Annotated in this window: 85 protein-coding genes and 1 tRNA gene (2 of these 86 only partly in view); 58 read left to right on the top strand and 28 right to left on the bottom strand. The window is 49.2% G+C overall.

Annotated features, from left to right (window positions below):
• Nucleotides 1-784, top strand: the 3' portion of a protein-coding gene (locus tag HB664_RS19205; RefSeq protein WP_219940041.1) for a VasL domain-containing protein. The gene continues 548 nt to the left of window position 1, outside the view; only the last 784 of its 1332 coding nucleotides appear in the window; the start codon falls outside the window, past its left edge; its stop codon occupies nucleotides 782-784.
• Between the two features lie 151 nt (nucleotides 785-935).
• Here the strand turns inward: HB664_RS19205 and HB664_RS19200 are convergent, their stop codons facing one another.
• The 23 genes from HB664_RS19200 to HB664_RS19095 form a co-directional block, all read right to left on the bottom strand.
• Nucleotides 936-1223 carry a helix-turn-helix transcriptional regulator gene (locus tag HB664_RS19200; protein ID WP_375156348.1) on the bottom strand — a complete coding sequence of 96 codons (288 nt, stop codon included), beginning with the start codon at nucleotides 1221-1223 and terminating at the stop codon, nucleotides 936-938.
• Nucleotides 1224-1225: 2 nt separating this feature from the next.
• On the bottom strand, nucleotides 1226-1435 hold the full coding sequence (locus HB664_RS19195; protein ID WP_039266249.1) for a hypothetical protein: 210 nt from the start codon (nucleotides 1433-1435) through the stop codon (nucleotides 1226-1228).
• A gap of 36 nt (nucleotides 1436-1471) precedes the next feature.
• A complete protein-coding gene (locus tag HB664_RS19190; protein WP_219940040.1) occupies nucleotides 1472-1741 on the bottom strand; it encodes a hypothetical protein in 270 nt (89 codons plus the stop codon).
• A gap of 10 nt (nucleotides 1742-1751) precedes the next feature.
• Nucleotides 1752-1952 carry a hypothetical protein gene (locus HB664_RS19185; protein ID WP_219940039.1) on the bottom strand — a complete coding sequence of 67 codons (201 nt, stop codon included), beginning with the start codon at nucleotides 1950-1952 and terminating at the stop codon, nucleotides 1752-1754.
• A gap of 146 nt (nucleotides 1953-2098) precedes the next feature.
• On the bottom strand, nucleotides 2099-2293 hold the full coding sequence (locus tag HB664_RS19180; RefSeq protein ID WP_219940038.1) for a hypothetical protein: 195 nt from the start codon (nucleotides 2291-2293) through the stop codon (nucleotides 2099-2101).
• Complete coding sequence (locus tag HB664_RS19175) at nucleotides 2293-2637, bottom strand: DUF551 domain-containing protein (RefSeq protein ID WP_219940037.1); 345 nt, start codon at nucleotides 2635-2637, stop codon at nucleotides 2293-2295. The genes HB664_RS19180 and HB664_RS19175 overlap by 1 nt, the downstream gene beginning before the upstream one ends.
• A 28-nt stretch (nucleotides 2638-2665) precedes the next feature.
• On the bottom strand, nucleotides 2666-3112 hold the full coding sequence (locus HB664_RS19170; RefSeq protein ID WP_219940036.1) for a hypothetical protein: 447 nt from the start codon (nucleotides 3110-3112) through the stop codon (nucleotides 2666-2668).
• The gene (locus HB664_RS19165) at nucleotides 3109-3606 is read right to left on the bottom strand and encodes an ead/Ea22-like family protein (RefSeq protein WP_219940035.1); all 498 of its coding nucleotides are present in this window, start codon (nucleotides 3604-3606) and stop codon (nucleotides 3109-3111) included. The genes HB664_RS19170 and HB664_RS19165 overlap by 4 nt, the downstream gene beginning before the upstream one ends.
• Nucleotides 3603-3833: a hypothetical protein gene (locus HB664_RS19160; protein ID WP_258235836.1), complete on the bottom strand. Its 231-nt coding sequence runs from the start codon at nucleotides 3831-3833 to the stop codon at nucleotides 3603-3605. Before HB664_RS19160 ends, HB664_RS19165 begins: the two co-directional genes overlap by 4 nt.
• Nucleotides 3830-4336 carry an HNH endonuclease gene (locus HB664_RS19155; protein WP_219940034.1) on the bottom strand — a complete coding sequence of 169 codons (507 nt, stop codon included), beginning with the start codon at nucleotides 4334-4336 and terminating at the stop codon, nucleotides 3830-3832. The genes HB664_RS19160 and HB664_RS19155 overlap by 4 nt, the downstream gene beginning before the upstream one ends.
• On the bottom strand, nucleotides 4333-4515 hold the full coding sequence (locus HB664_RS19150) for a DUF2737 family protein (RefSeq protein ID WP_219940033.1): 183 nt from the start codon (nucleotides 4513-4515) through the stop codon (nucleotides 4333-4335). The genes HB664_RS19155 and HB664_RS19150 overlap by 4 nt, the downstream gene beginning before the upstream one ends.
• Entirely contained in the window at nucleotides 4512-4799 is a 288-nt protein-coding gene (locus HB664_RS19145) for a hypothetical protein (protein ID WP_219940032.1), read from the bottom strand. Before HB664_RS19145 ends, HB664_RS19150 begins: the two co-directional genes overlap by 4 nt.
• Nucleotides 4800-5073: 274 nt before the next feature.
• A complete protein-coding gene (locus HB664_RS19140; RefSeq protein WP_219940031.1) occupies nucleotides 5074-5643 on the bottom strand; it encodes a hypothetical protein in 570 nt (189 codons plus the stop codon).
• Complete coding sequence (locus HB664_RS19135; protein WP_219940030.1) at nucleotides 5643-6464, bottom strand: PD-(D/E)XK nuclease-like domain-containing protein; 822 nt, start codon at nucleotides 6462-6464, stop codon at nucleotides 5643-5645. The genes HB664_RS19140 and HB664_RS19135 overlap by 1 nt, the downstream gene beginning before the upstream one ends.
• A complete protein-coding gene (locus HB664_RS19130) occupies nucleotides 6461-6769 on the bottom strand; it encodes a hypothetical protein (protein WP_219940029.1) in 309 nt (102 codons plus the stop codon). Before HB664_RS19130 ends, HB664_RS19135 begins: the two co-directional genes overlap by 4 nt.
• Before the next feature lie 81 nt (nucleotides 6770-6850).
• Nucleotides 6851-6997, bottom strand: coding sequence for a host cell division inhibitory peptide Kil (locus tag HB664_RS19125; RefSeq protein WP_013098077.1), 147 nt, complete (start codon nucleotides 6995-6997; stop codon nucleotides 6851-6853).
• A complete protein-coding gene (locus tag HB664_RS23020; protein ID WP_062676590.1) occupies nucleotides 6982-7113 on the bottom strand; it encodes a hypothetical protein in 132 nt (43 codons plus the stop codon). Before HB664_RS23020 ends, HB664_RS19125 begins: the two co-directional genes overlap by 16 nt.
• A gap of 85 nt (nucleotides 7114-7198) precedes the next feature.
• Nucleotides 7199-7453 carry a hypothetical protein gene (locus HB664_RS19120; RefSeq protein WP_193970225.1) on the bottom strand — a complete coding sequence of 85 codons (255 nt, stop codon included), beginning with the start codon at nucleotides 7451-7453 and terminating at the stop codon, nucleotides 7199-7201.
• Between the two features lie 151 nt (nucleotides 7454-7604).
• Complete coding sequence (locus HB664_RS19115; RefSeq protein ID WP_219940028.1) at nucleotides 7605-7781, bottom strand: hypothetical protein; 177 nt, start codon at nucleotides 7779-7781, stop codon at nucleotides 7605-7607.
• The gene (locus HB664_RS19110) at nucleotides 7781-8038 is read right to left on the bottom strand and encodes a hypothetical protein (protein ID WP_219940027.1); all 258 of its coding nucleotides are present in this window, start codon (nucleotides 8036-8038) and stop codon (nucleotides 7781-7783) included. The genes HB664_RS19115 and HB664_RS19110 overlap by 1 nt, the downstream gene beginning before the upstream one ends.
• Before the next feature lie 2 nt (nucleotides 8039-8040).
• On the bottom strand, nucleotides 8041-8322 hold the full coding sequence (locus HB664_RS19105; RefSeq protein ID WP_219940026.1) for a hypothetical protein: 282 nt from the start codon (nucleotides 8320-8322) through the stop codon (nucleotides 8041-8043).
• 8 nt (nucleotides 8323-8330) lie between these two features.
• The gene (locus HB664_RS19100; protein WP_219940025.1) at nucleotides 8331-8621 is read right to left on the bottom strand and encodes a hypothetical protein; all 291 of its coding nucleotides are present in this window, start codon (nucleotides 8619-8621) and stop codon (nucleotides 8331-8333) included.
• Between the two features lie 627 nt (nucleotides 8622-9248).
• Nucleotides 9249-9962, bottom strand: a complete 714-nt coding sequence (locus HB664_RS19095; protein ID WP_050860489.1) for a helix-turn-helix transcriptional regulator — start codon at nucleotides 9960-9962, stop codon at nucleotides 9249-9251.
• A gap of 111 nt (nucleotides 9963-10073) precedes the next feature.
• On the opposite strand from HB664_RS19095, the gene HB664_RS19090 reads away from it, so the two are divergent.
• The 55 genes from HB664_RS19090 to HB664_RS18830 all read left to right on the top strand — a co-directional run bounded on the left by HB664_RS19090 (nucleotide 10074) and on the right by HB664_RS18830 (nucleotide 45199).
• Nucleotides 10074-10298 carry a helix-turn-helix domain-containing protein gene (locus HB664_RS19090; protein ID WP_219940024.1) on the top strand — a complete coding sequence of 75 codons (225 nt, stop codon included), beginning with the start codon at nucleotides 10074-10076 and terminating at the stop codon, nucleotides 10296-10298.
• Nucleotides 10299-10411: 113 nt separating this feature from the next.
• The gene (locus tag HB664_RS19085) at nucleotides 10412-10693 is read left to right on the top strand and encodes a CII family transcriptional regulator (RefSeq protein ID WP_219940023.1); all 282 of its coding nucleotides are present in this window, start codon (nucleotides 10412-10414) and stop codon (nucleotides 10691-10693) included.
• A gap of 42 nt (nucleotides 10694-10735) precedes the next feature.
• Nucleotides 10736-10894: a hypothetical protein gene (locus tag HB664_RS19080; RefSeq protein WP_219940022.1), complete on the top strand. Its 159-nt coding sequence runs from the start codon at nucleotides 10736-10738 to the stop codon at nucleotides 10892-10894.
• A 40-nt stretch (nucleotides 10895-10934) separates the two neighbouring features.
• Nucleotides 10935-12047 (top strand): replication protein, encoded by a 1113-nt coding sequence (locus tag HB664_RS22885; RefSeq protein WP_258235835.1) that lies wholly within the window; start codon nucleotides 10935-10937, stop codon nucleotides 12045-12047.
• On the top strand, nucleotides 12044-13411 hold the full coding sequence (locus HB664_RS19070; protein ID WP_219940021.1) for a replicative DNA helicase: 1368 nt from the start codon (nucleotides 12044-12046) through the stop codon (nucleotides 13409-13411). Before HB664_RS22885 ends, HB664_RS19070 begins: the two co-directional genes overlap by 4 nt.
• Nucleotides 13412-13421: 10 nt before the next feature.
• A complete protein-coding gene (locus HB664_RS19065; RefSeq protein WP_219940020.1) occupies nucleotides 13422-13871 on the top strand; it encodes a transcriptional regulator in 450 nt (149 codons plus the stop codon).
• A gap of 222 nt (nucleotides 13872-14093) precedes the next feature.
• Nucleotides 14094-14291 (top strand): hypothetical protein, encoded by a 198-nt coding sequence (locus HB664_RS19060; RefSeq protein WP_258235834.1) that lies wholly within the window; start codon nucleotides 14094-14096, stop codon nucleotides 14289-14291.
• A gap of 9 nt (nucleotides 14292-14300) precedes the next feature.
• Nucleotides 14301-14480: a hypothetical protein gene (locus HB664_RS19055; RefSeq protein WP_219940019.1), complete on the top strand. Its 180-nt coding sequence runs from the start codon at nucleotides 14301-14303 to the stop codon at nucleotides 14478-14480.
• A 1-nt stretch (nucleotide 14481) separates the two neighbouring features.
• Nucleotides 14482-14700, top strand: a complete 219-nt coding sequence (locus HB664_RS19050; protein ID WP_219940018.1) for a hypothetical protein — start codon at nucleotides 14482-14484, stop codon at nucleotides 14698-14700.
• Nucleotides 14701-14715: 15 nt separating this feature from the next.
• On the top strand, nucleotides 14716-14988 hold the full coding sequence (locus tag HB664_RS19045; RefSeq protein ID WP_219940017.1) for a hypothetical protein: 273 nt from the start codon (nucleotides 14716-14718) through the stop codon (nucleotides 14986-14988).
• 2 nt (nucleotides 14989-14990) lie between these two features.
• A complete protein-coding gene (locus HB664_RS19040; RefSeq protein ID WP_219940016.1) occupies nucleotides 14991-15143 on the top strand; it encodes a hypothetical protein in 153 nt (50 codons plus the stop codon).
• Nucleotides 15144-15145: 2 nt separating this feature from the next.
• Complete coding sequence (locus tag HB664_RS19035) at nucleotides 15146-15403, top strand: DUF3850 domain-containing protein (protein WP_219940015.1); 258 nt, start codon at nucleotides 15146-15148, stop codon at nucleotides 15401-15403.
• Entirely contained in the window at nucleotides 15375-15785 is a 411-nt protein-coding gene (locus HB664_RS19030) for a recombination protein NinB (RefSeq protein WP_219940014.1), read from the top strand. Before HB664_RS19035 ends, HB664_RS19030 begins: the two co-directional genes overlap by 29 nt.
• Before the next feature lie 199 nt (nucleotides 15786-15984).
• Nucleotides 15985-16203, top strand: coding sequence for a hypothetical protein (locus tag HB664_RS19025; protein WP_219940013.1), 219 nt, complete (start codon nucleotides 15985-15987; stop codon nucleotides 16201-16203).
• Entirely contained in the window at nucleotides 16203-16382 is a 180-nt protein-coding gene (locus HB664_RS22880) for a NinF family protein (protein ID WP_258235833.1), read from the top strand. The genes HB664_RS19025 and HB664_RS22880 overlap by 1 nt, the downstream gene beginning before the upstream one ends.
• On the top strand, nucleotides 16360-16641 hold the full coding sequence (locus HB664_RS22875; protein WP_070134188.1) for a hypothetical protein: 282 nt from the start codon (nucleotides 16360-16362) through the stop codon (nucleotides 16639-16641). The genes HB664_RS22880 and HB664_RS22875 overlap by 23 nt, the downstream gene beginning before the upstream one ends.
• Nucleotides 16638-17033 carry a crossover junction endodeoxyribonuclease RusA gene (gene rusA / locus HB664_RS19020; RefSeq protein WP_219940012.1) on the top strand — a complete coding sequence of 132 codons (396 nt, stop codon included), beginning with the start codon at nucleotides 16638-16640 and terminating at the stop codon, nucleotides 17031-17033. The genes HB664_RS22875 and rusA overlap by 4 nt, the downstream gene beginning before the upstream one ends.
• Nucleotides 17030-17686: an HNH endonuclease signature motif containing protein gene (locus tag HB664_RS19015; RefSeq protein WP_219940011.1), complete on the top strand. Its 657-nt coding sequence runs from the start codon at nucleotides 17030-17032 to the stop codon at nucleotides 17684-17686. Before rusA ends, HB664_RS19015 begins: the two co-directional genes overlap by 4 nt.
• Nucleotides 17683-17868: a hypothetical protein gene (locus HB664_RS19010; RefSeq protein WP_219940010.1), complete on the top strand. Its 186-nt coding sequence runs from the start codon at nucleotides 17683-17685 to the stop codon at nucleotides 17866-17868. The genes HB664_RS19015 and HB664_RS19010 overlap by 4 nt, the downstream gene beginning before the upstream one ends.
• Complete coding sequence (locus HB664_RS19005) at nucleotides 17869-18093, top strand: hypothetical protein (protein WP_219940009.1); 225 nt, start codon at nucleotides 17869-17871, stop codon at nucleotides 18091-18093.
• On the top strand, nucleotides 18090-18701 hold the full coding sequence (locus HB664_RS19000; RefSeq protein ID WP_219940008.1) for a hypothetical protein: 612 nt from the start codon (nucleotides 18090-18092) through the stop codon (nucleotides 18699-18701). The genes HB664_RS19005 and HB664_RS19000 overlap by 4 nt, the downstream gene beginning before the upstream one ends.
• A gap of 287 nt (nucleotides 18702-18988) precedes the next feature.
• On the top strand, nucleotides 18989-19228 hold the full coding sequence (locus HB664_RS18995; protein WP_164525734.1) for a HigA family addiction module antitoxin: 240 nt from the start codon (nucleotides 18989-18991) through the stop codon (nucleotides 19226-19228).
• Nucleotides 19229-19806: 578 nt separating this feature from the next.
• The gene (locus HB664_RS18990) at nucleotides 19807-20130 is read left to right on the top strand and encodes a phage holin, lambda family (protein ID WP_105583291.1); all 324 of its coding nucleotides are present in this window, start codon (nucleotides 19807-19809) and stop codon (nucleotides 20128-20130) included.
• Nucleotides 20114-20551 (top strand): lysozyme, encoded by a 438-nt coding sequence (locus HB664_RS18985; RefSeq protein WP_219940848.1) that lies wholly within the window; start codon nucleotides 20114-20116, stop codon nucleotides 20549-20551. Before HB664_RS18990 ends, HB664_RS18985 begins: the two co-directional genes overlap by 17 nt.
• Complete coding sequence (locus HB664_RS18980; RefSeq protein ID WP_219940007.1) at nucleotides 20548-21015, top strand: lysis protein; 468 nt, start codon at nucleotides 20548-20550, stop codon at nucleotides 21013-21015. The genes HB664_RS18985 and HB664_RS18980 overlap by 4 nt, the downstream gene beginning before the upstream one ends.
• Nucleotides 21016-21476: 461 nt before the next feature.
• Nucleotides 21477-21680, top strand: coding sequence for a hypothetical protein (locus HB664_RS18975; RefSeq protein ID WP_219940006.1), 204 nt, complete (start codon nucleotides 21477-21479; stop codon nucleotides 21678-21680).
• A gap of 186 nt (nucleotides 21681-21866) precedes the next feature.
• Nucleotides 21867-22367: a tail needle knob protein gene (locus HB664_RS18970; protein ID WP_219940005.1), complete on the top strand. Its 501-nt coding sequence runs from the start codon at nucleotides 21867-21869 to the stop codon at nucleotides 22365-22367.
• Nucleotides 22368-22634: 267 nt separating this feature from the next.
• On the top strand, nucleotides 22635-22838 hold the full coding sequence (locus tag HB664_RS18965; protein ID WP_219940004.1) for a hypothetical protein: 204 nt from the start codon (nucleotides 22635-22637) through the stop codon (nucleotides 22836-22838).
• 1 nt (nucleotide 22839) lies between these two features.
• Nucleotides 22840-23430 (top strand): terminase small subunit, encoded by a 591-nt coding sequence (locus HB664_RS18960; protein WP_219940003.1) that lies wholly within the window; start codon nucleotides 22840-22842, stop codon nucleotides 23428-23430.
• Nucleotides 23384-24910, top strand: a complete 1527-nt coding sequence (gene terL / locus HB664_RS18955) for a phage terminase large subunit (RefSeq protein WP_219940002.1) — start codon at nucleotides 23384-23386, stop codon at nucleotides 24908-24910. Before HB664_RS18960 ends, terL begins: the two co-directional genes overlap by 47 nt.
• On the top strand, nucleotides 24907-26382 hold the full coding sequence (locus HB664_RS18950) for a DUF1073 domain-containing protein (RefSeq protein ID WP_219940001.1): 1476 nt from the start codon (nucleotides 24907-24909) through the stop codon (nucleotides 26380-26382). The genes terL and HB664_RS18950 overlap by 4 nt, the downstream gene beginning before the upstream one ends.
• On the top strand, nucleotides 26288-27091 hold the full coding sequence (locus HB664_RS18945) for a phage minor head protein (protein ID WP_258235831.1): 804 nt from the start codon (nucleotides 26288-26290) through the stop codon (nucleotides 27089-27091). The genes HB664_RS18950 and HB664_RS18945 overlap by 95 nt, the downstream gene beginning before the upstream one ends.
• Nucleotides 27092-27358: 267 nt before the next feature.
• A complete protein-coding gene (locus tag HB664_RS18940; RefSeq protein ID WP_219939999.1) occupies nucleotides 27359-28579 on the top strand; it encodes a DUF2213 domain-containing protein in 1221 nt (406 codons plus the stop codon).
• Nucleotides 28579-29067, top strand: a complete 489-nt coding sequence (locus tag HB664_RS18935; RefSeq protein ID WP_219939998.1) for a hypothetical protein — start codon at nucleotides 28579-28581, stop codon at nucleotides 29065-29067. Before HB664_RS18940 ends, HB664_RS18935 begins: the two co-directional genes overlap by 1 nt.
• Nucleotides 29067-30092 carry a hypothetical protein gene (locus HB664_RS18930; RefSeq protein ID WP_219939997.1) on the top strand — a complete coding sequence of 342 codons (1026 nt, stop codon included), beginning with the start codon at nucleotides 29067-29069 and terminating at the stop codon, nucleotides 30090-30092. Before HB664_RS18935 ends, HB664_RS18930 begins: the two co-directional genes overlap by 1 nt.
• A 3-nt stretch (nucleotides 30093-30095) precedes the next feature.
• Complete coding sequence (locus HB664_RS22870) at nucleotides 30096-30422, top strand: hypothetical protein (protein ID WP_258235830.1); 327 nt, start codon at nucleotides 30096-30098, stop codon at nucleotides 30420-30422.
• Nucleotides 30423-30425: 3 nt separating this feature from the next.
• Complete coding sequence (locus tag HB664_RS18920; protein ID WP_219939996.1) at nucleotides 30426-30830, top strand: DUF4054 domain-containing protein; 405 nt, start codon at nucleotides 30426-30428, stop codon at nucleotides 30828-30830.
• A complete protein-coding gene (locus HB664_RS18915) occupies nucleotides 30823-31269 on the top strand; it encodes a hypothetical protein (protein WP_110820685.1) in 447 nt (148 codons plus the stop codon). Before HB664_RS18920 ends, HB664_RS18915 begins: the two co-directional genes overlap by 8 nt.
• Nucleotides 31269-31637 (top strand): hypothetical protein, encoded by a 369-nt coding sequence (locus tag HB664_RS18910; protein ID WP_007851372.1) that lies wholly within the window; start codon nucleotides 31269-31271, stop codon nucleotides 31635-31637. Before HB664_RS18915 ends, HB664_RS18910 begins: the two co-directional genes overlap by 1 nt.
• A complete protein-coding gene (locus tag HB664_RS18905; protein WP_219939995.1) occupies nucleotides 31634-32185 on the top strand; it encodes an LIC_12616 family protein in 552 nt (183 codons plus the stop codon). The genes HB664_RS18910 and HB664_RS18905 overlap by 4 nt, the downstream gene beginning before the upstream one ends.
• On the top strand, nucleotides 32186-33664 hold the full coding sequence (locus tag HB664_RS18900) for a DUF3383 domain-containing protein (RefSeq protein WP_219939994.1): 1479 nt from the start codon (nucleotides 32186-32188) through the stop codon (nucleotides 33662-33664).
• Nucleotides 33665-34105 (top strand): phage tail fiber protein, encoded by a 441-nt coding sequence (locus tag HB664_RS18895; RefSeq protein ID WP_226423515.1) that lies wholly within the window; start codon nucleotides 33665-33667, stop codon nucleotides 34103-34105. It begins immediately after the preceding gene.
• A gap of 8 nt (nucleotides 34106-34113) precedes the next feature.
• Nucleotides 34114-34518 carry a hypothetical protein gene (locus HB664_RS18890; RefSeq protein ID WP_219939993.1) on the top strand — a complete coding sequence of 135 codons (405 nt, stop codon included), beginning with the start codon at nucleotides 34114-34116 and terminating at the stop codon, nucleotides 34516-34518.
• A 211-nt stretch (nucleotides 34519-34729) separates the two neighbouring features.
• Entirely contained in the window at nucleotides 34730-36508 is a 1779-nt protein-coding gene (locus HB664_RS18885) for a hypothetical protein (protein WP_219939992.1), read from the top strand.
• Between the two features lies 1 nt (nucleotide 36509).
• Nucleotides 36510-37313 (top strand): hypothetical protein, encoded by an 804-nt coding sequence (locus HB664_RS18880; RefSeq protein WP_219939991.1) that lies wholly within the window; start codon nucleotides 36510-36512, stop codon nucleotides 37311-37313.
• A complete protein-coding gene (locus HB664_RS18875) occupies nucleotides 37313-37618 on the top strand; it encodes a phage baseplate plug protein (protein ID WP_047749422.1) in 306 nt (101 codons plus the stop codon). The genes HB664_RS18880 and HB664_RS18875 overlap by 1 nt, the downstream gene beginning before the upstream one ends.
• On the top strand, nucleotides 37615-38469 hold the full coding sequence (locus HB664_RS18870) for a hypothetical protein (protein ID WP_219939990.1): 855 nt from the start codon (nucleotides 37615-37617) through the stop codon (nucleotides 38467-38469). Before HB664_RS18875 ends, HB664_RS18870 begins: the two co-directional genes overlap by 4 nt.
• On the top strand, nucleotides 38469-39167 hold the full coding sequence (locus tag HB664_RS18865) for a Gp138 family membrane-puncturing spike protein (protein ID WP_219939989.1): 699 nt from the start codon (nucleotides 38469-38471) through the stop codon (nucleotides 39165-39167). Before HB664_RS18870 ends, HB664_RS18865 begins: the two co-directional genes overlap by 1 nt.
• Entirely contained in the window at nucleotides 39164-39532 is a 369-nt protein-coding gene (locus HB664_RS18860) for a hypothetical protein (RefSeq protein ID WP_219939988.1), read from the top strand. Before HB664_RS18865 ends, HB664_RS18860 begins: the two co-directional genes overlap by 4 nt.
• Nucleotides 39533-39580: 48 nt before the next feature.
• Nucleotides 39581-39937, top strand: a complete 357-nt coding sequence (locus tag HB664_RS18855; RefSeq protein ID WP_219939987.1) for a hypothetical protein — start codon at nucleotides 39581-39583, stop codon at nucleotides 39935-39937.
• Nucleotides 39938-39945: 8 nt separating this feature from the next.
• Nucleotides 39946-41178: a baseplate J/gp47 family protein gene (locus HB664_RS18850; protein WP_219939986.1), complete on the top strand. Its 1233-nt coding sequence runs from the start codon at nucleotides 39946-39948 to the stop codon at nucleotides 41176-41178.
• Nucleotides 41175-41762, top strand: a complete 588-nt coding sequence (locus HB664_RS18845; protein ID WP_219939985.1) for a DUF2612 domain-containing protein — start codon at nucleotides 41175-41177, stop codon at nucleotides 41760-41762. Before HB664_RS18850 ends, HB664_RS18845 begins: the two co-directional genes overlap by 4 nt.
• 1 nt (nucleotide 41763) lies before the next feature.
• Nucleotides 41764-42138, top strand: coding sequence for a hypothetical protein (locus HB664_RS18840; RefSeq protein ID WP_219939984.1), 375 nt, complete (start codon nucleotides 41764-41766; stop codon nucleotides 42136-42138).
• Between the two features lie 20 nt (nucleotides 42139-42158).
• The gene (locus HB664_RS18835; RefSeq protein ID WP_219939983.1) at nucleotides 42159-42935 is read left to right on the top strand and encodes a phage tail protein; all 777 of its coding nucleotides are present in this window, start codon (nucleotides 42159-42161) and stop codon (nucleotides 42933-42935) included.
• A gap of 8 nt (nucleotides 42936-42943) precedes the next feature.
• Nucleotides 42944-45199 (top strand): glycosyl hydrolase family 28-related protein, encoded by a 2256-nt coding sequence (locus HB664_RS18830; RefSeq protein WP_219939982.1) that lies wholly within the window; start codon nucleotides 42944-42946, stop codon nucleotides 45197-45199.
• 28 nt (nucleotides 45200-45227) lie between these two features.
• Here HB664_RS18830 and HB664_RS23015 read toward each other — a convergent pair whose 3' ends face one another.
• Both HB664_RS23015 and HB664_RS18820 read right to left on the bottom strand, forming a co-directional pair.
• On the bottom strand, nucleotides 45228-45518 hold the full coding sequence (locus HB664_RS23015) for a hypothetical protein (protein ID WP_375156347.1): 291 nt from the start codon (nucleotides 45516-45518) through the stop codon (nucleotides 45228-45230).
• A 2-nt stretch (nucleotides 45519-45520) separates the two neighbouring features.
• On the bottom strand, nucleotides 45521-46255 hold the full coding sequence (locus HB664_RS18820) for an acyltransferase (RefSeq protein ID WP_219939981.1): 735 nt from the start codon (nucleotides 46253-46255) through the stop codon (nucleotides 45521-45523).
• Between the two features lie 142 nt (nucleotides 46256-46397).
• Here HB664_RS18820 and HB664_RS18815 point away from each other — a divergent pair, with 142 nt between their 5' ends.
• Nucleotides 46398-46784 carry a S24 family peptidase gene (locus tag HB664_RS18815; protein WP_219939980.1) on the top strand — a complete coding sequence of 129 codons (387 nt, stop codon included), beginning with the start codon at nucleotides 46398-46400 and terminating at the stop codon, nucleotides 46782-46784.
• Nucleotides 46785-46790: 6 nt separating this feature from the next.
• On the opposite strand, the gene HB664_RS18810 is transcribed toward HB664_RS18815, so the two are convergent.
• The 3 genes from HB664_RS18810 to HB664_RS18800 form a co-directional block, all read right to left on the bottom strand.
• Entirely contained in the window at nucleotides 46791-47960 is a 1170-nt protein-coding gene (locus HB664_RS18810; protein ID WP_219939979.1) for a tyrosine-type recombinase/integrase, read from the bottom strand.
• Between the two features lie 163 nt (nucleotides 47961-48123).
• A tRNA-Arg gene (locus HB664_RS18805) sits at nucleotides 48124-48198 on the bottom strand.
• Between the two features lie 75 nt (nucleotides 48199-48273).
• The gene (locus HB664_RS18800) at nucleotides 48274-49203 is read right to left on the bottom strand and encodes a formate/nitrite transporter family protein (protein WP_219939978.1); all 930 of its coding nucleotides are present in this window, start codon (nucleotides 49201-49203) and stop codon (nucleotides 48274-48276) included.
• Between the two features lie 315 nt (nucleotides 49204-49518).
• On the opposite strand from HB664_RS18800, the gene mlaA reads away from it, so the two are divergent.
• Nucleotides 49519-50122, top strand: the 5' portion of a protein-coding gene (gene mlaA, locus HB664_RS18795) for a phospholipid-binding lipoprotein MlaA (protein WP_023312585.1). It continues 149 nt past the right edge of the window; the window shows 604 of its 753 coding nt (coding positions 1-604); its start codon is at nucleotides 49519-49521; its stop codon lies off the right edge, out of view.

The raw sequence follows: 50122 nt of genomic DNA, 5'->3' as shown, positions 1-50122 counted from the left end.
GCCCGATAGCGAATCGACTCTGGAGAAAGCCGAACCGATCGAAGAAGTGAAATGGGTATATGTTGTGCATCAGGAAAATCAGCCGAATGGGGAGGATCGTACGACAGCCCCCGTGCCTGTCAGACAGTGGAAGCCCTTTATTACCGGGATGTGTTCCACACTGGTGGTGTGCTTCGCTGTGGCGTGGGGATGGGCTTCTTTGTCCAGACCCGACCCCCTGGCGACTCAGGCTTTTGCCTCTCTGGCTCCGTTACCTGAAGTGCTCACGCCTGTGCAGCAAGACGCGTTAACACTGCGAGGTACTTTACCGTCCACGTTTATCACAGACACGCAGCAGCAGCTTGCCCGCCTGGATAAACTGCCTCCTGACTGGAATCTTTCCTACAGCCTTCAGCTGTTAAAGCAGCTCCAGACATTATGGCCGGAGGAGGCGAAACCGCTCACAATGCAGTGGCAGCAAAAATTTAACGCGGCAGCGTTACCTGTCGACGCAATGAACAGCTGGTATCAGGGAATGATGACGCTTCAGCAACTGAGTCATCGGCTGAGTAGTCTGGACGAGCAAAAAGGAAAATACATCACGGTAAGCGAGCTTAAATCGGTAGTTTTTTCGACTATACAGTCATTTAACCAGACGATACCGGCTGAAGAACAACTCAGGCGCCTGTCACAGCATCCAGCAGGAGATGCGCTTCCTGAAGCAGAAAAGACTCAACTGGAGTTGCGTCTTAAACAGCTGGCAACGCGTTACGCTCAAATAAAACAGGATTCTTCTGCTCAGTGAATTCTGGCGGTAGACAGACGAATGTGCTGGAAAAAGCGGGAGGGTAAAGTGTCCCCTGCAGACATCACATAAAGCGTCTAAGTGCAGAGGATTTAAGAGGAAATGCAGAGGTGGAAAATATTGTGCCCGCAATTATGCCCGCAAAGGATAATCATGAGGCTTTTTGAAGTGGTGAGAAGTAACTGTGTTTCCAGTTCTGATAATCGGCGTAAACCCATTTAGAGGCGCGGCCGAATTTGTGAGGTGATGGCAGGCGGCCATGTTTGATTTCTGAGTACAGGAACGTCTTACCCATACCAGAATCTTCCATCATGAACTTTAAGTCAACAAGTGAGTCGTCGCGAAGTTCGCGCATAGGTTTCATCTCCGGATTGGGAATCGAACAGGGAAGGGGGTTAAATACACAGGCCTCATCGAGTGTGAAGCTGTGTGATTCCATGGTTACTCCGATAGCTTGAATCGCTTCTGAAATTCCTTCCTTGTTGCACAATACTCTAGATAGCTTCCGTTGAATTTAATCATTGGGAAGTCAGCAAACAGAACGTGGTCAAGCCCAATAGCAGTAACGATGAACTTAGAATTGTCACCATCAATATTCTGTGACTCATAAACGTAGCCACCTTCAATTTTGATTTCTTCACTGACTGACATTATCTATCTCCAATAAAAAACCGCCATTGCGGCGGTCTAGTCGATGCGGATTCCTGATACTTCACCTTCCGCTATGGCTGACTCATACTGTGCTCGAGTGACAACGATATCGTCGCTCTCTTTCACAAATACATGTCCAGGCATGCGCCACTTCGTGCATATTATTTTGTCATTTGGATAGAAGTCATCCTCAGTGGTATTCGAGAATCGAATTTCTCCATCTTTGTCTTGCCACGCATATCCTTGTCTGGAAGGCCATCCGCCACGCTTAGGCAGCTCTTGAACTAACAGATTGATTAATTCCATATTCATCTCCTTACGCTAATTTCTTATACACGCGAGGCTCATCAACAGTAGCCGCGCGCAGTTCGTGTTCTGCGTGAGAACTGTAATCACCGGAATCCCACTCGATGCGATACCATGTTGGCCGGCTTTCCTGTTCCGTAACGCCATCAACCACTCCTTTGATATCGCCTGACTTGTGCTTCACGATTGCGCCCACAGCAAATTTAGCCATAACAAGCCCTCTGACATGTGAATGAGTGAAGAGATAGCGCTCAGAGCCATAATTCCGACTATGAGCCAGATAATTGGATTGGCGTGCATGGTGACTCCGGATAAAGAAAAACCCGCTGGGTGCGGGTTTGTTATGCGTAGAATGGGTTAGGCATTAATCACCTTCCCGCAGCGTTTGCAGTAGCAGCCGTGATAGGTTTGCTCCCTGTGCGCATCAACTACTTTTAATGTGAAATTTGCATCACCTTCAATATTGACTGGTCGCGTTGGAGCTGATTTGGTTATCACTGGGACAAAGGTATGTCCAAAGACAGCACCGAATAATCCATTGCACTTATCCATCAAGCCTCCTGCTGCGGTGCTGCTGGCAGTGGCATCCAGTGGGTGACATCTCCAGGTACAGAATAGTAATCGTGTTGTGTTTGCCAGGTGTCGCCATCCCACCAACCCTGGCCTACGTCATGACCATTTGAGATATGCACATCCGTCATTCCTTCCGGCATCTGCTCACTGCAAGCCACCCAACTACCTGGCAACTCATCACGATTTCTTACAGGTTCGGCACCCAGAAGCATGGCGGCGCGTCCTTGCCATCCTTCCCACATTGCCGCCATCATCATGAACCAGACGTTTCCACAGCCAGCTTTTTTGTTATCAAAGAACCAGTCAGCAAACTCTCGGCTCATTCCGTTTTGCTCTGCTATTTCGTAGCGATTATCTATTGTTCTTCTCCTGATTAAGCATGGCGGCGCGGCAGGCGTTCCAAGCTTCGAACTGACCATCAATCCCATCATCACAATAACCGTCAGTTGTCCGTAATGAATCCCAGCTATCGAGAGGAGAGCCATGCTCAGATTCCCACCATTTTTCAAACATAGAGCGGTCAGGCACAGATACCGGCGCTGGCGGGGCGGTATAGAGGACTCGAACTGGATTTCCATTTTCAACCTCGCCAGCAACATCATCCCCATCAACATCAAACCAGCCGCCGAATTCGTCGAAAACCTGATACACAGCCTTCGCTTCGAGCGATGCCAGCGCGATACGCAGAGCAGCCAGCGTGTTGCTGTCATCTTCGTCCAGGCCGAACGGGATTTCATTGCGCATGCTTTCGTGCTGTTTAATTGCTTTCTGCAGCCATTCTTTGGTAATAGTGCTCATGATGCCTCTCCTTTACCGGCTGCGCGGTCTAAGCGCTCAATTTCAGCCAGAATAAGTGCGCCAGCTTTCACAAGGTCACGACGCGGACCAGATTGCTTCCACCAGTCAGGAGCCCACGGCCAATGCGCCGGAGTTGAGAAGCCTTGATTGTGTGCGTTAATCGCATAGCAAGCTGCTGCATCTGCCAGCTCACTATTTTGATAGGCGTCGTCATGCTCAGAAGTCCATCCCTCGATGGCTCTTTGTCGTTGGCGCTCTGATATCACATCCAGAAGTGCAGGATTGAACGCTCGCACCTCCAGCTCAGCAATCCGCTTGTCTTTGGCTTCCAGCTCATCCAGCAGTGCCTCAACTACCCCCAAACCAAAGCTTCGCTGCGTCTCCTGAATTGCTCTAAGGCGCGCAAGGCTATGATCTGGGCTAACGCTAAAACTAGGCATTGATTTACGGATGGCGATATCGGAGCGTATTTGCTGTTTGTCGATGTTGCTCATTCCTCATCCTCCAGCTCAGATACGGCGTCCATTACATCTGAGCCGCGAATAGTTTCGAATGCCACGCAAGCCATTTCAAAGCACAGGCGCTCATGCGGGTGCGGAGACTGCCAGTACTTGAAGCCTGGGCGATGTGAATAGCCCTGCATCGCATAGAACTTTCCGGCCAGTTCAATGGCGGCATCCACCAGTTCACGGTTTGTCATTGGTTTGTCGATGTTGCTCATTGGGCGCTACCTCCGTCATTTGCAAACTCACCATGAATCTCTGCCCGGGCTTTTTTAATTGCCTCAGCAGCTTCCTGCTTGTCAGTAAAAGAGCCCACATTGATGTGCTTTCCTTCATGCGTAATTCCAGCTTTCCATTTCTTGGAATTGTTACACCATGAGACGCCTTTTATCCCTGAGGTGTTGGTGGACTGCATCTTCCTGTTAAGTGCGTTCTGGCTTAAGGTTACTATCCTGAGATTGGCGATTCTGTTGTCCTTCCTATCACCATTGATGTGATCCATTATCCCTTCTGGAAACTCCCCATATACGTAAAGCCATGCGAGCCTATGAGAAAGATAAACAACGCCGTCAACACAAAAACGCAAGTAGCCATGTGAGTTAGTCGTACCAGCTTTATCGCCTTTAATGGCTCTGCTGGATGTAGACTTTATTCTTGTGAAGACGCCTGTATAGCTGTTGTAGTGAAATAACTCCTTAAGCCGAGATTGAGTTAGCGTCATTTCTTCGCCCTCTGGTTTAACCACGCTGTCAGGTATCGATTGTTGTTGAGACGCTCTGCATTCCCGAATGAGTCACGCTTCAGCATTTCTTCGCGTGGGATATCGTTGATGGGTTTGAAGCGGTGGCCGGCGATGAGCTCATTGGGGGCGATGAATGGGTCGTAGTAATTTCCGATCATTTCGCACGCTCCAAAAAGTCGTTAACGCCTTCTGCCAGTTCGATAGACAGGTCATCGATATGAGTTTTCAGCTCAGCCAGTGATTGTGCTTCGGATTCCAAAATCTCTTTGTGGCAAAGCTCTTTAACCAGCTTGTCGAAGGTGCTGAAGTAGCCGAGGCGGGAGATGATTTCCTTGCCAAAGTTATTGCTCTTTTCGTCTGTTACTTTTTTCTTTTCGCTGAGAACAAGGTCAAACTTAGTGCCGGTGATTACGTATTTACCGACGACGATATTTAGTTTCATGATGGCAGCCTCGATAATTTTGCTCTGACTGAATAGATTGAACGGGAGGTGACTTCTGCGATTTCATTGGGAGAGTGCGATGAAAAGAGGGCGAGTTCCTTTTTGCTCCATGGCTTGTTGTCGCTTGAGATTAACTTGACACCTAATCTTCCAGCCTTGCTCCATATCGACATTTCGGATCGCTCAAGCTTTTCCGCTATTAGCTTTGGTTCCATGGTGGTAGCAACTTCGCGCAAGAAATCCTCCTCCCATGATTCCCACAGGAGGTAGGTCATTATTCTTTCTCCAAATCCGCCTTGCGTAGGTTGTGGATTTCATCGAGCTGAGCGAGAAGCTCATCGTTACTTCCGATAACTCCCTTCGTGCGTTTATATGCAACCTCAAGCTTTGCGGAATCCATGCTTAATGCGTTATCAGAGAACCACTTCAGAGCTGTTTCAGGTGTGGCCTGTGGCTTTACTTCAAGCTTACGTACTCGGTGCTCCTGGCGCTTGCCGCGAGAAACTGAAAGCATCATTGAGAAATCAGCCTCAACGTCGCTCATTGCATGAATCTTGATGCCGCCCACGGCTACTCCACCGAAGCGTACGGAGGCGTCACCAACGAGCGTAAGAGAGCGACCAACCCAAGAGTGACCATCTGCACCCCAGCCGCCGATTAAAACGCGACGCATTGATTTAGACGGCTTGTATGGGCGTCCATCGAAACCTTCTAGGTCGATAAATACTGGCTGCTCGGAATTACCAGCGCGGACAGCTTTAATGACTGCTGTGATGCTTTGTGTCTGAACATCTTCAAAGTTGAGCTGGTCTGACTTCGGAATGATTGTGCGTGAAAGGTCCATTAGAGAATTACCTCATCATCGTATTCGTTATCCAGCAAATATGCCGGAACGTTAATTTCGTTGGATGGAAGCACGAGTCCTTCGTACTTCAGTTCGTCGTTTTCTTTGCAGGCTACGAGCTTGTCCAGTGCTGAAAACATTTCCCGATAACCAAGCTCCAGCGATTCCTCACCTATGTAGTACATGCAGTTGCGATATGGTGGTGAGTTCTCGATAGCGAAGAAAGCGAACTGGTTGTATTCGATACCAGTGGCTAGCTTGAGAACGTAGAGATAGAAGGCAGCCTGAATGTGGTATTTGTACTGACCGAAAACATTGCTGAATCCGCGCTCAGAGGCGTCTCTGCAACTCTTAACGTCGAGAGGGTAGGCAAGCGTGTCAGAAAGTCTGTCGAAGCGGCATTTAAGCATCAGGCCTGTTTCTGGGCATTCAGCAAACATGGACACTTCAGAGTTACCTTTTGTGTTCATGTAGTCCATGAAGTCATCATTCAGCCGTGACGATTCATACATCCGCTGCACCGTATCTACCTCATTCCCTACTAGGATATACTCAGCCGGAAATTGCTTCGTGAGCTCCTTGTATTCTTTGCTGGCGCGAGATGTTATTTCTTCGCGCTTAGCATACCTGTACTGATACACATCAGGCTCAAGTAATGCTGCATGAATCGCACTTCCAATGTGCGCCGATTTACTGCCGGTGAATTTGTTGAAGAAGTGGTTAGCAGGACTGATGCTGATGGCTTTGACTGTCGTAGAACCTATTGCCTCATCAGCATGGTAGTCCCCGTTAGACATTCCATAATAGACGCCAGGTTTCATGCTGCTTCCCCGAATGTATGACGGCGAAGGAATATGCCGATCGCATACTCAACCTCTACGCGCGGTCTGAATATGTCCCACATAATCTCGCCAGCGAATTCCTGATAATTGCAGTCGTCTTCGCCAAGCCACTCAACAGCTGCTTTCGTGTGGTCGTCAGGCCTATGTGATTCCAGCATGTTGAGCACCGGCCGCATGTTCGCGCACAGCATCTCAACCTGCTTATCAATCGCTGCATTGTCATCGTCGTTAAAGCTCGCGATGATTTGCTTAATCTCTGTTTTGTCTGTCATCGTCAGGCGCATCTTCTGCATCCTCTTTCTGCTGTTTCAACATGTCCTGCATAAGGCGGACAAAGGCATCTTCTGACCAGGTATCTGCAATGCTCATGATTTGCGGTACCACGGATGATTGATTGCGGTCTTCATGGCTTCATGAGCCTCTTGCCACATGCGGCCATCTCCGAGATAGCGAGCAATAACCGCTTTGCTCTGCGCTGCTTTAAGCAGGCTGTGATTTATAACTGGTGACATAAACCCTCCAGGTGCTTACGGGCAGCACGAATAAGACGGCGAACACGTTTGGATAATTCGGATTCAGTTGGGTAATAGGCGGACACGACGGCACCGCCCGCGATAGCAAATGTCATCGTGGGATTCCTTATGTTGTGTGTGATTGCATAGCGATAGAGACTCGTGAATCTCTGTTGATATGCGGATATGAAAAAGCCGCACTCAGGCGGCTTCTGATTTCTCTTCTTCGTAACGCTCAATAATCTCGTCGCTGTAGCTGTTTTCCGTTAGATAGGCGATGATTTCATCCATTTCCATCTCAGCAAAAGCGGTATCTAAAAGGTGATGGCAAAATTCTTTAATCTCTGATTTAGTGCTTAAATCGAACTTAATGGTCGTGTTATCTTCTTTAACGGTTACTTCTCTCCATCCACCATTTGATGAATAAGTTGCAACTTTGCGAATATCGATTTCCATACTTTCCTCCAGGCAAAAAGAATGCCGCCCTGACTGCTGGCGGCAAAGACATAACGAGGGATTTCCATCTATCAGACACTATCGAATCGTCTCCGATAGTACGAGCGCGGATTGGCTCACAATGCGGAATAGGTTAATCCGCATTAGGTGCTCATACGCCTGAAACATAAGTAAGAAGCTGCTGGATCAGCCTTTCCGCACCGGCTTTATCAATCACGATGTGGTCATATTCTCCGGTACCATCATCTTTATCCTGCTTGATTCTTACCGTTCCGTATTTTTCGATATCAAACTCAATATCGTGATAGTTCTCTTGCTCTATTTTCATCACTCTTCCCCCAGAGCCTTGCTGATGGCTGCTGAATCCTCTGTGTACTTAATATTTAGTGACATGGTAGCTATACCAACCTGTTCTGCATTTCCAAAATCAACCATGCTTATTAATTCTCCTCGGCAAAATCCTGTATGCCCTGGCTCTCCGTTCTCTATAGCTACTGTCGGCAATTCGCTAAATCGGCTTGCAGGGTAGGCGTATTGCTTTCCGGTGTATTTGTTCCGAATTACTATCAATTTGTCAGTAACCATATTCACCTCTGTGTCTTGCTGCCAAAAGAAGGCCGACTATGCGGCTTATACATGTTGCACGTTTGAAGAAGATAATCCGTAGGAGCGCCATAAATGAGGAATTCATTATTTGTAGGGTCCATAGCCATCTCTTGTCCTATTGCCATTCTTGCGTCAGTTTCATCAGAGGCGAAGCATAAAACAGCCCATACCCCCATTGTTTTAAAAAGAACTGCAAGTGGCTGTGGTTTTACTGAGTTTGCGTTAGCGCGAAAATCACAAATCGCACCTTCATGAAATTCCATAATTAACCTCAAATAAGTGGCTTACTGCTCAGCTTCATGCGCTGAACAGCGTGGATTTTGTTACCGAGCGGGTTAGTGTCACGGTAGTAGGTGCGATTCTGCTTAACCGCTGTAAATTCAACTTCCTTCTGACGCGTTCCGGCAAGCGAAATGGCTTTGGTTACGCGTGTACTGCATGTGCTATTTGCTACCCGGCGTGCAAGAGAAGCGTCCTGCATTGCTTTTTCACGTTGAGCCTGTCTGCGTGCTCTGCGGCGATTTCTGGCGTTATCATCAGCCAGGTAAGTAACGATTATCATGTTGCCCTCCGATGATTGGCTTTGGTGGTGAGTTGCCGGCATTACGACTGCCACACGTGGGAGTATCCGGCCGCCTTCGCGTCATCCTAAAACTCACCCCAAAGCCAACTACTCTTTGACTCACACTCTCGCAGTGAGCGCGCCCATGCCCTTGAGTCTCTGTCGCCTATTCGCCGCTGATAACCGGTGCGCGTCTGGCATTCGCGCTGCTTTACCGGAGCTACTTTTAATATATTGACCCTAACCCGATGCTAAGCAGGCTCGCTAATGGCGACTCAGGGCAGCATCATTACTGCTGCATTGCCTTTCGGCTGCGGTCTAACCGCGTTAGTGCACCATTTCGGTACCTCCTGTTTGGTTAAACTCTGTTCCCGCATTTCGGCGGGAAAATCCCATCAATGTTAAAGAGCGATTCACCGTCCTGGTGAGTAGTGCTTCCTGCTGATGGAGTAAAGATAACTTAGGTTATGATGGTGTGCAATAACTTTATTTATAATTGGTGTTAAAAAGTTATAACTACGCGATAACTAAAGGAATTTAGTTTTGTAAATTTTATGCGGAAGGTTATTTTATGGTGGGTATTGATATATTGCGGACACTAAAAAGCCCGCTCATGGCGGGCTTTGATTAGAGTAAGACTGAGTACCAGAATACGCGGCCGATTATCTCTACGTCTGATTCATCGGCCTCCTCATCCTCTCGATTGAAACTCCGAATGGTGAGCTTTCCTCCAGGCTTTCGGTAAAGCTGTTTTATCCGCTTTAACCTCTCATCGCCTGCCCCTGGCTGCGATATTGCGTAAATCTTTCCGTCGATAATGCGTTTGTTGTTAGTGTCAATCGCAACGGTTGTCCCATCAGGTATGATTGGCTCCATGCTGTCGCCCGTTGCCGGGAAACACAATACTCCTGAACCATCGCTATTAGCCCCAACTTTTCTTAGAGTGGCCTTCGAGAAACGCAGCTTAAACCCATTGTGATCTTCTGCTGTGATTCTTCCATTGCCACAAGCGAACTCAATGTCTTTCAAGTAAGGGATCTCCACCTCATCCTTAGGTAACGGCGTCGAACTATCCCAGGCGTCAATGCTACCCCACGAGTTTTCAGGGGCAATGTTGGATTCATTGGAATCCGTGCGCATAGAGCCGATGCCAGAGCTTAACCACTCCGGTCTTACTTTAAGCGCGTGAGCAAGCTCCACCATCTTCCGCGTCCCGTTGGTTTTACCTGAGGACATCTTCTGAATGGCAGGCTGCGATATACCTACCATTTCGGCCAGCTGAGCTTGTGAAAGCCCCGCAGAACTCATGGCGGCATTTAGTCTTTCAGCGAATGTTTTCATGCCATCAAATCTATAACCACGGTTATGCAAAGTAAAATAACAATGGTTATGGACATGCTTGATAACTTAAGTTATGATTAATTATGTCCAATAACCACAAGAGGCAAACTCATGAATTTAGTAATTCAACGAGCCTTGCAGATTGTCGGTAGTCAAAAGCGACTTGCCGACGAATGTGGTGTAACGCAGCCAGCTGTACACAAATGGCTGAAAGGCGGTCTGGTATCACCAGAGAAAGTATCCGCCATCGTTAACGCCACCGGAGGGCAGATCAAGGCCTATGAGATTCGCCCTGATTTACCTCACCTGTTTCCTCGTCCGAATCAGGCAGCTTAAGCAGTAAGAAGTACCGCTCTTTAACATTGATGGGATTTTCCCGCCGAAATGCGGGGATAAACCAACGCATCAACCGATGCGTAAACACTTATTAACTAAAGGAAGTATTACAAATGGAACAAGCAAGTTACAGCAAGCCAACCCAGCGAGATATTGATCGCGCTGAGACAGATTTACTCATCAATCTCTCTACAGTCACTCAGCGTGGCTTAGCGAAGATGGTTGGATGTCATGAGTCGAAGATAAGCAGAACTGACTGGCGCTTTATAGCGTCGGTTCTGTGCGCTTTTGGGATGGATTCAGATATCAGTCCGATCAGTCGTGCATTCAGACATGCATTGGAAGGATTAACCAAAGAAAAGGCCCCGATGAGCGGTAACTCATTCGAGGCCTGAGAACACTGTGTTACGTCAACACTATTCACAGGAGATATTTTAATGCGAAAGCGTAAAAAGTACCAGGAAAAAGAAGAGATTCGACACCCTGAATCACCTGAAGGATTAGTGAATACAGCTGCCAATAACCGGGCGTTCGCAGAGCGTCTTATTGGCGTTTACAGACTAGCCAAAGCAGGAGTGAAGAATGGGCGTCGTTAAGTTAGTACGAACGGAAGAGATGTCTTCCAGGAGCTCTCACTTGGACAACAGAAAGCAAGGTCACTTTGCCATGTTCAGGAGCGCCCTCAATGCTCCATGGTCGAAAGATACGGCCAAGCTTGCATTGTGGGTCCGCCTGCTTGGTGACGCTCGTTACAAGCCTGGCGTTAACGAATTTGCAGGAAGGGAGTGGAAGCTGGAAGCCGGTCAACTGGTAACAACCACTACCGTTCTGTCAAGAAAACTTCGCGATCAGGATGGGAAGGAAAAGAGCCCGAAAGCGGTTGAGAGAATGCTCAATTTCTTCTGCAAGGAAAACATGATCACCAAGGAAGGAAACCCTTTTGGATTAGTAATTTCCATCACAAATTACTGTGAATATCAGGGTATTTCAGGCGTCGGGCCTTCCGTCGAGCCTTCCGTCGAACCTAAATCCAGCAATGGCGCGGCCTTGAAGCTGGTAGCCGTCGAGGGGTTCGTCGAACCATCCGTCGAACAGAACAAGAAGGTACTTAACAAGAATAATAAAACCCCCCTTAATCCCCCAGAGGGGGTGGAAGCTCTCGCTCTTGATTGTCTGGATTATTACAACGTTCTGGCAGGAGCTAAATGCTCATCGCCTGAAGCGTTTGTGAAAGTCCTTAGCACTGTGAAAGCCAAAGGGGTTTGTTACTCCGTTGATGAGCTTAAGCTGGTAATCAAATGGGCTATTACCTGTTGGGATGCGAGAAAGAACCCGCCTAAGCCTAACAGTCTCTGCCGCATGACTCGTTTCGATGGATACCTGTCAGACGCTCTGGTTTGGGCTGATGGGCAGGGAAGCAATCCTGCTGCCTGTCCTCATGCAGAAATAATCGCCCTGTGGAACGAGAAATTCCCAGCTAAGGCTGTATCACCTCACGAATGGAATCGCCGCCGTCCTGCGCATCGCGATCTGGAAGCGGTGTGGAACGGAAAAACGTCACAAGGTAACTGGCGCGAGCTTAAGCACATGGGAATGGCCTTCGACCTGATAGGCAAATCATCGCTGTTCACGACAAAAGGCGATCAGCCCTGGCTGACATTGGACTGGATACTTAACCCGAAGAATTGGGGCTCTGTGTACGAGCAGGCCATCAACGAGCATAAGCAGCGTAAAGGAGTCACTGCATGAGCAGGTTTGTAGATTCATACATCGAGCGCAACGTTCTGGGCTCAATCATGCTGGGAAGGGATGAATTCGCTGATGCAGCTCAGGATGCCATTGAGGGACTGAGCGAAAGCGATTTCACTGTGTATGCGCACAAGGTTGTTCTCAGCACGCTGAAGAAGCTTAACTCAATCGGATCTCCCGTTGACCTGCTGACTGTCACCTCTGACATTGAAGCACGCGGAGAGCTCGACAAGGTTGGAGGATTCGCATACCTGGCGGAAACAACGAAAGACATTCCATCGCTTCGTAACCTGCCTGCGTACGTTCAGAAGCTCAAAGAGTTCACATCAGGTCGCATGATGATTCAGATGCTGCAGGAAGGGATTCAGAAGCTTTCTGAGCCCACCACCGACAGCGTGCATGACATCATCGGCAATATCCAGACCAGAATCGGAGCGATTGAGGCATTCAGCGAGTCAGGAACTCGTCACATACTGGATGGAATTAAGATCGCAATTGACGAGGTTGAGTCAATCATGAACGGAGATATCTGGAAGCACAGGACAGAGCTTGGACTGACAGATATTGACAAGGCTTTTGGAGGATTCAACAACACAGATTTCATCGTTGTAGGCGGTCGCCCTGGCACTGGTAAGACAATGTTCAGCACCACTGTTACTGAGACGGTGGCGCTGAAAAGCAAGAAGCCGGTGATGTTTTTTAGCCTTGAAATGCCTATTGAGCAGATATCTCAGCGGATCGCTTTCCATCGAGCAGGCGTTAGCAAAGAAGGACTGCTTGGGAAAAATGGGAAAGACCAGGATGTCGAATGGGGGAAAGTTGGAGCTTGCCTTCAGGAGTTTGGCAAAGCACCAATCCACATCAACGACAAAACATCCCTGAGCATTCACCAGTTACGCGCTGAAGCTCGCAGGATGCACAAGAAGCTTGGTGGGCTCGGAGTTATCGTAGTCGATTACCTGCAGAAGATGAAGATGACCAATCCGGAAAACATGAACCAGTCAGTTGGTGAGATTGCTACCGGCCTGAAGAACCTTGCAAAGGAATTGCGCTGCCCGGTTATCGCATTGTCTCAGTTGAGCCGTAAGTGTGAAGAACGCGCCAACAAACGACCTCTTAATTCTGACTTGCGAGAGTCAGGTGTTATCGAGCAGGAGGCCGACGTAATTTTCATGGTCTACCGTGATGAGAAATACAACCCGCAAACAGAGTTTAAAGGCGTAACCGAAATCATCTGCACCAAATCACGACACGCCCCTGGCGCAGAGAAAACCTACTACTTCAGCAACAAACACTCTGGTCTTGACCCGTATGCATTCGTTAAAAACGAGCTGCACAGCTATCAGGACGAGTACGATTGTTAGGAGATAATCCATGAACACACGAGACAAAATACTCAACCACCTTGAAACAAACATTCCCACCTCAGCGGCACAATTCGCAAAACTCCTCGGATGCCAGAAATCACATATCAACCTGCTACTGCGTGACCTTATCGCAGACGGTCAGGTTGAGATTGAGCGCATCAGTAAGAGCGTGAAGTATTACCGGCTAGCTTCGCTTCACCATAAGCGAACAGAAGCTGTCATGCAATATCTGGATGAGCACGAAACCGGAATGGCAGTAGAGACATCCACCGCAACCGGAATCGACAAGCGACTCGTTACGAAGATGCTCAAGCACCTTCATGAAAACGGTGAGCTTCATCGTGACTGGTGCCACAAGAACGCATGGGTATACAGCAAGAAGCCGGTATTTAGCTTCGGTGCAGCTAACCCGCTGACTGCATTTATCAACCAGAGATTGAGGGAAGTAAGAGCATGAAAAAGAGACATGCAATAGCTAATTGGCGAATAAGCCTGAATGTAAGCTGCCCAAAATGTGGTCATTACTTTGACTTGACTGATGAGGCGGACTTTTGGGAATGCTCAGGCGTAAATCATGCAGGTCAAGAAAGTGAGGGTTACGAAACTGAATGCCCTGAATGCTCTCATGAATTCGAATGTGAATTCGTTTACTAACACCCCAGCACGCTGATGGAGAGGAATGATGAACAAGAAGAAAGCAGACAAGTTATTTCAGGAAGCAATGATGGCAGTGCACGAAGCAGGTGAAGACCGAGTTAACTATTGCCTCAGTTTTGTACGCGGCTATCTGGATAGCGTTGGCAAAACCGAGATGCTTCATGAGTGGGATGACGGAACCATGCGCGTGAAGATGACAATTGGCGAGCAGGTTCACTGAGGAGGATTTATGGCAAGCATAGTTCATGTAGTCAGTGTTAAGGGGCTAGAAGGTGACATGGAATCGGTGGCGGTATTTAGCTCATATTCAAAGGCAAGATTCTTCGTTCGAAAATACAAAATATCTACATGGGCAATAGAATGTCTTGAGGTTGATGTCGACCCAAATGATTCTGAAGATGGAGAATAATGTGGAGAAGATTGACAGTGACTTTATTGCCCCTCAGGAGCTTGCATACCGTATTGAGAAGGACCCAAACAACGCTGGTTGGTATATGCACAGGGCATATCTTCTTGGTCAGGGGTATTCAGTTGATGACGTATTTGAAATGCCACCAAGGGATTATTCAAAGCCATTCCTGTCAGTTATAGATGGCGGCAAGAGCGGCTTAACTACCACTGACATCTAATTGATGGAGAGGAATATGGACGAATCAAGAAAGGCTTTCGAGCAATGGTGCAAAACAGTAATGACCGACGACGCAGACTTCTGCATGGAATGGGGTGATTACTCAAACCTTAACGTAAGACTTAGGTGGGAGGCATGGCAGGCATCTCGCGCAGCTATCGAGATAAATCTTTCAGACATAGAGTTGGTTACTGACACGCTTACAGCGCCTGGCGATGGGTGGGAAGTTTACGATGCGCAGAAGACTGATAAGGCCATCCGCGAAGCTGGAATCAAAGTGAAGGAGTGAGTATGAGCGAGATGATAACTGGTTCGCTTGTTGGTGCCTGCTCCGGAGCAGCGGTAATCGCATTGATGTGGGATGAAGAGTGGACCCTGAAAAATATTATCAAATACATGGTGGCTTCAATAAGCATTGCATTTGCCATTTATGTCGCGAGGTGAGTATGAGGCATGAACTGAAAATTCTTCCTGAGCATTTCATTCCGGTGCTCGACGGCGTGAAGCTGGCAGAGCTTCGCAAGAACGATCGCAACTTTCAGGTCGGCGATATTCTGACGCTTTACGAATGGAATGGTGAATACACGGGCGACGCATGCGAGCGTGAAATTATTCATGTTGCTGATGTCGGTTCATATCTACCTGGCTATGTACTTCTGAGCATGAGAGACGCCAATGAAACAAACAATCTTCCTTCGGAGTAAGCAGCAACAGCAGTCAGCAATAAACGCCATTCTCGCATCACCTCTCGACAATGATCGGCCCATCACCATTCGAATCTCTGACTACAAACGGAACATTGACCAGAATGCGAAATTTCACGCGCTTTTGGGTGATATCTCACGTCAGGTCACTTGGTGCGGCAAGCAACTTAAGCCTGAGCAGTGGAAGGTATTACTTATTAGCGGTCACGCGGTCGCTACAAAGCATGAGGCTGAAGTCGTGCCCGGGTTAGAGGGTGAGTACGTCAATATCCGCGAGAGCAGCGCAGATATGAGCGTAGGGCGCATGTCGAGCCTCATAGAGTACACGGTTGCGTGGGCTATCGGACAAAACGTCAGGTTCACTGACAGGAGGTACGATTGAAGCGAACGTATTTCTACCACCCTCCAATGACCACCGACGAAGCCAACCAACTAATCACTCTCTACCACTCCCGAAACGTACAAACCACCAAGCACCTAAGTGCTGACCCACGCCTGTGGATAGTCAGAGCCCTGTTGCCAGAGTACGCCAGCGAGCCAAAGGGTAGGAGTCAATATCAACACAGAATGTGGAGTTAGCTATGAGCGCAGAAGAAGACTACATCGAACGTTTCTCTGACCTCATGGAAGATGCAGAAAGCGAAGGAGTCGATGGCATAAACATCATGATGAATTACCTGATGGCTTATGTGGAGGCAATGACAGAGGACGAAGAAGAGCAGGGAATTATCTGGCAGTTAGGCAACAAAGACCTGGTCATTTCCATTGAGCCGGCAGAACAAACAGCGAGGTTTCACTGATGCTTACTCCATGGACTCAAGAGTACGAGCAGCAGAGCATACGTCGAACGTTGTGCGCCGGCTGCAACAAAGACCTTACGCCAGAAGAAACCTATGCATGCTCTGAGTGCGTGGATGAATGGCTGATTTATCGAGATCCGAACGGAGATATCTCAGATGGCAATATACCGGAGCAGTAAATGGCTTCAGGCAGTCAGGGAGATAGATTGCTGCGTTCTGTGTGGTCGATATGGAGTTCAGGCGGCACATCGTAACGAAGGGAAGGGAATAGGACTTAAGGTCGATGACTGTTTAACGGCGGCGCTATGCGAACAATGCCATACGCGCATAGACAACGGAAAGGACATGACCCGGGAAGAACGTAGGGCTGAAATGGACAGAGCCATTGTCCTGACGCTTAAGCAACTGGCGAATGGAGGGAGGTTATCGGTAAGATGAATAAATATCTTTTGCAGCTACCATGGCCGCCATCCAATAACAGGTACTGGCGACACTCACGAGGCATCCACTACATCAGCGATTGGGGAAAGAGATACCGAAAAGAAGTAATCGAAATAATCCAGCAACAACAGCTAGACATCAAAATCACACCTCGCATCAGAATCACCATCCACGCAGCACCTCCCGATAACCGCAAACGAGATTTGGACAATCTGCCCAAAGCCGTTTTTGACGCACTAACCAGTGCGGGCTTCTGGCTGGATGACGGTCAGATAGACGATATGCGCATCAAGCGCTGTCAGGCGGTTAAAGGCGGAATGCTAGTGCTGGTAGTTACTGAGACGTGCGGGAGCTTGCCAATGATTACAGAACTACTGGAGGCCGCATGAAGTGCAAGATTGAAGGTTGCGATCGCGAATGTAGATACATGGAGCAGCAGGTATGCCAAAAGCATTATTTCAGGATGATGAGATATGGGACGTATGAGCTCACCAAGCATGGAAAAGGGAAGGGATTCTCTACTAACGCCAAGGGATACGTGATGATTAAAGAGCCACTTCATCCACTGGCAATGAAAAATGGATGTGTGTACGAACACAGAAAGGTTATGTATGAAAAGTACGGAGAGCAGTTACCACCATGCGAATTATGCGGAAAAACTGTTACCTGGGAGAATGCGCATATTGACCACAAGGATGATCGAGTCAATAACAACGAACCGGATAATCTCAGAGTTTTGTGCAATGCCTGCAATGTGATGCGATCACGTATTCACATCCCATCCCACACCAGAAAAAGAAGCCACGCCATCACGTTCAATGGGGAAACGAAAACCCCAGCAGAATGGTCGCGAGACCCAAGAGTAAGCATCGCCGGAAATACGATTCTGTTCAGGCTCAGGAAAGGTATGAGCGTAGAGCAGGCTCTATTCGGTGAAAAGCTCACACATCGAGGTAAGAAGGCAAATGGCTACCAGCCGAAATACGGTGAGTATCAGCAGAAGCTTAAAGACCTGCGTGACAGCAGAAGTGAGGCAGCATGAGTACCGTAACTAACATCCAGCAAGTCAAATGGCAGCGTCAGCGCGATATGCATACAGAGCAGGTGCTGATTGGCAAAGAGCAGGAGCTTGAGCGCAGCCTTGAGTATGTACGCGAGCAGTTGCGGGAAGTGCGTAACCGGCTTGGTACGAATAAGCCAGACCATGACCCGGAGGCGGCGTAGATGAATACTAAAATGCGAATCATCAAGGCGATTGGCCTAAGTAAATTCTCTCCGCGGTGGCTAAAGGTGCTGTGCCTACAGGCAACAATGAATGAAATCCAGGCTCATGTGACAAAAATATTTGATGGCGCCGACCTATCAAAGCTGACTCCTGAGCAAAGGATGTCTATTCAGGCGTGTGTAGACAAGATGAATGTTGCCAGAGGTAAGGGGATGCAGGCATGAAACACACTCCTATATTCAGCATGGTCAACTTCGTCGACGACGCTCATTTCCGCCGCGTATGGAAGCACCCAAAGAAAGCTATCAACTCACGTCAGAAAGCATGGGTTCACTACATGCTTCAGGTATGGGGCAAGGTTAACGCCGGTGATGATTCTCCTGGTGGTGCAATCAACGTTATCGGCCGCCTGATGATTCGTAGCCAGTGGAGTGATGACAAGGCCAAACAGATTGAGTCTGTCGTCATGCGACTGTACGAAGAAGATGGACTGCGTGGAGATGCGCTCTATAAGAAAGCTCGCGAACTGGTCATCCCTCAATCATCGTTCAGCAGCATCATCGCTCTCGCCAAAGAATCCGATGATGCTGCTTTTGTTGAACGTGTGATGGTCAAGACGTTTCACCGTGAAAGCCCCGTCCGCGATGTAGCTATTAAGCGATATTGCAATCGCAATTGCACGCAAGATATCGCCAGGCTGATGAATGCAGTCACCGGAATGGATATCCAGTCATGCAGGCGAAGGGTTGTCTGGTGCGAGAATGTGCTCGATTCTGAAATCTTTTATGCGATGAGGCGCGAAATTGAGAAGGAATTTCCACAGGCAGCATAATTTTTAGGTAAATTGTCCTAAATAACTTGCCACCGCGAAATGGAAGTAGTACATTTTGTGTATGCTCGGAGCAAAAGCGAACTGAGCAGCAGGTAAGACCGCAAAGCCTAAACACTTTTACCGGCACTGTATTAAAAATGCCCTGAGTTAATAGCTCGGGGCTTTTTGCGTTTTAAGCACGACCTTTCTGAAAGCGCATCCCACCAAATACCAGACAGACAATAGAGGAAGGCATGATAAATCTTTACGATCCTGTACACCCCGGTGAATTCATCAGGGAAATGTTCATGGAACCGTTCGAAATACCTGCCGCAGAGTTAGCTGATAAGCTTGAAGTATCACAATCTGCATTAAGTAGATTGCTCAATGGAAAAACTGATCTTAGTTATGAGATGGCTCTTCGACTATCTAAAGTTATAGGCCGCTCTGCAGAGTCGTGGGTTAATATGCAGGCTCAGTACAGCCTCTCGAAAAGTCGTAAAACTTTATCCGAGACGCTAGAACACCTTCATCCGATGTTTCCATAAATAGTTAGCGATGGCTAACTCAGGTCTGTGTAACCGCAATGCTGTAATTTCTTTATTAACCAATAGGAACTAACCATGTACGCATTAAAAACAATTAATGGGAATGTTGAGAGATCAGTTGTTCTCGGAGCTAGCTACTCTCTTCAGTTTGAGCCGCAGGATGGTCAGGTAAGAAGCAATAAGCTAGCGATAGTAACTGGAGATGATGAGTCTCACGGATATGAGATATCCCACGATACTGAGGCGTTTATCACCACTGTTGAAGGAAAGACTGTCAGGGTCGTAAATCGCACTACAAAGCTACCCCATGCTTTTGGGGCTTGATCATTACAAAGCGTCTATGCCTGGGCGCTTGATAATGACCAAAAGAAAACCCGCTCAATGGCGGGCTTCGTGAAAATGGGCGACCGTAAGTAGTTGGAGCTACCTGCGGCCATCTTGCTCATGATTGGACTCACGAACAAAGACCGAGGCCCATATCGTCTGATCAGACGCCATGACCATAGATCGGATTTGTTCAGCAGACAATTACCTAGATTCTTAATTTTGAACAAATCCTCACTACTGTGAGGTAAGACATGAAGATGCCAGAAAAACATGACCTGTTATCCGCTCTCATGGCGGTGAAGGAACAAGGCATCGGAGCCATCCTAGCGTTTGCAATGGCGTACCTTCGCGGAAGATATAATGGCGGTGCGTTTACTAAGACGGTAATCGACGCAACGATGTGCGCCATTATAGCCTGGTTCGTGAGAGACCTTCTCGACTTCGCCGGACTGAGTAGCAACCTTGCCTATATCGCAAGTGTGTTCATCGGTTACATCGGTACTGACTCGATCGGCGCGCTAATCAAACGCTTCGCTGCTAAAAAAGCCGGAGTCGATGATGCAAATCAGCAGTAACGGAATCACCAAACTTAAACGTGAAGAAGGCGAGAAGCTTAAGGCCTATCTCGACAGTCGCGGCATACCAACAATCGGTGTTGGTCATACCGGGAAGGTTGACGGCAAGCCAGTTGCCCTTGGCATGACCATCACAGCAGATAAATCATCTGAGCTTCTGAAAGGTGATCTGCAATGGGTGGAAGATGCAATCAGCAGCCTTGTGCGCGTTCCGCTTAATCAAAACCAGTACGATGCTTTGTGCAGCCTGATATTCAATATCGGCAAAACAGCATTTGCTGGCTCTACAGTGCTTCGTCAGCTCAACCTGAAGAATTACCAGGCTGCCGCTGATGCATTCCTGCTATGGAAGAAGGCCGGCAATGATCCCGATATCCTTCTCCCTCGGAGACAGCGAGAAAGAGCGCTGTTCTTATCATGAGCAGACTAACCGCAATCATCATTGCCGTAATCGCCTGCATCATCGTCTCGCTTGGCTGGGCTGTTAATCACTACCGTGACAACGCCATCACTTATAAAGACCAGCGCGATAAAGCTCAATCACTTGCAGAGCAGCGGCAGAACACCATTAACGACATGCAGGTGCGCCAGCGCGACGTTGCCGCCCTCGACGCCAAATACACACAGGAACTAGCAGATGCAAAAGCTCAAAATGATGCTCTGCAGCGCAAGCTTGATAATGGCGGCAGGATGCTCGTCAAAGGCCGCTGTCCAGTGCCAGCCTCAACCCAAACCACCGGCTCCTCCAGCCTGGGCAATGATGCCACCGTCGAACTCTCTGACGTTGCTGGACGAAACGTTCTCGGTATCCGCTCCGGAATCATCAGCGACCAAACATCCCTGAGAGCGCTGCAGGAATACATTAAAACCCAATGCCTGAAATAGCCGCATAAGGAATCCTCATGCTTAAGCCAAAAATCACTTTTGATTCCTACAGAAAAAGATGGAGATGCCAGACCATTGTTCAGTGGCCTGGGGAAAAGTGTTTTGTAACTGGCGTGGGAACGACGATTAAGGGTTCATATGCTCGATGGAAGGTTTTGCAAAGAATCTGCGACAGAAGAGGCCCAGAGTAACCCACCATAGCGCTACATCTTCGCTGCTTACCTGCATTAGCCTTGACTGCAGCTCCTCCTTTCTGCAAGAGCGTGCAGGTTATTCGAAAAAGATGATACCGCGTCACAGCATTGCGGGATGTCTGTGGCGTTCATAGCTGCCTTCTCAAGCAGTGGTAGAAGAATTGAGAGTGCAATACAGAGCATTCTTTCGAGAATGTTCAATATTGCAGCAAGTTTTATGTGTGCGCCTACGGGCGGGATATTCACTATTCAGCAGGAAATTCTAAAATGACCAAACGCGTCGTATCTCAAAATGGTTCAACAACCACCGTTGCAACATCATCTGACCTTCCTGTAGCCGCTACTGCAAGCACTGCTGGCGTGGTTAAGCAAATGACCTTCACAGCTCAGCTCACTGCCGCGCCAACACAAGCAGACTTCAACGCACTGCTGACTAAGCTGATCGCATCAGGCCAGATGGCATCCAGTTAAAGGGGTTGTTATGGCTACGGCAAGATTGCATTGCAAATTCTCAGTACGGTGGTGGGTAAAGCCATTGGTATATCTAGCCAAAGGTTTCTGCTTAATCACCAGGAAAGATGTTGATGAAAGCAAATTCTGTAGCTTCATCTGCAAACACGGCATTAAAAAGGAATTCACCACCGAGAGGTGCTAGGAATGTCTCTTTATCCATTTGGGCGTGCACCAGGTGAGAAAGGCGCACCGGGAACGCCATCAGTAAGGCAGAAATCAGAGTGCTACTTCTCAGGACTGAATCTGGTTATCCCGACAACGGCAACCAACCTGATTAACCTGATAAAATCTCTACCACACACTGGTAGCCTGTCGCCGTTCTTCAACACGACAACGAACAAGTTCAACGTGTTCAATCTCGATACGACTGTAACTTTCAAAGTGAACGTCATTGGCGCATGGAGTGGGTCATCCACAAACCGAAGCATGACCATCGACTTCCCACAGACGAACGGTAACACGCTGAGTAAAACGCGAGACGCACAGGTAACGGTTGATGCTCTGTCATTTCCGACATTTTTCAGCGTCGACAAAGACGGCAACCTGGCGACTAACGGTAGCGACATCACCATCGTATCGAACGGCGCAACGTTCACTGCAACAGCCATCTTGTTGGTGGCTGAACAGATGATCCCCTCCTCATAGGTGGCATATGACATTGACTAACGTCTCAGTAACCAAAGGTGGCTGGGTTCAGGTATACGCAGGAACAAACGCAGCTACCGTAGTGGTATCCGGATTCTCTGGTGAGATTTGCCAGTCAGCCGCTCAACCATCAAACACATTAATCGGGCTGCCATTCGATGACTCATCCCTGATTCGCTATATCTACAATTCCACTGCCGGTGATCCTGTATGGGTTAAACCATACGATGACGGCATTGTGATTGTTAACGCATAAAGAGAAATGAAATGGCAAACACTATGCATTATGAGCTTTTGGTATTAGCAAAGGGAAATGATGAATATGAGCTTGTTGGGTGCTTAAGGGACCCATCGCCTGAGATGGATGATAATTTCATCTATGCGTTTGCAGACACAAAATCCCCATCAATAAACGCTGTAAAAATCGATGCGATTAACGCATTTAAAGTTGTAGCAATTTACGAGAAATAACATGGCAAAGCTCACCGACAAACAAGAGCTGTTTGCCCGTGAGTTCATAGTTGACCTCAATGCCACTCAGGCAGCCATAAGGGCGGGCTACAGCGAGAAGTCATCCCGCAACCAGGGCGCGAGGATGATGGCAAATGATGACATTTTAGACCGCATTGCTGAGCTTAAGGCTGAGCGCAATGAGCAAGTAGGCGTAGACGCTGCTTACGTATTGCGGCGCCTAACTGAAATCGACCAGATGGACGTTATCGACATCTTGCTAGCCAATGGCGAACTCAAGCCGATTAAAGACTGGCCTAAGGTATGGCGAACAACACTATCAGGCATGGATGTTGTCGAGATGGCATCTGCTGACAGCGCTGCCCTACTGAAGAAAATCAAATGGCCTGACAAGGTGAAAAACCTTGAGTTACTCGGCAAGCACGTAACAGTGCAGGCATTCAAAGAGCAGGTATCTAGTGAGGTCACTGGTAAGAATGGCGGCCCTATTCAGTACGCCGACATTACCGAAGAAGAATTGGATGAACGCTTGAAGGAGCTTGGTCATGGCAGACACAGATCACAGCTCGCTGAGAAACAGGCAGACTCTTGAAGCATATAAGCGCCGGGCCATAAAAGAAGCTCGCGAAAGCCTGATGGGTTTCACGCTCTACACCAACCCTCAGTATGAAACAGGATGGTTTAACGAGTTACTTTCGGCCGAACTGGATAACTTCCTGGTAGAAGCTGAGCAAGGGCTAATGCCTCGCCTGATGATATTTGCTCCGCCGCGATCTGGTAAGAGCGAGAAAGCATCGCGCCGCTTCCCGGCTTATGTATTGGGTAAGCATCCAAACTGGAACGTCATAGCCTGCTCATACTCGTCTGACCTAGCAAACCGAATGTCGCGTGACACTCAGCGCATTATTGATTCCGATCGCTACAAAGAAGTCTTCCCTAACGTGCGACTAAACGGCTCCAACATCAGGACGGTAGCTGGCGGTGCAATTCGTACAGCTGAATTGTGGGAAACTTTATCCGCTGATGGTCGTCTTCACGGTGGCTCTTATCGAGCTGCAGGTGTTAATGGTGGCATCACCGGGCAGGGTATGAACATCGGAATCATTGATGACCCGGCAAAGGATTACAAGACGGCATCATCTCCAACCTACCAGGAAGCGGTGATTGACTGGTATGACACAACATTCTTCACACGTGCTGACCCGAAGATAAACGGCATCATCATCATTCTTACCCGCTGGCATCAGGATGACCTGGCAGGTCAACTCCTCAAGATGGCTGAGGCAGGCGGTGAGCAATGGCGCGTGGTTAGCTTCCCAATGGAGGCTGAGAAAGAAGAGATTCACGAGCTGAATGGCAAAACCTATCTCTTACGCAAGACTGGTGAAATCCTGTTTCCTGAGCGCATGCCGCAGGAGTTCGTCGACAAGGCCAAGCAGCGTGGCTCACTGGTATGGAATGCTCTGTATCAGCAGCGACCAACAGCGAAAGGCGGCGGACTCATCAAGTCAGAATGGTTCGGTGAATACCGCGAGCTCCCGGTGATGAAATTCAGGGCCGTGTATGGCGATACCGCGCAGAAGACCAAAGAGGCTAATGACTTCTCAGTGTTCGAGCACTGGGGGTTAGGCGTTGATGGTTACATGTACCTGATAGATATGATTCGCGGGAAGTGGGAAGCCGATGAGCTGAAGCGCCGCGCGGTTGCGTTCTGGTCGAAGTGCAAAATGCTCCGTAACGGACCTCTGCGCCACATGGCAATCGAAGACAAGGCATCTGGTACCGGACTCATTCAAAGCATTCGCAAAGACGCCCTATGCCCCGTTAAAGCCATTCAGCGAGACAAGGACAAATACACTCGCCTGATGGATACGCAGGGCTATATCGAATCCGGCTATATCAAGCTTCCAGCCAATGCAGACTTCATCAACGATTTTCTGGTGGAAATGGAAGCGATCAACCCTGACTTCAATACGCATGATGACCAGCTCGACCCAATGATGGACGCCATCACCGAGATGAAGGGTAAAGCTGGCATCCTGTTCCATATTCCTGACGAGATACTCCAATGACAAGACGCAAGCAAACAGCGCAACCCACTCGACAGGGACTAGCAAAAATCACGCAGATGCATCTTGATAATGCCTCTGTAGCAAATGACGAGACGCCGTACGCTGAATTTAAACGATATGAACCGCTTCCCGGGGTAATCCCTGAGGCGAAAAAGGAAGCCACTCTGGCGATGGATGCAACGCCGTACGATGTGCTTAACAGCATGTCTATCGGCACAGAGTATTCAGGCTTCCGTGGTTATCCGGTTCTGGCTGCCATGTCTCAGCAGGTCGAGTATGCGAACATGCATACAGTTATGGCCGACGAGATGACGCGTAACTGGATTGAGGTTAAAAGCCGCAAAGACGGTGATGAAGATATCGACCTGATGGAGCAGGCGCTCGTTAAGTACGACGTGAAGCGCTTAATTCATGAAGCTGTTAAGCAGGACTCCATGTTTGGCGTGGCGCATATCTACGTTGACACCGGAGCGAGTGAGATAGAGCTTGAGAAGCCTCTATTCCTCGACCCTCGAAAGATACCAAAGGGCTCGCTGAAGGGTCTGCGCTGCGTCGACCCTACGTGGATTTACCCGGCGATGTATAACACGCGCTGGCCTCTGTCTGACAACTACTACAAGCCGCAAGCATGGTTTGTCATGGGGCAGACGGTTCACGAGTCACGCTTCATCGACATTATCAGCCGGCCAGTACCAGACATCCTCAAGCCATCATATTCGTTCGGCGGACTGTCGCTGACGCAGTTGATGGAGGATTACGTTACAGACTGGCGAGATGCCAAGAAGAACGTCATCAAGATTCTCCGCACGCTGCGCATGAGAGCACTGAAGACCGACATGGATGCTCGCCTGCAGGAGCCAGGGCAGTTCGATAAGCGCATCCAGATGTTCACCAAGTATCAGGACAACTTCGGTGTGTGGGCTATTGACCGCGAGGAAGACCTGCTCCATATGCAGACCTCCCTCAGCGAATTGTCCAACCTGTTGTCCAACTATCAGGACCAGATGTGTATCCCGGCTCGCATCACCAACCTGAAGCTCCTGGGGAACGCTCCAGCGGGTTTAAATGCATCAGGTGACTCCGAGCTTGAGACGTGGCACGAAACTATCTCAGGGATGCAGGAGCGAGATATACGACGTGCTCTGGAAAACATCTTCAAGATTATCCAGCTCTCCGAATTTGGCGAAATCAAAGAGGACATCTATTTCGAGTTCCGTCCACTGGATGAACTGAGCGAGAAAGAGAAATCCGAGATTGCCAAACTGAAAGTAGAAACGGTCACTACCGCCGCTGACTCACAACTAGTCAATTCTGAAGAGGCTCGTGATGCTCTGAAGGGTATTGAAGGCGCTGGCTTCGAAAATCTGGATGGTGATTATGAACCGGAAGAAGACGAAGAGTCTGAAGCCAGTGAACTACAACGCGGGCAACATCAGGTGGTACCAGAAAGAGCTGCTCAGAACGATTCGTGAGATGAACGATGATGTGAAGGCTGAGATAGTCACCATCATGCGAGATAACCCGCTGGCAATGGATATGGCGATGGATGCTAACCCGGTTGACCTGGTGAAGCGCGCCATATCCTCACTGGCTAAGAAGTGGATAGACAACTTCATCAGGAAGGCGATTCCGGTTTCCGATGAGGTGGCAGATAAGACGCTTGAGGCTGTCGACCGTGGCATACTCGCATCTGCCCGCAAAGACTCACTGGTTATCAACCTGCAATGGACAGACGCCATGCTGCAAAAGCGTGACGCCATCATTGCTGAAAACGTGTCTCTGATTCGTTCGATACCTGAGAAATACTTCACAGAAGTCGAGTCGATGGTGTTCCGGTCTATCACCAAGGGTGGTGACCGCAAGCAACTGGCTGATGAGATTGAGCGCGAGTTTGGCAGGCGTCATGGCATCACCAGGCGTCGCGCTGAGTTCATCGCCCGCGACCAGGTACGCAAGGCTACCAGTGCGCTATCAAATGCACGACAACAGGCGGCAGGAATTAAAAAAGGCATCTGGCTTCATAGTGGTGGCGGAAATCAACCACGACACAAGCACGTACAGGCTAATGGCAAAGAGTTCGACCTCGATAAGGGGCTTCCAATTGGAGACAAAGGCCAGTATGTGCTGCCAGGCGAGGAGCCAAACTGCGGTTGCACTTGGAAGCCGGTACTTCCCTTCTAAGGACATAAAATGCAAGAGCTTGTCGTTTGCACAGAGAGGAATAACCCCGCAGTGCCTTTTGGGTGCGTTGTGCGAGGTACTCATTATGATGGCGAGACATGTGAAATTGATATGGGGAATGGTGATGTGGTGGAGATAAGGGGTTTTATTCCATACATGACATTCCTTGAAATTAACTCGATCATCATCGAAAAGCATATAAGCAAGAAAAGACTATAACAGGCCACCTAAGGGTGGCCTTTTTATTGCCTGAAGAAAGGTAATCCAATGCCAGTACATCAAAAAGACGGCTCCTGGTGGTGGGGATCAAAAGGTCCGTTCCCATCAAAAGAAAAAGCCGAAGAAGTAGAGCGAGCGGCATACGCGAACGGCTACGCCAAAGACTCTGCATTCGCATTCGACAGGGCGAGCGTGCGCACCTATGACGCGGATGGAAAGCTTCACGTAGAGCTAACCCCAATCAGCAAGGCTAATGTCTGCGTTTACTACGGTCGCGAGATTCCAGGCTGCGATGAGTTAGGACTCATTCCTGATAAAGCATATCGCCTCCTGCGTGACCCTGAAGAGCTGCGCAAGGCCGCAGACACATTCAACAACCAACCGCTGCTGAACACGCACATCGCCGTGTCAGTGCTTGACCCACCGAAAGAGGCAATCATCGGCTCTACCGGTGAAAGCGCTGAATTCGACGGAACCTACCTGAAAAACTCTCTCGTCATTTGGGATGTGAATTCCATCATCGGCGTGGAGAACAAGCAGCAGCGAGAAATTTCATCCTCATACCGCTACCGGCTCGATATGACCCCAGGCGAGTACGAGGGAGAGGCATACGATGGCGTCATGCGTGACATCGTTTGTAACCACGTGGCAATCGTGCCATCGGGTCGTGCAGGCCCGGATGTATTTGTTTACGACTCACAACCGACAGGACTCAAACTGATGTCAAAAATCAAATCACTCATGACCCTCATCCGGCCATACCTGGCTAATGATGAGAAGTCCGAAGAGGTAGAAAAGAAAGTCGAAGCCATCATCAAAGATGAAGACGAAGACAAGAAGAAAACCGCCGAAGACGAAATGACCGAGGAAGAGAAGAAAAAGCTCGCCGAGGACGAAGAAGCGGAGAAGAAAAAGGCTGAAGACGAAGCCGAAGAAGAGAAAAAAGAGAAAGAAAAAATGGCAAACGACAGCAAGTTAGCGATGGATGCAGCGGTTAAAGCTGTTGAGCAGCGCTTCATCGACCTGCGTAAAGCTGAGCGCGATGTGCGTCCAGTGGTGGGTGAGCTGGCCTGTGACAGCGCAGAGGAAGTGTATCGCACCGCCCTGAAGCAACTTGGCTGTGATGAGCACGCTTCAATTCCTGCCGCTGCACTGAGCTCTGTATTCAAAGCCTATGCGCGCCAGCCGTCATCCATGGCGCAGGACTCCGCAGTTATCACCACGTCTTCTCGTGAAAACGTAAAACACTTCTTTGAGGGCACTAAATAATGGCTTTCCAGACAAGCGTTAATATCTACTCTGGCGTTGGTCAGGCTGGTCAGCCTGCTTCTAACAGCCCAATCATTGCTGCTGCAGGCGGTCCTGGTGCATATCAGGCAGGCTCAAGCGGCCTGGTCATGGCGCGTTTCGCATGGCGTGACGGCACTAACCCACTCCTGCTGAACAACACCGGCACCGGCAAGCCTGTTGGCTTCGTCTACAACAACGCAAACGCCACGATCACCTATTTGCAGAACTCCAGCATGACTATCCCTTCTGGCCGCGAAGCATCTCCGGTGGTTGGTGGTGACTTCTGGGCTCTGTCTGCTACTGACGCGACTGTGGGTCAGAAAGTGTTTGCGGTACTGGCTGACGGCACCCTGAAGACCGGTGCAGCTGGCGCAACCATCTCCGGTGCTGTTGAAACCGACTGGTACGTGGCTAGCCCTGCAACAACCGGCAATCTGTTAATCATCTCTACCTGGAGCAAAGCATAATGCCTCAACTGACTCAGGCTGATTTCGCTGCCTTTAAAGCGGAAGCCGAATCTCGCGGCATTGTTCTGCCGGCATCGGTAACTAAACTCGCAATGGATGCTGACCCTCAGCCGGGTCTGGGCGCAAACGGCGGCATTCCTGCAGTAGTATCAACCTTCATCGACCCTGAAATCGTGCGCACCATCTTCGCTAAGCAGAAGGCGACCGAGATTCTTGGCGAGAAGAAAAAAGGCTCATGGGCTCAAGACACCATGATGATCCAGCGCGTTGAGCAATCCGGTGATGTTGTGGCGTATGACGACTATAGCGAGCAGGGTGCCAACCAGGTAACTTCTCGTTGGGAAAACCGTCAGGTGTTCCGCTACCAGACCATGGTTACTTACGCTGAACTGGAGCAGGAACGTTATGGCCTGGCGATGCTGCCATACGTCGCAGAGAAACAACGTGCTGCAGCATGGACTCTGAACCAGGCGCAGAACAAGTTCTATTTCTACGGCGTATCTGGCCTGCTGAACTACGGAATCCTGAACGACCCGTCACTTCCGACTCCAATCACTCCAGCGACTGTTGGAGGCGTAACCCTGTGGAAAGACAAGCAGGTTATCGATATCTACAACGATATCCTGGCGCTGTACGCAGATCTGATTGCTCGTACCAACGGCGCAGTAGGCGATGGTGTTGATATGGCCTCGCCTCTGGTTCTGGCAATGTCTCCAGCCGCATCTGTTTGGTTCAAAAAATCAAACGAAATCTTCGGTAACTCTGTCGAGAAGATGGTTAAAGACACCTTTACGAACATTCGTATCGAAGTGGCTCCTCAGTACAGCACTGCGGCCGGTGAACTGGTTCAAATGTTCGTTGAGACCGCTCAGGGACAAGAGGCTGGTTACTGCGCATACAGTGAAAAACTGCGTGCTCACCCAATCATCACTATGGCATCAAGCTGGAAGCAGAAACACTCCGGCACCACCTACGGCGCGGTTATTACTCAGCCGTTCCTGTTCGCTCAGCTCCTGGGGGGTTAATCGATGGCTAAGCCTTCAACCTACGTTATTGGTTGCAAACTTCCAAATGGCCTGTCATTCCGTCATGGTGATCAGACGATCACCCTGGCGGGTGCCAACTCTTCTGAGCTAATTAACGGGTTTGGCATGACAAAAGGTGTGCCATCTGAAGCTTGGGAAGCTTTCGAGAAGAATCACAAGGACGCGCCATTCATTCGCAATGGCATCGTCTTTGCTGTCACTGATGAGAAATCAGCAGCAGATGCTTCTCTGGAGCGCGCACGACAGAAAACAGGCCTTGAGCAGGTTAACGCCAAAGATGCAGGCGTGGAGCCAGATAAAGAGGAATAAGCCATGGCTGTCGTGACTCTGGATATTGCCAGTTTCCGCGCCATGTACCCTGAATTCTCCAACGTTCCAGATGCAATCCTTCCATTCCTGTTTGACCAGTCCACTGACTATCTGAATAACACCGATTACTCACTCGTAGATGACGTCGTGAAGCGAGAGCGTTTGCTCTACATGCTCATGGCGCATCTGGCGTATGTGCGTTACGGCGACAATCGAGGTCGTGGCGGTTCAGGAATGGTTGGGCGCATTGCATCAGCTACTCAGGGCAGCGTGTCGGTTTCATCTGACCTCGGCCCTATTGAGTTCAGGTATGCGTGGTATACGCAGAGCCCATATGGCATGGACTTCTGGCAGGCGACGAAAGTCTACCGGATGGCTAATTACTATCCTGGAGATAACTATGTCTGACGGCCTCGATAAGTACCTGGAAGGAATGGCTGAGCGACTCAATGCCACTGAGGTAAGGGCTGGTTTTCTCGGCGGCTCTACCTATCCAGACGGAACCAGCGTCGCGATGGTTGCCACTCGTAATGAGTACGGTGACCCGGCAAACAATCAGCCTCCACGCCCATTCTTCCGCAATGCAATCGCTGACAAGCAGGAAGAGTGGAAGAAGACGATTGAGCGCGGACTTGCTTCAGGTCTTGATTCCAGAACGGTGCTTGAGGTCGTCGGCGCTCAGATAAAGGGTGATATTCAGGAGTCGATTGCCACGCTCATTGAGCCTGCGCTCTCCGAAGTCACGCTTGAGCGACGCAGAAACAGGAAAGTAATGCCTAACCAGTCAGATAAGCCTCTCGTCGACACCAGGGTGATGATTGGCGATGTTAACTACGAGGTTACCTGATGAACCTGCATCAAATTGTTCGCGGGGCGATCACAACGGTTAACCCTGACGTCCCAGGCGTGCTGAAAGTGAATAGCGGATTCACAACCGCGCCAGGCGGAAAGCGCGTGCAGTCATATACCGATGTGGATGTGATTGTGCAGATGCAGTCTCTGTCATCCACCGACCTGAAGCAGGTTGATGCGATAAACGTTCAGGGGATTCTGCAAAGCGCCTATCTGAATGGAAACTTCAATGGTATTAACCGCCCAGAGCAACAGGGTGGAGACATGCTGATTGTTGATGGCAAGACATGGCTGGTAGTGAAAGTGGCAGAGCTTTATCCAGACTGGTGTCACCTGATTGTTAACCTGCAGAGGTCACCATGACAGCCACAGTAGACATCACCGAGCTTGACCTGCGCATTGCGCTGCAGGCGTTTCTGATGGATATCACCGGCCTCACCATAGACAACGTGTTGGTAGGTCAGCAGAACCGAACGCCCCAACCACTTGGCGACTACATCATCTTCACTCCACTAAAGCAGATTGGCCTATCTACAAACCGCGTCAAATACGACGATAACGGCGTGTATGGCGAAGGTAAGCAGCTCAACCAGCGCAGCACCCAATGGCCTTGCCAGATTGACTGTTACGGCGAGAATGCAGCGGATAACGCTGCAATCATCGGCACGCTAATCCGCTCAGACTTTGCCTGTGAATGGTTCAGACAAAACGGCAACGTCATCACCCCTCTTTACTGCTCAGACCCTCATCAGACAACGATGATAAACGGCGAGCAACAATACGAAGGCCGCTGGACGATGGAATTCATCGGGCAATTCAACCCGTCTGTTACCACACGCCAGGACTTCATGGACAGCATTACAGTCGGCGTTATTGCCGCAGATTTAAAATACCCACCGGAGAGTGCATAAATGGCAATCCCATTACGCAAAGATATTCAAATCAATCCTGGAGTGCTGCCAGCGGGCGGTTCAGCGCTTGATCTGAATGGCCTTATCCTTACCGACAGCGCTTATGCTCCGGTGGGGAGTGTTATCACATTCACGAACAAAGAAGATGTAGCGGCCTATTTCGGTAGTGCATCGGCTGAATTCAGCATGGCTGAAGTTTATTTTCAGGGCTACGACAATTCCACCAAGACCCCGGGCTCATTGCTGTTTGCACGGTTTAACCCGGCGGATGCAGCGGCGTGGTTGCGCTCTGGCTCAATGGCGGCCGTGACCTTAGACCAACTCAAATTGCTGAGCGGTGTTCTGACCCTGACCGTTGACGGCACAGCGCACACATCAGCCAGTATTGACCTGAGCACAGCAACAAGCTTTGCCATGGCCGCTGACCTGATTGAAACAGGCATCGGCTCAAGTGTTACGGTAGAGTACGATACAACGCAGAAGCGCTTCATCATCACCAGCGCGACCGACGGCGCAGCCAGCACCATTACCTACGCAACAGGAACTCTGTCTGCAGGCCTAAAACTGACAGCCGCTACCGGCGCTCAGTTGTCTCAGGGAGCAGATGCTGCAGTAGTCACTACGGCGATGCAGTCAGTGCTTGATAGCTCTCAAAACTGGGCAATCTTCACCACTTCATTCACGCCGACCGAGCAGGAAGCGCTTGACTTCTCCGCCTGGGTTAACGGCCAAAATTACCGGTTCGGCTATGTGCCGTTCACGCTGGAGGAATCAGCGCTGGTATCTGGCTCAACTGATACACTGGCGTACAAAATCATCAGCACTTACGACTATTCCAACGTAATCCCTGTTTACGGAAATCAGTCGCATGCAGCTAGCGTGATTGGTTATGCCGCATCTCTTGACTTTGACCGCCAGGAAGGACGCGTTCCATTCAAGTTCCGCTCCCTAGGCGGCTTGCTGCCGGAAGTGACCACATCAGCAAATTACGACGCGCTGATTGCCAACGGTTACAACTTCTACGGCGCGTACACTGCGAATAACTACGACACCCGTTATTGGGCTGACGGCACCATTACTGGTGACTTCAAGTGGTTTGACTCATTCTGCTTCCAGATTTGGCTGAATGCCAACCTGATGCAGGACGCTATCGAGCTGTTCCAGTCCAACCGCAGCATTCCATACAACGCGCGCGGTAAGGCGATCATCGAAGCATCTTTCTCCGATACGCTGAATCAGGGCATCACCTTTGGCGGCATCCGAACTGGCGTAACGCTGTCCAGCTCTCAGATTTCCGAGATTCAGAACGCAGTTGGCGCTGACATCTCTCCATCGCTGATTGCTAAGGGTTACTACCTGTACATTGCAGACGCCACCCCTACGCAGCGTCAGGAACGCACAAGCCCTAGCATGACCCTGTGGTACTGCGACGGTGGTTGCGTACAGAAAATCACTCTCGCAAGCATTGAGGTGCAATAAATGTCCAACACTATTACAAGCGCTGATTCAATCTTTGCCCTCACTGTTACCAACCTGTTCCCCAGCGCTCAAACGCTGGAAGGATACGCAGCGGACGCGATGTTTGCTCTGGGTGATACAGAAATGGCGGTTTCCGTCCGTGGCGCCGACGGCAAGCTCTCTGGCGGTTTCGTTTTCGGTGAGTATCTGCAGACGATCACAATCATGCCTGACAGCCCGTCTCGCGACCTGTTCGAGACCTGGCAGTTAACTTCGCTGACCTCAAAGGCGGTATTCCGCTGCAACGCAACAATCATCCTCCCGGCGATTAGTCGCAAATTCACACTGACCAACGGCATTCTGCAACGCGTAAAAGCTATCCCTGATGCGCAGCGCGTACTGCAGGCAATGACCTTCCAGATTAACTGGGAATCAGTCGTGGGCGAAGCGTACAACGCATAAGGACTAACATGGCACGCAAAGAGATTTTCTACACCGTCGAAGATAAAGGCCGTGACAATGGGAAGGTTTTCTATATTCGCGAAATGTCAGCTACTCAGGCTGAGTGGTGGGCAATTCGTGCCGGACTGGCAATGGCTAAAAACGGCGTTAATCTTCCGGATAACTTTTCAGATATGGGTATGGCAGGCATGGCGAAAGTCGGCCTCGAAATGGTGGCTAAAATCCCTCCAGAGGATGCACGGACTCTCCTGGACGAGCTGATGAAGTGTGTTCAGGCTGTTCCAGACCCAGCCAATCAGAGTGTTAAGCGCAACCTGATTGACGATGACACTGAAGAGGTTATGACCCGCCTGAAACTTCGCGGAGAAGTCTTTAAGCTGCACGTCGATTTTTTGACCGCCGCCGCCAGCTAGACATCCCTCCGGTAATGGGTCAGCAAATCGCTGGCCTGACCGACTATGCCAACGTACCTAAAACAATAGCGACCGTTCTGTCGTCGGGTAAATGTTCTCTGACGGAACTGAGCACAACGCTTGGCGTAGAGGATTTATGGTGGTGGCTTGAGATAATCACAGTCGACAATTACAACCAAATGGTCATCAACAGGGCTCAGGAGAATGGCTGATGCCAACGATTATTGACTCACTGGTAGTCACTCTTGGTCTTGACTCTTCCGGATTCAAGAAAGGCCAGACAGAAGTAAAAAAAGGCCTGGACGATACCAGAAAGAATGCTGACCAGACAGCTAAAGACATGGAGGCCGCAGGTAAAAGAGCGGCCTCATTTTTTGGCTCAATCCGAACAGAATTACTTGCGCTGGTAGGCGTTACTTTATCGGCGCAGGGTATCAAGACCTTCATCACCAACATGACATCAGATTTGATGCGGTTGGGGATTGAATCTCGCGCTCTGGATATCTCAGCTAAGTCTCTTGATGGATGGGAGAGAGCAGCGGCGGCAGCCGGCTCAACTGCAGAGCGCATGGCAGGCACGCTGGGTAACTTCCAGAAGACGCTGACAAACATTCGCACCGGTGGCGGACAGGACGATCCGCTTTTCGGCGCTCTGGCCTCATTCGCCGGTGCAACAGGCGCTAACTTCGACTACCAGAACGACAACGCCGAAAAAATCATGCGCAAGATTGCCGGCAACTGGGGCAAATTGAGCAAAGACGCTCAGCGCAGATTTGGTGGCATGTTTGGGTTTGATAATGCCACTCAGCAGGGGCTTGCAAATGGTTCTCTTGTTCAGGATGCAGACAAGTTCACGAAGACATCCCGTGCAACCGAAGAGGCGACCAAAAAGGCGCTGGAATTTAACCGCCGCGTAGAAGAAATGAAGCTGAGATTATCAGCTGCATCTCAGGTGTTATTTGAAGCCCTGCTGCCGCACATAGAAAAACTCATTCCGCTTATAGAAAAGTTCGGGAACTGGATTTCTAACCACGGGCCTGAAATTGACAAGTTCTTCTCTGATACTGCAGATGAAGTAAATAAAGTTGTCGATGCTGTAGGTGGTCTGGAAAACGCACTTAAGGTGCTTCTGGTGTTTGTTGCCGGGAAGTGGCTGTTAGGCATGACCAGTTCAATTGGCGGCGTCAAGGGTGCTTTCCTGGCGCTTGGTCGTGTAAGCATGATCGCCGGCCTGGTAGAGCTTCAGAAGTATGCTGAAAAGCTTGAAAACAAATATGCATGGCTTAAAGACAATCCGGTAGCAAATTTCCTCAACAGTGGCGCAGGAACAGACACAACCACGGAATGGGGTAAGAAACTTCACGACTGGATATTCGATAAAACCGGCATTGAGTTACCTCGGGGAGATGGTTACAAATCAGCACCTCGCGGCATCCGAAACAATAACCCTGGAAACCTGAACTACGTCGGACAGTCTGGCGCAACACTGGAGAGTGGCGAAGGCGGAAGATTTGCAGTATTCGAGTCTATGCAGCACGGTGTTGCTGCGCTTTATAAGCAATTGCAGTTGTACTTCAAGCGCGGCATAAACACACTTTCATCTATCGTCAAAACATACGCTCCTGCATCAGACAATAACAACGTTGACGCCTACATCTCTGCGCTTTCCAAAGCGACAGGGAAAGGCGCTAATGAGGTACTGGATTCAGGTGACACGGCAACGATGGCCAGACTGATGAAAGGGATTGTCGACCATGAGAACGGTAAGGGCTACATAAGCTCATCTGACATCATGGGTGGCATTCAGTTAGGCGCGGGCTCCTCTGCGTCGCGAAACATGACGGCCGGCGCAGGAAATCAAACAACAATCACTATCGGAAAAATCGACATGCAGACATCGGCAGGCAACGCCAATGCTCTTGGTGCCGACATCCAGAGAAACCTTCAGAGAAACCGCCTGGTGAATCCAGCGATGTCAGGGCAGGGATAATATGACCTTTTCACTGAACGAAACAACGCTACTCAGCGCGATAAACAGCGGCAATATCTTTTCCATTATCAACAGTACCCTTTCGCCTGGTTACGGGATTTACCTGAAATCAGGCTTAAGGGCATTGTCTCCTTCCTCGTTCCTTGGAATTGAGTATGGGGCTGATGCCTCAGTGGTATCGGCTCCAATCGAGCAAGGTTCTTACAGCAGCTTTAACAAAGTAAAACGCCCTCCTGTTATCCGGGTGTTGTTTACGCTGGAAGGATGGACGGGCTTTAGCGGAAGCATCCCTAACCTGACCAACTTTACCCTGACTAGCCGCTCTGACATGCTTGAAGCTCTTGATGCGATGGTTGCGGATGCGAAGGTGTACGACATTGAGACACCGGACACCACTTATGAAGACTATGACCTGGTTAGATACAATTACCGGACATCAGATCGCGATGTAACGCTTCTGACGGTGGAAGCCATCTTCCAAGCTGTTTTGCAGGAAGCTGAAGTCACTCTGACAAGCACCACAGCCAACAGCAACACAACCTCAAATGGAACGAGCAAGGCCGCCAGCGTCGTAACTGAGAAAGCAAACTCAACAGCCACAAACTCAACCCTTGAAGATGTCAAAGGCGCGCTAACAGGCCTGAAAGAGTCAGTATCCAGCGCTGCAACAACCGTCGCCACGTCCGTAACGAATGCTGTTAGCAATGCAACATCAGGCGCAACGAGTGCTATCAATGGCGCTGCAACGTCGGCCATCAAAAACCTTGCGACAACGGTGGATGAACTGGTAGCGGGGTTATCCTGATGCAGAACATCTCTCTCAAGCCTCTCAAGGCTCAGGAAGTCAGCGTAAACCTTGATGGTCAGTCTGTAACCTTGCGCATCGTGCAGCGCTCTACAGGCATGTTTATTGACGTTGGTCTGGATAATTTGTGGATAGCTCAGGGCGTTCTTTGCCATAACTGCAACAAGATAGTCCGTTATCCCTATCTCGGCTTCAAAGGTGAGCTTTTCTTCGCTGATACCAAAGGAAGTCTTGATCCTGTTTATGACGAGCTCGGGACGCGATTCAAACTGTTCTATGCCACGGCAGATGAGATGGCAGCATGACCTATAAAAAGAGAACGTTGAAATTTCAGTTCACGCTGAAAGACGGTGCTTTCGATGAGTCAGGAAATAACATCCTGACCATCGACAACATCAAGGCAGAAATAGAGATAGGTGCTTACGGCGGGATATCAGGAACGACACTGGAAGCAAGGGTGTTTGGACTGAGCATCGAAAACATGGCTCTGCTGAGCTACAAGGGCATCCAGTTAAACGGTGCTAAGCAGAACATGATGAAGGTTTGGGCAGATGACAGGCCGGCATTCTTTGGCTCTATCACTAACTGCTTTGCCGACCTCAACCAGATGCCAGATGCGCCACTGATAATCAGCGCCTTTTCTACAGGGTTCGACCAGTCAATCACTGCGCCGCCTTTCTCAAAAGAAGGCATTGCCAGCGTTGCAGAAATCATCACGACAATAGCTGCAAGCATTGGCTATACGGTGATTAACAACGGCGTTCTGGCGAAGCTTGAAAATCCTTACTTCGAAGGCAACCCGATAGCGCAGATTCAGCAGTGCGCTCATGCGGCCGGCATCGAGATTGATTTCAGGCTGGGAGCGATTTACATCTGGCCTCAGGGTGGAAGCATCGACGATACCATACCTCTCATATCACCAGAGCACGGTTTAATTGGATATCCGGTATTCAGTAACTACGGGATTAACTTTCAGTGCCAGTACAGCGATCTGATTTTGCGAGGTAGGAAGGTTCAGATGGAAACCTCGCTACCTAACGGTAGTGGGATTTATACAGTGCAGTCGGCAATTCACCACTTGTCCACCTGGACTGAAGGCGCTCCGTGGTCAACCATCGTCTGGGCATCTATCGGACAGCTAACAGTGAGGCAGTAATGAACCTATTTACTACGCGGCCTCAGGACACAGCAACAGATGCCAACTCTCAGCAATTCCTGATGCATCAGTTTCTGATGGGGAAATCATTCATCACGCTGGCGATCGTAACTTCGGTTAATGAATCCGGAGAAGTCGTATCGGTGAAGCCAATGGTGGAGGGATTCACTGGAGGTGGAGACCTCATCCCGAACTCGGTGATTCACGGCGTTCCGGTCTGGAGGCTTCAGCGCGGTGCTAGTGCGGTGATTATGCCTCCAGTCGAAGGTGATATCGGTCTGATAGCCATTTGCGATCGTGATATCACAGCAGTGAAGAAGACAAAGCAATCTGCATTGCCCGGTTCGAATCGCACGCACAGCTATTCTGATGCCATCTATCTCGGCGGAGTACTGAACGCTGAGCCAAGTCAGTATGTTAAGTTCGCCAATGATGGAATCGATATCGTGTCTCCACTGGTTGTCCAGGTAAATGGCAACACAGTTGTAGTCAATGCTGACGACAAAATCTCGCTCAACGCCCCTATAATTGAAGCAAACGGACAGCTTACTCAGGGCTCTGGTAGCTTCGGCGGCAACGCGACATTCGGCGGCACGATTACCGCTACCGGTGAAGTCACAGGAAACGGAATCCACCTAAGTACACACAGGCATGGAGGTGTACAATCAGGGGGTTCAACTACCGGTACCCCGCAATGATGAAAGCACTGATTAATTCTGGTCTATCCATGCTGATACTGGCATCAGCACATTCTTATGCAAATGGCGATTCACTCAAAGAGTCATGCTATCAGAGCATGAGATACAACGTGTATGTGCAACTCGCAGGCAACGCGTACTCAAGAAACGATGCTGCTGCCTTTGAGCGGAAGGCAATGGACTCAGGGAATTGGCAGGGAATAGATGGTGCAGAAACAAAACGGATGATCGCAATGTCTTCCAATAATCCATCTTCTGCTCAGTTTTCTATGCAGTACCAAAATGATGAGTCCTTTGCTAGAGCCTATTCCAGTGGATACATAAATGACTGCTTAGCGCATCCGGATAAATACATATCCAGGTAGCAAAAACGTTAACCCGCTCCGGCGGGTTTTTTATTGCCCGGAGTTTACATGCTCACCAAATCACTGCTTCTGACTGACCAGTGGGATATCACGCTAGACGACACCGGAAGTATGGCTATTACTGCCAACCCATATGCAGTAGCACAGGACGTAGCGTGCGCGTGCTCAACATTCCTCGGTGAAGCCTGGTATGACACCACGCTAGGCATTCCATATTACGAGCGCATTCTCGGTCACTGGCCGGGCACGCAGCTCATTAATACCAAGATGACTACCGAGGCCAAAAAGCTCCCATATGTCCAGGCGGCATTCTGCACCACAACCGTTGGCAAAGCAGATCGCCTTGCATCCGGCGTCATGACAATAACCGACACGAACAACGTTCAGACCACAATCCAATTCTGAGGTAACAAATGGCTGAAGTAACAGTTAGCACAGCCGTCCCCTCTGTCACGTTTTCCGCTACCGGCATTGCCGTTCCTGATGAGATAGACATTCTCAACGGGCGATTAACTGACCTTGATACCGCCATGGGCGGAGGGATGAGTAAGAGTCTGACGACTCCGCAGGGACAGATTGCCATGAGCGACACGGCAATCATCGGAGACAAGAATGACAATCTGGCATGGCTGGTAAACCAGATTAACCCAGACTTTGCTGAAGGGCGTATGCAGGATGCGATCGGACAGATTTACTTCATTGACCGCATCGCGGCCATTGGAACCACTGTAACCGCAACCTGTACTGGTCTGGTCGGCACCGTTATCCCGGCAAACAGCATAGCCCAGGATGCAAGCGGCTATCTTTATTACTCCCTTGCCGATGCTGTTATTCCTTCCTCAGGCTCAGTAAACGTTGTATTCCAGAATCAGGCGACTGGACCCATTGCATGTCCGATTGGAGCATTAAATACAATTTACCGTGCCATTCAGGGTTGGTCAGGAATCACCAATGCAACTGCAGGCGTTCTTGGTAATGAAGTAGAGAGCCGGGCAAACTTTGAGTATCGACGCAAACAGTCAGTAGCTGGTAATTCAAATAACCAGTTGGGGGCTGTTTATGCAAATGTTCTGGCCGTCAATGGCGTAACGGATGCGTATGTAACTCAGAACAATACAGGCCTCACGGTGACCAAGGGGGTTACCAACGTCTCTCTTGAGCCGAACTCTCTTTATGTGTGCGTTTATGGTGGGGTTTCAGCAGACATCGGAAAGGCGATATGGCAAAAGCTTCCGCCAGGACCTCCAATGGTCGGTAACACGACGTATACCGTCGTCGATGATGTCAATTACGTCCAGCCATACCCTGAGTATGAAATTAAGTGGCAGACACCTTCAGCCGTAAGCGTGCATTTCAACGTTCAGCTTGCAAATAATAATGCGCTACCCGGCAATATCGTTACCCTGGTGCAGAATGCCATTATCAGCGCATTTAATGGTGAAGATGGCGGTACGAGAGCCCGCATCGGTTCAACTATCTATGCAGGGCGTTATTATGCTGGCGTGCAGGCTATTGACTCAGAAAATGTCGATATCTTCAGCATAACTATTAGCCGTAACGGTACGACATATCTAACATCAGCATCGTTTGGCATTGATGAAGTGCCAACACTGGATGCATCAAACATCTCGGTGACACTGGCATGATAAACGTCGCGGATACAATCCTGACGCAATATGCCGACAGCCCGAAACTCAAATCCCTGATTTACTCATTCAATGAAGCCGTAGGTATCGAAGGTTTTCTCGATGATTTCTATGACGTGATCTGGAATATCGAGACGGCCGATACCTACGGACTGGATGTATGGGGAAAAATCGTGGTTGTCAGCAGGCAGCTGACGGTGACAGAGAACAAGATTTATTTTGGCTTCAATGAAGCATCTTCAGACCCGGTATTAGTCGACGACCCACAGCCATTTAATCAGGCACCGTTTTACTCTGGCGAGCTTCTTACATCAACAGTGACGCTCACAAATGATGTCTATCGGAAGCTGATCATGGTTAAAGCTGCGGCAAACATCTCAGACTGCACAATCCCTAATCTGAATAAACTTCTGAACTTAATGTTCGGAGATAAAGGGCGCTGCTACGTCAGAAACGATGGAGAGATGGTGATGAGCTACGTATTCGAGTTCAGCCTGTCGACATCAGACCTTGCCATCGTACAAAGCTCAGGCGCACTCCCTTCCCCTATAGGGGTTACAGTTAATATCGTTCAGCAGGTATGACATGAACTCTTCTGATATCCCATCAAGAATTATTAAGCCTTTTGGACTAAACGGGCTGAAAAACGCAATTCCTGTTGATTCAAGCACAACCACAGACAATAACGGCGTCGCCACCTTTGATAAAGGATTCCCGCCCGTAACCATGCAACCACTAAGCGCTGGAGGGATTCCTCCAAGTGGTAAAGACATGAACGGTGTCATTTATTCAGTGACGCTTCAGCAGCAATGGCAGAACGCCGGGGCAGGGTATACTTTCAGTCAGGATTTTTCAGACGCAGTTGGCGGATATCCAAAGGGCTCAGTTGTTGCTAACTCAACACTGAATGGGCAGTGGATTAGCCTTAATGAGGCGAACACAACACCCCAGAGTCATTAACGGGAGCAACTACTGGATGGGTGCCAATTAACAACTACGGCATTACGTCAATCACTCTCGCCGGAACAAGCGTGGTGATGTCTTCAATCCAGGCTGCGAAAGATCGCATCATCCTGACAGGTACGCTTACTGCCAACTTAAACCTGATCTTCCCGGCATGGATTAAGTCATGGGTAGTCCAGAATAACTGCACCGGAAACTTCTCGGTAACATGCAAAACAGCAACCGGCTCTGGTGTGATTGTCATACCCGGGCTGGTATCGCGCTTGTTCTGTGATGGAACGAACATCACAGACGAAACAGCGAGCACATCAACAGACCTTGTCGGCATGACAGCATCGTTTGCAATGAACACGCCGCCTACAGGCTGGCTTGCGGCTGATGGTTCTGCGGTGAGCAGAAATATCTATGCACGTCTTTTCTCTCGCATAGGTACGAACTGGGGCTCGGGTGATGGAAGCACAACATTCAACCTGCCTGACTTACGAGGTGAGTTTGTTCGCGGCATTGATAACGGAAGGAATGCTGACCCATCTCGTGTGTTTGGCACCTCTCAGCTTGGGACCATTGTTGGCGGTTATGATGATGACTTGACCGGGGCCAATATTGGTCTTCTTATCAACCATGGGACCGTAAATTACGGTAGCGATCCAGTTTCAATAGCCAACTATGGTGTTAGTGCGGTTTATTTCACAGCTGGTACAAGCCTGGCAACCAGTCCTGTAGAAAATGCTCCCTTCTTCTATTCAGTTACTCGCCCTAGAAACGTAGCGCAACTCTACTGCATCAAATATTAAGGTGCCATATGTCTTATTCTGATACTAAAAAAGCTCAGCTTTATGCTGCTGAGGCTGAAGTTGCTGCGGCTGAATGTAAGCTCTATACCGAAGAGGCACGAAAGGCTCCTGATTATGCAGCGGAAGCACGGCAGGCCGCTAATGACGCCGCAGCTTCTTCTGCACAGGCTACCGTTGCAGCATCTCAGGCAAATATATCGGCAAACTCTGCAAGTGAAAGTGCCAGTCAAGCCTTGGTTTCAGCATCAGAGGCGGCTAGCGCAGGCCAGACTGCAGCAGAAGCAGTGTTTAGCAGAACGCTCAGAGTTCCCGACGGGGAGACCGTAACTGAATTACAGGCTGCATCAGTTAGAAAGGACTCCGTTGCATCATTCGATGACAGCGGGAATCCTAGCTCAATACCTGTTAACACGATCGCCATTCTTGATAGTGGTGGGAAAATTCCAGTTTCCATGTTGCCAGCAATAGCTCTTACTGAGCCATTTGTTGTGAGCAGCCAAGCGGCAATGCTGGCTTTAAATGCCGAGCCAGGAGATATCGCAAAAAGAACGGATAAAGGATATTCGTTCATGCTTGCAGCACTTCCCCCATCTACTTTAGCTAACTGGGTTCAGCTCAATGACGATATCCTTGCACAGCTTGCGCTATCAACTGGTGCTGCACAAGTCGGTGCACTGGACGACAATAGCGGGTCAACCACAGTACAGGGTGCTCTGAATTTAAAGGCATCTACTGCAAATCTGGCGAGTGTTGCAACGGGGAAGGGTGATGCCTTAATTGGGGTTAAAGCATCATTTACAGGCTCTGTCGCTATGACCCAGGATGATAAGAACAAACTTACCATTCATGTTGCAGAGGCAGGGGCAAAAGGAGATGGAATCAATGATGATGCACCCGCAATCAATGCCGCCATTACCTATTTAAAAAGCGTTGGCGGCGGAAGATTAAACTTTGGTGCTGGTACATATTTATGCGGATCGGCAATTGACATCCGCGGAGCAAATATAAGTCTCATAGGTACAGGTATAGGCTCCACAATAGTTAAGGCTAATTTTTCCGGACAGGCTCTTCTTAACGCTAACGAATCAACCGACTCTAGAATTTCTCCGTTCTACATCTCAGGATTTACCTTCGATGGTAACAGCACTATTCAGCGAGTGTTCGACGTCAGGTATCGTCACTATACCTCTGTAGATAACTGCATATTTACAGGCGGAACGGTGGCGGCCCTTTATGAAATGGACACGTGGCTGAACACCTTTACTAATTGCGGATTTGAGTCAAGCCTTACCGGAATACAATTGCAGGGCTCCAACCACCGAAGTGCATTCCGTTCATGCAGCACTCAGGGATGTACAGGCTACCACATTTGGGTGCGATCTCTTGGGACTGTGGCGGATGGAAACCAGGCGTTAGTTTTCGATAATTGCGACGTTGAATTTGGCACGGGTTTTGGCGTCAGATTCGAAGGGACAAGCGCAGCCTTTAATGGCTGCTATATTGGAGAAAACCTTGGTGGCAGCACATTTGACATGCGTTCTGGAGTCGTATCGGTAAACTCAGGAGTATTTTACTGGGGGTATACGAATGGCGTGAATGGGATCGTGGCGGCTGGAGGAAGGATTACATTCACCGATGTAGAGATGAACGCTCAATCCTTTGGGGTTTTATCTTCCCTTGCATCAGGTACCGGCGGAAAGGTTGCGTTTATTCGTTGCACAGGTAACTGTGCGGTGGGTGGGAGTAACATCATGTCGGGTGATGTTCTTGATTATGGCCCAGGTCCAAATACCAACTTCGCTGCAGAAAAACTTGGTGCATTCATGAGCGTGGGCAGATTCAACACCACAACGACAAATAGTGTTAGTGGATATGCTCAAACAGTAACATGTGCAACAACGACAGGCACTCCTGCTCTAATGTCGCTCACTACAGGGTTGTCAAGTAAAAGCTGGATGTATGGTAAAAACTTTTACTTTGTTATCGTTTACTCCTCGAATGTTGCTGTTAAATGCGCATTGAGTGCCACGGCGTTTGGCGGCACCCCGAGTAAAACTCTTATCGACCTGCCAAGTTCCGGCGGGGCAATTAAGACTGCGGTTGTGTTAAACATTCTGACTGATGCCTCAGCATATACCCTGCTCGAGGTAGTTGGACAATCAGTGGTAGTTGGAAGCACGTTCACAGTGTACGAATGTCTTCTTTCTGATTATCGAATGCTTGATACAACTCTTGGCAATTTTAGTAATATCTATAAATTTTAACAGCAAGGCCACATTTTGTGGCCTTTTTTTATTTTACCAATCGCAATAAAGGGTTGATAACAAGTCGATTTATAGCTAACGAAAATGTGAAGGAAGCAAAAAAAACAGTCACGGTGAGAAGTAACGTATACGAAAATGAGCTGCCAACATACCACGTTAGGTTAACATATTTAGCAATCAGCATTGCAATGATTAGGTGTATTAAATATATACCGTAGCTAGCTTCTGCCATAACGCTTATTAATTTCGATGCGATATCGCCTGGGTTTATCTCAAGGAAATAAAATAAATATGCTAATGATGTGGCAAAAACGTACATGTTTAACCCCGCATCAAAAGGCGCATAGAAGAACGTACCCCACCATTGAATTGCAGGTAAGTAGCTGCAACCGTCATCAAGTATCCTGCTAACACAATCATAGCAGCCCCTTTTGCTCCTATATTCCTAAGCTTCGGTATCAGCCCTCCGATCATGAAGTAAGCAAGCCAGGTACTAAGGTCAGGGATTTCCAACCCTTGAACATACCCTTTCAGATAGACATTATATCCTTTAATGAAAAGTATAAAGCACAGAGCTGTAAGCGCATGCCGGGATGATAATCCACTAAAAAGATAGCTAAGCAGTGGGGTAATGATGTAAATACCCGTCATGGCATAAACAAACCAAAAATGAACGGATATCCCAGTAGATATCATCAGCCCATCAAAATATGACTTAAAGGATAGTGGTAAATCAGAACTAGATATTACCTTGCTGGCTATAAAGAAATGAATAAAAGAGAATATAAAGAAAGGAAGAAGAAGGGACGCTAATCTTTTCCTGTAGAAAGTCTTTATATTATCTATGTTTCGGTTGAGCAAAAACATCCCGCTGATTATAAAAAATACAGGGAGCCCAACGCGAACAAGGCTTTGCATCAATAACGCAGATATCATCTCGTATTTTGAGATGCCCATCTTTATGTACAAATCATACATTGGTGCTATGTGAATACCGACTACAAGAAAGCAGCAAATAATTCTCAAAGCCTCAATAGAAACATTCCTTTCTCTCATTACAGGCACCATTTAATAAAAATATTTTGAATCATAACAGCATGATGCTGTTGATCAATGAAGAAGCGGCATGTTTTGACATTGATCTACCTTTTGCGATATCTATACTGTACATGCATACAGTAATCATCGGAGGCAGATTATGGGATTCCCGAGTCCAGCGCAAGACTACGTTGAGCAACGCATATCACTCGATCAGCGCATCATCACCAGGCCAGCGGCAACGTACTTCATGCGTGCTGGAGCGACGCATTACCGTGAAGGCATCCTTAGTGGTGCTTTGCTTGTTGTAGACGCTTCACTGAGCCCATGTGACGGGTCACTGCTGGTTTGCAGAATGGAAGGTGAGTTGAGGATAAAAAGATACCGTAAATCACCCAAGCCTCACCTGGAAGATTTGCAGACAGGAAGGCGTGAAGAGATACCTGTGCACGATGACGGAACTAGCCCGGATGCAATCTTTGGTGTGATCACCTACATCATAAACGATGCTCGGGCAGGTGAGTTTGATGATTGTCCGGTGATGTAGGTGGCGCTATGCCACCTTCTCATCAAGATAATCCGCCCACCACTGCATCATTTCGCGACGCGTATCGAGATACTCAGCATGGTTGTACACCGAGCGAGTTCCGCCGCTAACGTGCGCCAGCTGCATCTCTATTGCGTCTTTGTTCCAGTGTTTCTCGTTGAGCACGGTGCTGAACTGATGGCGCATGCCGTGTCCGCTTGTCTGTCCTTCGTAGCCAATGCTGCGTATCACACCGAGTACGGCATTCTCACTGATAGGCTTCTTCCTGTCAGTTCTTCCCGGGAAGCACAGCTCATACTGACCAGTGATTTGTTGCAGAAATTTGAATAGTTCGATAACCTGGTCCGACATTGGAACGACATGCAGCTTTCTGCCTTTCATTACTTCCGGGTCAACACTGATTAACCTGGTTTCGTAATCAATTCCCGTCCATACCAGCGAACGTAATTCCACTGTGCGCATAGCCGTATAGTGAAGAATCTGCGCAGCTATCTTGGATACAATCCAACCGCCATACGCGTTTAATGCCCTCTGAAATTCATGTATACGGTGCATTGGAAGGAAAGGGTAGTTCTTCTTCCTGTATCCCTTCATCGCTCCAGCAAGGTCTCTTGATGGATTGTATTTAGCCCTGCCAGTTATGATCGCATAACTGAATACCTCGCCACACCTGCGCCTCGCCTTATCAGCGCGCTCCATTGCGCCCCTGTCTTCGAATATCCGGATTATCTTCAGCAGCGTCATTGGCTCTACATCATCCATACGCAAGTGGCCGATGACCGGCAGAATATCGTCAGTGAACATGCTCATCATCTCGTCTGCATATCCCTTAGACCACACCTTAGCTTTATGCGCATGCCACTCACGGAAGATATCTCCGAACGAGTCGGCCGCTTCTTCTTTCTCTTTCTTCTTTAATGCCTGTTTCTGCTCGGCCGGATCAACTCCAGTCAGCAACTTCATTTTTGCTTCAGACTGTTTAGCCCGCGCTTGAGTGAGAGATATTTCAGGGTAAGGGCCAATGACCAGCGTCTTTTCCTTTCCTTCGAACCGGTAACGCATACGCCACACCTTTTTCCCGGATGGCGGAACGAACAGGAAAAGCCCTCCGGCATCTGCCAGGCGATATGATTTTTCCGCAGGTTTAGCTGCGTCGATTTGCTTTACCGTAAGCATGTGGGCATAAATCCGTGGTCATTTTGCAGTGTGCCCACAATATGCCCGTAAAATATTCCGGTAGTCAACGAACAATGGCGAACGCATGCGAACGTAGATTGAGTATGATTGTAGTTATGATGGGGTGTTAGAGAACTGGTACGAACGTGGAAGAACTTAAATGTGGTGTCCCCTGCAGGAATCGAACCTGCAACTAGCCCTTAGGAGGGGCTCGTTATATCCATTTAACTAAGGGGACGAGGCGGCACGAGTATAGCCTTATTTACACTTTGCGTTAAGCGCATCGCCGCCTGACTGCTCAAAGAGTCACCATTCAGGTCGATTTTTTTGTCGATTTATCACCCTTTTCCCGTGCCTTAAGCTCAGCTTTGCGTTTGTTCGACATGTCGTTACGAATTTGGGCATGGCTTAACAGCGCGAAGATAAACGTTCCGCCGCAAATGTTTCCCGCCAGCGTCGGAAGGGCAAACGGCCAGAAGAAATCGCTCCAGTGAAGCGTACCGTTAAAGACCAGATACAGGATTTCAACGGTACCGACCACAATATGCGTGGTGTCCGCCAGCGCAATCAGCCAGGTCATCAATATGATCACCACAATTTTGGCGCTTCCCGCTGAAGGAAACATCCAGACCATCGTGGCGATAATCCAGCCGGATATGATGGCATTCGAGAACATCTCGACCGGCGTGTTTTTCATTACGTCCATGCCGATTTTCACAAACGCATCCCGGGTGGGTTCATCAAAGATCGGCATATATTCAAACGCCCATGCCGCGATGCCCGTGCCGATGATATTACCCAGCAGAACCACGCTCCAGAGCCGCATCAATAAACCGAAATTACCAAGTGTGGGGTTTTGCATCACCGGCAGAACGGCGGTCACCGTGTTTTCGGTAAACAGCTGCTGGCGGGCCATGATGACAATAATAAAGCCGAAGGTATAGCCGAGGTTTTCCAGTAAAAATCCACCGGGTACGCCTTCCAGCTGCACATGAAATATCCCTTTTGCAAGCAGAGATGCGCCCATTGATAGCCCGGCAGCGATGGCTGACCAGAAGAGGGCCATCGCGTCGCGCTCCATCTCTTTTTCACCGTCCTGGCGTATATGCTCGTGGATGGCCATTGCGCGGGAGGGGAGGCGATCTTCATCAATTTCTATCTTCTCGCCGCGCGCTTTCTCCTCGCTTTCAATTTCAAGCTCCTCAGTGCTCTCGCCAATTTTTTCTTCGCCTACATCTTTCATATCTGCTCCCGGAGGTTGATCTTTCTGTTAAGCGTAGCGGCTTTTATCGGGATGCCTGTGGGGATGCTCTTAATTTGGCGGCAATGACAACAAAGGTGATACATCTCTTTCAAAGTCATTATAAAATTGCCAGCGAAACGAATTCCAAAAGCCAGGCTATGCTGAGATCAGAGTCACGGTGGTTACTGCCCGTAATTGTGCTCATAGACATCGGTAAACGTGCTGTTACAATCGCTTGCACGTTTACAGACGGAGCGTCAACGGCTCCGTTACGGATGGCAATCAACGATAGCCATACTGAACAGGGAGATATTTATGAAACTTCGGCTGTCGGCGCTTGCGCTTGGCGCGACGATGCTTGTGGGCTGCGCCAGCTCCGGTGAGCAAACGGGACGCTCCGATCCTCTCGAAGGATTTAACCGCTCAATGTATAGCTTCAACTACAACGTACTGGACCCGTATGTGGTTCGTCCGGTGGCAGTAGCATGGCGCGATTATGTTCCACAACCTGCGCGTAACGGGTTAAGTAACTTTACCAGCAACCTCGAAGAGCCTGCGGTAATGGTGAACTACTTCCTGCAGGGCGACCCGTATCAGGGGATGGTCCACTTTACCCGCTTCTTCCTGAACTCCATTCTGGGTATGGGGGGCTTTATTGATGTTGCAGGTATGGCTAACCAGAAACTGCAGCGTGAACAACCGCACCGTTTCGGCAGCACGATGGGACACTATGGCGTCGGGTATGGTCCGTACGTGCATTTACCGTTCTACGGTAGTTTCACCCTCCGTGATGATGGCGGCGATATGGTGGATACGCTCTATCCGGTCCTGTCGTGGCTCACCTGGCCGCTGTCGGTGGGTAAATGGACGGTGGAAGGGATTGAAACCCGCGCGCAACTGCTCGACTCTGATGGCCTGC

Source organism: Enterobacter sp. DNB-S2, assembly GCF_019443845.1.
Taxonomy (GTDB): domain Bacteria; phylum Pseudomonadota; class Gammaproteobacteria; order Enterobacterales; family Enterobacteriaceae; genus Enterobacter; species Enterobacter asburiae_B.
Note: the sequence above shows the minus strand (reverse complement) of the source record. Positions and strands in the feature narration are given on the sequence as shown.

What these genes read in the sequence shown, in the direction of transcription:
- HB664_RS19200 (WP_375156348.1), bottom strand. Translation starts at nt 1,223, where the DNA reads ATGGAATCACACAGCTTCACACTCGATGAGGCCTGTGTATTTAACCCC.
- HB664_RS19195 (WP_039266249.1), bottom strand. Translation starts at nt 1,435, where the DNA reads ATGTCAGTCAGTGAAGAAATCAAAATTGAAGGTGGCTACGTTTATGAG.
- HB664_RS19190 (WP_219940040.1), bottom strand. Translation starts at nt 1,741, where the DNA reads ATGGAATTAATCAATCTGTTAGTTCAAGAGCTGCCTAAGCGTGGCGGA.
- HB664_RS19185 (WP_219940039.1), bottom strand. Translation starts at nt 1,952, where the DNA reads ATGGCTAAATTTGCTGTGGGCGCAATCGTGAAGCACAAGTCAGGCGAT.
- HB664_RS19180 (WP_219940038.1), bottom strand. Translation starts at nt 2,293, where the DNA reads ATGGATAAGTGCAATGGATTATTCGGTGCTGTCTTTGGACATACCTTT.
- HB664_RS19175 (WP_219940037.1), bottom strand. Translation starts at nt 2,637, where the DNA reads ATGAGCCGAGAGTTTGCTGACTGGTTCTTTGATAACAAAAAAGCTGGC.
- HB664_RS19170 (WP_219940036.1), bottom strand. Translation starts at nt 3,112, where the DNA reads ATGAGCACTATTACCAAAGAATGGCTGCAGAAAGCAATTAAACAGCAC.
- HB664_RS19165 (WP_219940035.1), bottom strand. Translation starts at nt 3,606, where the DNA reads ATGAGCAACATCGACAAACAGCAAATACGCTCCGATATCGCCATCCGT.
- HB664_RS19160 (WP_258235836.1), bottom strand. Translation starts at nt 3,833, where the DNA reads ATGAGCAACATCGACAAACCAATGACAAACCGTGAACTGGTGGATGCC.
- HB664_RS19155 (WP_219940034.1), bottom strand. Translation starts at nt 4,336, where the DNA reads ATGACGCTAACTCAATCTCGGCTTAAGGAGTTATTTCACTACAACAGC.
- HB664_RS19150 (WP_219940033.1), bottom strand. Translation starts at nt 4,515, where the DNA reads ATGATCGGAAATTACTACGACCCATTCATCGCCCCCAATGAGCTCATC.
- HB664_RS19145 (WP_219940032.1), bottom strand. Translation starts at nt 4,799, where the DNA reads ATGAAACTAAATATCGTCGTCGGTAAATACGTAATCACCGGCACTAAG.
- HB664_RS19140 (WP_219940031.1), bottom strand. Translation starts at nt 5,643, where the DNA reads ATGGACCTTTCACGCACAATCATTCCGAAGTCAGACCAGCTCAACTTT.
- HB664_RS19135 (WP_219940030.1), bottom strand. Translation starts at nt 6,464, where the DNA reads ATGAAACCTGGCGTCTATTATGGAATGTCTAACGGGGACTACCATGCT.
- HB664_RS19130 (WP_219940029.1), bottom strand. Translation starts at nt 6,769, where the DNA reads ATGCGCCTGACGATGACAGACAAAACAGAGATTAAGCAAATCATCGCG.
- HB664_RS19125 (WP_013098077.1), bottom strand. Translation starts at nt 6,997, where the DNA reads ATGTCACCAGTTATAAATCACAGCCTGCTTAAAGCAGCGCAGAGCAAA.
- HB664_RS23020 (WP_062676590.1), bottom strand. Translation starts at nt 7,113, where the DNA reads ATGACATTTGCTATCGCGGGCGGTGCCGTCGTGTCCGCCTATTACCCA.
- HB664_RS19120 (WP_193970225.1), bottom strand. Translation starts at nt 7,453, where the DNA reads ATGGAAATCGATATTCGCAAAGTTGCAACTTATTCATCAAATGGTGGA.
- HB664_RS19115 (WP_219940028.1), bottom strand. Translation starts at nt 7,781, where the DNA reads ATGAAAATAGAGCAAGAGAACTATCACGATATTGAGTTTGATATCGAA.
- HB664_RS19110 (WP_219940027.1), bottom strand. Translation starts at nt 8,038, where the DNA reads ATGGTTACTGACAAATTGATAGTAATTCGGAACAAATACACCGGAAAG.
- HB664_RS19105 (WP_219940026.1), bottom strand. Translation starts at nt 8,322, where the DNA reads ATGGAATTTCATGAAGGTGCGATTTGTGATTTTCGCGCTAACGCAAAC.
- HB664_RS19100 (WP_219940025.1), bottom strand. Translation starts at nt 8,621, where the DNA reads ATGATAATCGTTACTTACCTGGCTGATGATAACGCCAGAAATCGCCGC.
- HB664_RS19095 (WP_050860489.1), bottom strand. Translation starts at nt 9,962, where the DNA reads ATGAAAACATTCGCTGAAAGACTAAATGCCGCCATGAGTTCTGCGGGG.
- HB664_RS19090 (WP_219940024.1), top strand. Translation starts at nt 10,074, where the DNA reads ATGAATTTAGTAATTCAACGAGCCTTGCAGATTGTCGGTAGTCAAAAG.
- HB664_RS19085 (WP_219940023.1), top strand. Translation starts at nt 10,412, where the DNA reads ATGGAACAAGCAAGTTACAGCAAGCCAACCCAGCGAGATATTGATCGC.
- HB664_RS19080 (WP_219940022.1), top strand. Translation starts at nt 10,736, where the DNA reads ATGCGAAAGCGTAAAAAGTACCAGGAAAAAGAAGAGATTCGACACCCT.
- HB664_RS19070 (WP_219940021.1), top strand. Translation starts at nt 12,044, where the DNA reads ATGAGCAGGTTTGTAGATTCATACATCGAGCGCAACGTTCTGGGCTCA.
- HB664_RS19065 (WP_219940020.1), top strand. Translation starts at nt 13,422, where the DNA reads ATGAACACACGAGACAAAATACTCAACCACCTTGAAACAAACATTCCC.
- HB664_RS19060 (WP_258235834.1), top strand. Translation starts at nt 14,094, where the DNA reads ATGATGAACAAGAAGAAAGCAGACAAGTTATTTCAGGAAGCAATGATG.
- HB664_RS19055 (WP_219940019.1), top strand. Translation starts at nt 14,301, where the DNA reads ATGGCAAGCATAGTTCATGTAGTCAGTGTTAAGGGGCTAGAAGGTGAC.
- HB664_RS19045 (WP_219940017.1), top strand. Translation starts at nt 14,716, where the DNA reads ATGGACGAATCAAGAAAGGCTTTCGAGCAATGGTGCAAAACAGTAATG.
- HB664_RS19040 (WP_219940016.1), top strand. Translation starts at nt 14,991, where the DNA reads ATGAGCGAGATGATAACTGGTTCGCTTGTTGGTGCCTGCTCCGGAGCA.
- HB664_RS19035 (WP_219940015.1), top strand. Translation starts at nt 15,146, where the DNA reads ATGAGGCATGAACTGAAAATTCTTCCTGAGCATTTCATTCCGGTGCTC.
- HB664_RS19030 (WP_219940014.1), top strand. Translation starts at nt 15,375, where the DNA reads ATGAAACAAACAATCTTCCTTCGGAGTAAGCAGCAACAGCAGTCAGCA.
- HB664_RS19025 (WP_219940013.1), top strand. Translation starts at nt 15,985, where the DNA reads ATGAGCGCAGAAGAAGACTACATCGAACGTTTCTCTGACCTCATGGAA.
- HB664_RS22880 (WP_258235833.1), top strand. Translation starts at nt 16,203, where the DNA reads ATGCTTACTCCATGGACTCAAGAGTACGAGCAGCAGAGCATACGTCGA.
- HB664_RS22875 (WP_070134188.1), top strand. Translation starts at nt 16,360, where the DNA reads ATGGCAATATACCGGAGCAGTAAATGGCTTCAGGCAGTCAGGGAGATA.
- rusA (WP_219940012.1), top strand. Translation starts at nt 16,638, where the DNA reads ATGAATAAATATCTTTTGCAGCTACCATGGCCGCCATCCAATAACAGG.
- HB664_RS19015 (WP_219940011.1), top strand. Translation starts at nt 17,030, where the DNA reads ATGAAGTGCAAGATTGAAGGTTGCGATCGCGAATGTAGATACATGGAG.
- HB664_RS19010 (WP_219940010.1), top strand. Translation starts at nt 17,683, where the DNA reads ATGAGTACCGTAACTAACATCCAGCAAGTCAAATGGCAGCGTCAGCGC.
- HB664_RS19005 (WP_219940009.1), top strand. Translation starts at nt 17,869, where the DNA reads ATGAATACTAAAATGCGAATCATCAAGGCGATTGGCCTAAGTAAATTC.
- HB664_RS19000 (WP_219940008.1), top strand. Translation starts at nt 18,090, where the DNA reads ATGAAACACACTCCTATATTCAGCATGGTCAACTTCGTCGACGACGCT.
- HB664_RS18995 (WP_164525734.1), top strand. Translation starts at nt 18,989, where the DNA reads ATGGAACCGTTCGAAATACCTGCCGCAGAGTTAGCTGATAAGCTTGAA.
- HB664_RS18990 (WP_105583291.1), top strand. Translation starts at nt 19,807, where the DNA reads ATGAAGATGCCAGAAAAACATGACCTGTTATCCGCTCTCATGGCGGTG.
- HB664_RS18985 (WP_219940848.1), top strand. Translation starts at nt 20,114, where the DNA reads ATGCAAATCAGCAGTAACGGAATCACCAAACTTAAACGTGAAGAAGGC.
- HB664_RS18980 (WP_219940007.1), top strand. Translation starts at nt 20,548, where the DNA reads ATGAGCAGACTAACCGCAATCATCATTGCCGTAATCGCCTGCATCATC.
- HB664_RS18975 (WP_219940006.1), top strand. Translation starts at nt 21,477, where the DNA reads ATGACCAAACGCGTCGTATCTCAAAATGGTTCAACAACCACCGTTGCA.
- HB664_RS18970 (WP_219940005.1), top strand. Translation starts at nt 21,867, where the DNA reads ATGTCTCTTTATCCATTTGGGCGTGCACCAGGTGAGAAAGGCGCACCG.
- HB664_RS18965 (WP_219940004.1), top strand. Translation starts at nt 22,635, where the DNA reads ATGGCAAACACTATGCATTATGAGCTTTTGGTATTAGCAAAGGGAAAT.
- HB664_RS18960 (WP_219940003.1), top strand. Translation starts at nt 22,840, where the DNA reads ATGGCAAAGCTCACCGACAAACAAGAGCTGTTTGCCCGTGAGTTCATA.
- terL (WP_219940002.1), top strand. Translation starts at nt 23,384, where the DNA reads ATGGCAGACACAGATCACAGCTCGCTGAGAAACAGGCAGACTCTTGAA.
- HB664_RS18950 (WP_219940001.1), top strand. Translation starts at nt 24,907, where the DNA reads ATGACAAGACGCAAGCAAACAGCGCAACCCACTCGACAGGGACTAGCA.
- HB664_RS18945 (WP_258235831.1), top strand. Translation starts at nt 26,288, where the DNA reads ATGAACCGGAAGAAGACGAAGAGTCTGAAGCCAGTGAACTACAACGCG.
- HB664_RS18940 (WP_219939999.1), top strand. Translation starts at nt 27,359, where the DNA reads ATGCCAGTACATCAAAAAGACGGCTCCTGGTGGTGGGGATCAAAAGGT.
- HB664_RS18935 (WP_219939998.1), top strand. Translation starts at nt 28,579, where the DNA reads ATGGCTTTCCAGACAAGCGTTAATATCTACTCTGGCGTTGGTCAGGCT.
- HB664_RS18930 (WP_219939997.1), top strand. Translation starts at nt 29,067, where the DNA reads ATGCCTCAACTGACTCAGGCTGATTTCGCTGCCTTTAAAGCGGAAGCC.
- HB664_RS22870 (WP_258235830.1), top strand. Translation starts at nt 30,096, where the DNA reads ATGGCTAAGCCTTCAACCTACGTTATTGGTTGCAAACTTCCAAATGGC.
- HB664_RS18920 (WP_219939996.1), top strand. Translation starts at nt 30,426, where the DNA reads ATGGCTGTCGTGACTCTGGATATTGCCAGTTTCCGCGCCATGTACCCT.
- HB664_RS18915 (WP_110820685.1), top strand. Translation starts at nt 30,823, where the DNA reads ATGTCTGACGGCCTCGATAAGTACCTGGAAGGAATGGCTGAGCGACTC.
- HB664_RS18910 (WP_007851372.1), top strand. Translation starts at nt 31,269, where the DNA reads ATGAACCTGCATCAAATTGTTCGCGGGGCGATCACAACGGTTAACCCT.
- HB664_RS18905 (WP_219939995.1), top strand. Translation starts at nt 31,634, where the DNA reads ATGACAGCCACAGTAGACATCACCGAGCTTGACCTGCGCATTGCGCTG.
- HB664_RS18900 (WP_219939994.1), top strand. Translation starts at nt 32,186, where the DNA reads ATGGCAATCCCATTACGCAAAGATATTCAAATCAATCCTGGAGTGCTG.
- HB664_RS18895 (WP_226423515.1), top strand. Translation starts at nt 33,665, where the DNA reads ATGTCCAACACTATTACAAGCGCTGATTCAATCTTTGCCCTCACTGTT.
- HB664_RS18890 (WP_219939993.1), top strand. Translation starts at nt 34,114, where the DNA reads ATGGCACGCAAAGAGATTTTCTACACCGTCGAAGATAAAGGCCGTGAC.
- HB664_RS18885 (WP_219939992.1), top strand. Translation starts at nt 34,730, where the DNA reads ATGCCAACGATTATTGACTCACTGGTAGTCACTCTTGGTCTTGACTCT.
- HB664_RS18880 (WP_219939991.1), top strand. Translation starts at nt 36,510, where the DNA reads ATGACCTTTTCACTGAACGAAACAACGCTACTCAGCGCGATAAACAGC.
- HB664_RS18875 (WP_047749422.1), top strand. Translation starts at nt 37,313, where the DNA reads ATGCAGAACATCTCTCTCAAGCCTCTCAAGGCTCAGGAAGTCAGCGTA.
- HB664_RS18870 (WP_219939990.1), top strand. Translation starts at nt 37,615, where the DNA reads ATGACCTATAAAAAGAGAACGTTGAAATTTCAGTTCACGCTGAAAGAC.
- HB664_RS18865 (WP_219939989.1), top strand. Translation starts at nt 38,469, where the DNA reads ATGAACCTATTTACTACGCGGCCTCAGGACACAGCAACAGATGCCAAC.
- HB664_RS18860 (WP_219939988.1), top strand. Translation starts at nt 39,164, where the DNA reads ATGATGAAAGCACTGATTAATTCTGGTCTATCCATGCTGATACTGGCA.
- HB664_RS18855 (WP_219939987.1), top strand. Translation starts at nt 39,581, where the DNA reads ATGCTCACCAAATCACTGCTTCTGACTGACCAGTGGGATATCACGCTA.
- HB664_RS18850 (WP_219939986.1), top strand. Translation starts at nt 39,946, where the DNA reads ATGGCTGAAGTAACAGTTAGCACAGCCGTCCCCTCTGTCACGTTTTCC.
- HB664_RS18845 (WP_219939985.1), top strand. Translation starts at nt 41,175, where the DNA reads ATGATAAACGTCGCGGATACAATCCTGACGCAATATGCCGACAGCCCG.
- HB664_RS18840 (WP_219939984.1), top strand. Translation starts at nt 41,764, where the DNA reads ATGAACTCTTCTGATATCCCATCAAGAATTATTAAGCCTTTTGGACTA.
- HB664_RS18830 (WP_219939982.1), top strand. Translation starts at nt 42,944, where the DNA reads ATGTCTTATTCTGATACTAAAAAAGCTCAGCTTTATGCTGCTGAGGCT.
- HB664_RS23015 (WP_375156347.1), bottom strand. Translation starts at nt 45,518, where the DNA reads ATGTACGTTTTTGCCACATCATTAGCATATTTATTTTATTTCCTTGAG.
- HB664_RS18820 (WP_219939981.1), bottom strand. Translation starts at nt 46,255, where the DNA reads ATGAGAGAAAGGAATGTTTCTATTGAGGCTTTGAGAATTATTTGCTGC.
- HB664_RS18815 (WP_219939980.1), top strand. Translation starts at nt 46,398, where the DNA reads ATGGGATTCCCGAGTCCAGCGCAAGACTACGTTGAGCAACGCATATCA.
- HB664_RS18810 (WP_219939979.1), bottom strand. Translation starts at nt 47,960, where the DNA reads ATGCTTACGGTAAAGCAAATCGACGCAGCTAAACCTGCGGAAAAATCA.
- HB664_RS18800 (WP_219939978.1), bottom strand. Translation starts at nt 49,203, where the DNA reads ATGAAAGATGTAGGCGAAGAAAAAATTGGCGAGAGCACTGAGGAGCTT.